Source organism: Pseudomonas sp. XP1, from assembly GCF_053557675.1.
Genome location: NZ_JBNRIJ010000006.1, coordinates 164005 through 209275, shown reverse-complemented (window position 1 = coordinate 209275; position 45271 = coordinate 164005). Strand labels below are relative to the sequence as shown.

Sequence of the window (45271 nt, the reverse complement as noted above, 5' to 3'; positions counted from 1 at the left end):
CCGGGGGGGCGCGGGCGTGCCCGCGAAGAGGCCGGCCCTGCCAGCACAAGATCCTGGTCTACCCTTAAACCTTTACCGGTGGTTCCTGGCTCGGCGGGTCGCCCACCGTCGGCGGCACGGTCGGCTTGATCGGCAGCTCGTCCGGGTCTTCCTCCGGCACGGGCGGCGGCAGGCTCGGGTCGTCGATGTTGGGATCGGGAGTCTCCGGTGGAATGGGAATGTTCATGGCCTGACCTCGCTTGGGTGATTGAAGAGGTGCTGCAGGCTTCGACTCCTGGCAGCTGCCGTTCGCTCATTTTTTTTGAACCCCACGCCTGTGCCCGGCTCTGAACCCTTACCGCCACCAGCCTGAGGGAGCAAGGTCCGATGTCACGAAACGAGCCCTTCGAAAGCGTGCCCATGGCCAATGATCACCCGGACCAGGCCATCAGCCTGTCCCAGGCGCTGCTGGCGCCGCGCATCGTGATCGAAGACACCCAACCCGTGCTCGAAGCCGGCACCTTCGCCGTCAAGGCCATCAGTGGCCAACCGGTGGCGGTCAGCAGCAAGGTCTACAGCGACGGCCACGACCGCCTGGCAGTGATGCTCAACTGGCGTCAGGCCCACAGCCGGCGCTGGCATTGCGTGCCCATGCACTCGCCGGGCAACGACCTTTGGCTGGCCGAGTTCACGCCCACCGAACTGGGCCCGCACCTTTTCAGCATCGAGGCCTGGATCGACCCGTTCGCCACTTATTGCCACGACCTGGAGAAGAAATACCACGCCGGTGTCGAGGTGCGGCTGGAGCTGGAAGAAGGCCGATTGATGCTCGGCAAGGGCATCGAGTTGTGCAGCGGTGCCCTGCGCGAGGAGCTGCAGGCCTTGCAGCAGCGCCTGCCCACGCTGAATGCCGACGACCAGGTAGCGCTGTTTCTCGACCCCGCCACCGCCCGCCTGATGAGTGACGCCGAGCACCGCAGCTACCTGACCCGTAGCCGCGACTTCCCCGTCGATGTCGACCGCCCGGCAGCGCAGTTCGCCAGCTGGTACGAGCTGTTCCCGCGCTCGATCACCGACAGCCCCGAGCGCCACGGCACCTTCAATGATGTGCACGAGCGGCTGCCGATGATCCGCGACATGGGCTTCGACGTGCTGTACTTTCCGCCCATTCATCCCATCGGCATGCAGCACCGCAAGGGCCGCAACAACGCCCTCACGGCAGAGCCCGGCGACCCGGGCAGCCCGTATGCCATCGGCAGCGCGGAAGGCGGCCACGAGGCGATTCACCCGCAGCTGGGCAGCCGCGACGACTTCCGCCGCCTGGTGGCCGCGGCGGCCGAGCATGGCCTGGAAATCGCCCTCGACTTTGCCATCCAGTGCTCCCAGGACCACCCCTGGCTCAAGGAGCACCCCGGCTGGTTCAGCTGGCGACCGGACGGCACCATCCGCTATGCCGAGAACCCGCCCAAGAAGTACCAGGACATCGTCAACGTCGATTTCTACGCCCCCGAAGCCGTGCCCTCACTGTGGCTGGCCCTGCGCGACGTGGTGGTCGGCTGGGTCGAGGAGGGGGTGAAGACCTTCCGCGTCGACAACCCGCACACCAAGCCACTGCCATTCTGGCAATGGCTGATCGCCAACGTGCGCAGCCAGCACCCCGAGGTCATCTTCCTCGCCGAAGCCTTCACCAAGCCGGCGATGATGGCCCGCCTGGGCAAGGTCGGGTACGCGCAGAGCTATACCTATTTCACTTGGCGCAACCACAAACAGGAACTGCGCGAGTATTTCGAGCAGCTCAACCAGCCGCCATGGAGCCAGTGCTACCGGCCCAACTTCTTCGTCAACACCCCCGACATCAACCCGTACTTCCTGCACACCTCAGGGCGTGCCGGCTTCCTCATCCGCGCGGCGCTGGCCACCATGGGGTCGGGCTTGTGGGGCATGTACTCGGGCTTTGAACTGTGCGAAGCGGCGGCCTTGCCGGGCAAGGAGGAGTACCTGGATTCGGAGAAGTACGAAATTCGCCCACGCGATTTCAGCCAACCCGGCAACATCATTGCCGAGATTGCCCAGCTCAACCGCATCCGCCGGCAGAACCGCGCCTTGCAGACCCACCTGGGCGTGGCGTTCTTCAACTGCTGGAACGACAACATCCTGTACTTCGCCAAGCGCACGCCCGAGCGCGACAACTACATCCTGGTGGCAATCAGCCTCGACCCGCACAACGCCCAGGAAGCGCATTTCGAGCTGCCGCTGTGGGAGCTGGGGCTGGATGACAACGCCGAAACCCTGGGGGAAGACCTGATGAACGGCCATCGCTGGTCGTGGTACGGCAAGACCCAATGGATGCGCATCGAACCCTGGCATCTGCCGTTCGGTATCTGGCGCATCGAAAAGGCCCGTTAGCAAGGTACACGCCATCCCCTGTGGGAGCGGGGTTACCCGCGAAGCAGGCGCCGCGGAGCATGGCACCGGCTTCGCCGGTGTTCGCGGGTAAACCCGCTCCCACAGGGATTGTGTCAAGTCAGTTGCTTGTGCATTGGGGCCAGAGCAACCTGGAATTGAAAGGAGTCGCACATGGCCAAGCGTTCCCGCCCGGCAGCCTTCATCGACGACCCGCTGTGGTACAAGGACGCCGTCATCTACCAGCTGCACATCAAGTCGTTCTTCGATTCGAACAACGACGGCATCGGCGATTTCGCTGGCCTGATCAGCAAGCTCGACTATATTGCCCAGCTTGGCGTCAACACCCTGTGGCTGCTGCCGTTCTATCCCTCGCCACGCCGCGACGATGGCTACGACATCGCCGAATACAAGGCCGTGCACCCCGACTACGGCAACCTTGCCGATGCCCGCCGCTTCATCGCCGAGGCGCACAAACGCGGGCTGCGGGTAATCACAGAGCTGGTCATCAACCACACCAGCGACCAGCACCCCTGGTTCCAGCGCGCCCGCCACGCCAAGCGCGGCAGCAAGGCACGGGACTTCTACGTGTGGTCGGATGACGACCAGAAGTACGACGGCACGCGCATCATCTTTCTCGACACCGAGAAGTCCAACTGGACCTGGGACCCGGTCGCCGGCCAGTACTTCTGGCACCGCTTCTACTCGCACCAGCCCGACCTCAACTTCGACAACCCGCAGGTGCTCAAGGCAGTGATCGGGGTGATGCGCTTCTGGCTGGACCTGGGTGTAGATGGCCTGCGCCTGGATGCCATCCCCTACCTGATCGAGCGTGACGGTACCAACAACGAGAACCTCGCCGAAACCCACGACGTGCTCAAGGCGATCCGCGCCGAAATCGACGCCAACTACCCCGACCGCATGCTGCTGGCCGAGGCCAACCAATGGCCCGAGGACACCCGCCCGTACTTCGGCGAAGGCGAGGGCGACGAATGCCACATGGCCTTCCACTTCCCGTTGATGCCACGCATGTACATGGCCCTGGCCATGGAGGACCGCTTCCCGATCACCGACATCCTGCGCCAGACACCGGAAATTCCCGCCAACTGCCAATGGGCGATCTTCCTGCGCAACCACGATGAGCTGACCCTGGAGATGGTCACCGACCGCGAGCGCGACTACCTGTGGAACTACTACGCCGAAGACCGTCGCGCCCGCATCAATCTGGGCATCCGCCGTCGCCTGGCGCCGTTGCTGCAGCGTGACCGCCGGCGCATCGAACTGCTCACCAGCCTGCTGTTGTCGATGCCCGGCACGCCCACCCTGTATTACGGCGATGAACTGGGCATGGGTGACAACATCTACCTGGGCGACCGTGACGGTGTGCGCACGCCCATGCAATGGTCGCCGGACCGCAACGGCGGTTTTTCCCGCGCCGACCCGCAGCGCCTGGTGCTGCCACCGATCATGGACCCGCTGTACGGTTACCAGACGGTCAACGTCGAAGCCCAGGCCAACGACCCGCACTCGCTGCTGAACTGGACCCGGCGCATGCTGGCGGTGCGCAAGCAGCAGAAGGCCTTCGGCCGCGGCAGCCTGCGTACCCTCACGCCTAACAACCGGCGCATCCTTGCCTATCTGCGCGAGTACACCGACGCCGATGGCAACAGCGAAGTCATCCTGTGCGTGGCCAACGTTTCCCGCGCCGCCCAGGCGGCTGAACTGGAATTGTCACAGTACGCCGACAAAGTACCGGTGGAGATGCTCGGCGGCAGCGCCTTCCCGCCAATCGGCCAACTGCCGTTCCTGCTGACCTTGCCACCCTACGCCTTCTACTGGTTCCTGCTGGCCAGCCATGACCGCATGCCCAGCTGGCACATAAAGGCCACCGAGGGGTTACCCGAATTGACCACACTGGTATTGCGCAAACGCCTGGAAGAACTGCTGGAGGCCCCCTCCAGCGATACCCTGCAAAGCACCGTTCTGCCCCAGTATCTGCCCAAGCGGCGCTGGTTCGCCGGCAAGGAAGGGCCGATCGACCAGGTGCGCCTGTGCTACGGCGTGCGTTTCGGCACGTCGACCACACCGGTGTTGCTCAGTGAAATCGAAGTGCTCAGCGACGGTGTGGCCAATCGCTACCAACTGCCGTTCGGCCTGCTGCCCGAAGAGCAGATCAACAGCGCACTGCCACAACAGCTGGCCCTGTCACGGGTGCGCCGAGCCCATCAGGTTGGCCTGATCACCGACGCCTTCGTCCTCGAGCCGTTCATCCGCGCGGTGCTGCGTGCCTGTGAGAATGGCATGCATCTACCGTGTGGCAACGGCGAGGGCGAGTTGCGTTTCGAAAGCACGCAGCAGTTGGCGGGCCTGGCGTTGAACGACGAAAGCAGCGTGCGCTATCTCAGCGCCGAGCAGTCCAACAGCTCGGTGGTGATCGGCGACCAGGTGGTGCTAAAGCTGATTCGACGGGTCAACCCGGGTGTGCACCCCGAGTTGGAAATGAGTGCCTACCTGACCGCCGCAGGCTTTGCCAACATATCGCCCCTGCTGGCCTGGGTCAGCCGGGTGGACGAGCAGGGGGCGCCACACCTGCTGATGATCGCCCAGGGCTACCTGAGCAACCAGGGTGACGCCTGGGCCTGGACCCAAAACACCCTGGAGCGGGCCATCCGCGACCAGATGGAGCCCTCCAGCCTCGACGCCGATGCGCACACCGATGCATTGGCCGAGCTCACCGGCTTTGCCGCCTTGCTCGGCCAGCGCCTGGGCGAGATGCACCTGCTGCTGGCCGCACCGACCAATGACGAGGCCTTCCAGCCGCGCCCGAGCGATGCCGACGACAGCGAACGCTGGAGTGCGCAGATCAGCGCAGAGCTCACCCATGCCCTCGACCTGCTGGCCCAGCACCGCGACAGCCTCGACAGCGAAAGCCAGGCGCTGGTCGACGACTTGCAGCAACAGCGCGACGGCCTGGCCCAGCACATCGCCGAGCTGACCCGCCAGGCCCAGGGTGGCCTGCTGATGCGCGTGCATGGCGACCTGCACCTGGGCCAGGTGCTGGTGGTGCAGGGCGACGCCTACCTCATCGATTTTGAAGGTGAACCGGCCCGGCCGCTGCAAGAGCGTCGGGCAAAACACAGCCCGTACAAAGATGTCAGCGGCGTGCTGCGATCCTTCGACTATGCTGCTGCCATGATCTTGCGCAGCGCGTCTGCGGTCGACCTTTCCGACCCGGCGCGCCAAGCCCGGCAACGGGTTGCCAGGCAGTACCTGCACCAATCGCGGCATGCCTTTGTCGAAGCCTATGGCCTGGCCACCGCGGCCATGCCTCACGCCTGGCAACAGGCCGAGGGCGAGCGTGCCGCACTGGAGCTGTTCTGCCTGGAAAAAGCTGCCTACGAAATCACATACGAAGCCGAGAACCGTCCGAGCTGGCTGGCCGTGCCTTTGCATGGCCTGCATGGACTGATCAGTACCTGGGGAGAGTCATAGATGAATGCAACCACGCGTGAAAACGGCGGCCTTCGGCAACGGGACCTCGACGCCCTGGCCCGCGCCGAGCACGCCGATCCATTTGCGGTACTCGGCCCCCATGGCGACGGCGCGGGCGGGCAAGTGGTCCGCGCCTTCCTGCCCAACGCCCTGAATGTGCGCATACTGGCCCGACATGACGGGCGCATCCTCGCCGAAATGGAGCAGGGCAGCCTGCCGGGGTTGTTCACCGCGCACCTCGATGAGGCACACCCGTACCTGCTGCAGATCGGCTGGGCCGGTGGCGAGCAGGTCACCGAAGACCCCTACAGCTTCGGCCCGCAACTGGGCGACATGGACCTGTACCTGTTTGCCGAAGGCAACCACCGCGACCTGTCCGGGCGCTTCGGCGCCCAACCCATCCAGGTCGATGGCGTCGATGGCGTGTGTTTCTCGGTGTGGGCACCGAACGCCCGGCGGGTGTCGGTGGTGGGTGACTTCAACAACTGGGATGGCCGTCGCCACCCCATGCGCCTGCGCCACAGCGCCGGGGTGTGGGAGCTGTTCGTGCCGCGCCTGGGCGTGGGCGAAACCTACAAGTTCGAGGTGCTGGGCAAGGACGGCATACTGCCCCTGAAGGCCGACCCGCTGGCGCGCGCCACCGAACTGCCGCCGAGCACCGCATCCAAGGTGGCAGGGGCGCTCAGCCACGACTGGCAAGACCACGACTGGATGGCGCAACGTGCGCAGCGCCATGCCTACAGCGCGCCGCTGTCGATCTACGAACTGCACCCAGGGTCGTGGCGCTGCGAGCTGGATGAGGCGGGCGAGGTCGGGCGCTATTACAACTGGCGCGAGCTGGCCGAGCGCCTGGTGCCGTACGTTCAGGAACTGGGCTTCACCCACATCGAACTGCTGCCGATCATGGAGCATCCGTTCGGCGGCTCCTGGGGCTACCAGCCGCTGTCGCTGTTCGCGCCTACTTCGCGCTACGGCAGCGCCGAGGACTTCGCCGCCTTCATCGACGCCTGCCACCAGGGCGGCATTGGCGTGCTGCTCGATTGGGTACCGGCGCATTTCCCCACCGACGAACATGGCCTGGCGCGTTTCGACGGCACCGCCCTGTACGAATACGACAACCCCCTGGAGGGCTACCACCAGGACTGGAACACGCTGATCTACAACCTTGGCCGCAACGAAGTGCGCGGCTTCATGATGGCTTCGGCGTTGCACTGGCTGAAGCACTTCCATATCGACGGCCTGCGCGTCGATGCGGTGGCTTCGATGCTGTACCGCGACTATTCGCGCAAGGCCGGCGAATGGGTGCCCAACCGCCACGGCGGGCGCGAGAACCTGGAGGCCATCGATTTCATCCGCCACCTCAACGGCGTGGCGGCCCACGAGGCCCCGGGTGCGCTGATCATCGCCGAGGAATCCACCGCCTGGCCCGGCGTCAGCCAGCCGACCCAGCAGGGTGGCCTGGGCTTTGCCTACAAGTGGAACATGGGCTGGATGCACGACACCTTGCATTACATCCAGAACGACCCGGTGCACCGCACCTATCACCACAACGAGATGAGCTTCGGGCTGATCTATGCCTATTCCGAGCACTTCATCCTGCCCATCTCCCACGACGAAGTGGTGCACGGCAAGCATTCGCTGATCGACAAGATGCCCGGCGACCGCTGGCAGAAATTCGCCAATCTGCGTGCCTACCTCACCTTCATGTGGGCGCATCCTGGCAAGAAGCTGCTGTTCATGGGCTGCGAGTTCGGCCAGTGGCGTGAGTGGGACCATGACGGCGAACTGGACTGGTACCTGCTGCAGTACCCTGAGCACCAGGGTGTACAACGTCTGGTCGGCGACCTCAACCGCCTGTACCGCGAGGTGCCGGCATTGCACGAGCAGGATTGCCAGCCGCAGGGGTTCCAGTGGCTGATTGGTGACGATGCGCAGAACAGCGTGTATGCCTGGCTGCGCTGGAGCAGCAGTGGCGAGCCGGTGCTGGTGGTGGCCAACTTCACCCCGGTGCCGCGCGAGGGGTATCGCATCGGTGTGCCGTTCGGCGAGCGCTGGCAGGAGCTGTTGAACAGTGATGCAGAGCTGTATGCCGGGTCCAATGTCGGCAATCTGGGGGTGGTGCAGAGCGACGCGATTGCCAGCCATGGCCAGCCGCTGTCGCTGGCCCTGAACCTGCCGCCGCTGGGTGTGCTGGTGTTGAAACCGGTCTGATCTTCTGCCTGTACTGGCCTCTTCGCGGGCATGCCCGCTCCCACAGGTACGGCGCCAGCCTCTGGCCTTGTGCTATCCCTGTGGGAGCGGGCGTGCCCGCAAAAGGGCCGAACCTGCCTACCACCGCATCCGCACCCCAAGGCTGCCAATCAACCCATTCAGATCATTGTCGTCCACGTCACTGCTGTAATCGGCACTGACAAACAGCGCCACCGAGGGCGTCACCCGCGCCACCAGCCCCAGCCCCAGTTCCACCGTGGTCGAGTAGCGTGAGCTGGAGATCTTGTCGACCTGGTCCAGCTTCACCTCATCGGCATTGCTGAAGTCATACCACACGTTGGTCCGCACATAGGGTTCGATTGGCATGCCGCGTACTTCATAACGCCCGGACAGCCTGGCGCCGACCCTGCCGCTCCAGCTCGGCTGGCTGTCGAAGGCCTGCAAGGTCTCTTCCTGCGCCCGGCTGCCGGGGAAGAACTGCTGGTTGATCAACTGCGCCTGCGGCTCGATCACCCAGCCGCCACCCAGGCCGATGGGGATGCCGCCTTCCAGCGAGAAGGTCATCGCGTGGCCGCTGTCGTCCAGGCGCTGGCCGTTCTCGCCACGGCCATTGACGTCGATGCGCGAGCCCATGGCCACGGCATCCAGGTGCCAGCCCTGTTCATGGGTCATGCTCCAGTACACTCCCAGGCTTTCACCGCTGAGGTTCACGGCGTTGCGTTGCTTGTCGCCCAGCAGCCGGCGCGTACCGTTGAAGTTGGTCTGCAGGTTGTTCTGCCCCACGAATATCCCCGCGCGGTGCACATTGCCCGCTGCAGTTTCACGCACGAACAGGTCCGGGCCGATCATCAGTTGCTGGCTGGGTGCCTCCAGCTGGTCCGGAGGCTGCGCGATACCGCGCGCAGTGTTGGGGAAGAACTGTGCCCACTGGCTGGCGACCAGATCCGGTGCAGGCTGCCCATGGCGCTCGCTCATCTTTTGCGAAAACGCGTTCAAAGTGCCGATACTCAAGCCACTGGCGCTGACCGGGTCGAGCGACAGCTGTGGTACTGCCGGTTGGTGCAGGAAACCGGGCGAGGTCGGGTCGCCCTGCAGTTCATACGCGATAGTTTCCACCGGGGTTGCCAGAAGCAGCGACGTGGAAACCGCGCAGAAAATGCTGTCGAAACGCAAGAGGTTCGAGGTTCTTTTCATGGCGGATCTCCTTTGTTTTTGTGTTACAGCCCGAGGACCTGGCCTGTTGTCACGAGCTGTACGGCAAAAACAGTGGGCGACCCAAACCAGCACGCCAGGCTTTCGCCAGCGCGCACGAAGGCGCGAGCTAGACGCCCGGCGCGAGATCTTTACTGCTTGATATGTTCAGCTAAGGAGAGGCGGCCGCTTGCGTCAAGAAAGTGTGAAGGAAGTGTTCAGGATGTGTGTGTTTGTTCAACGTGTTGAATCTTCTGATAAATCTGTCGGGTATAGCGGGGTTCGCTATTTGCCGTGGCATGGCTATGAAGAATGATTGCTAAGCCTGACTTCGACGGACAGCGGCAGGTGGTCCGAAAGGTGCGACCAAGGTTTGTGCCCCAGAATCCGCGGCCCATGGCTTTCGGCGTTGCGCAGGTAAACGCGGTCCAGACGCAACAGGGGCAGGCGCGCAGGATAGGTGCGGGCCAGGTGCCCGTGGTGGCGCTCGAAAGCCTCGTGCAGGTCGCGCTGCAGGTGCAGGGTACGGTTGCCGTGGGTTTTCCAGTCGTTGAAATCGCCGGCGATGATCACCGGGGCGTCGGCAGGCAGAGATTCGAGCAGCTTGCGCAGCAGTTGCAGCTGCTTCTGGCGGTGGCTTTCCAGTAACGACAGGTGCACGCAGATGGCATGCACCTGGTGCTGGCCGGGCACGTCGAGGATGCAGTGCAGCAGACCACGTCGTTCGGGGCCAGTGATCGACACGTCGAGGTTGCGGTGTTCGATGATCGGGTATTTGGACAGCAGCGCGTTGCCGTGGTGGCCGTCGGGGTAGACCGCGTTGCGGCCGTAGGCGAAGTCGCTCCACATGCTGTCGGCGAGGAACTCGTACTGTGAAGTCTGCGGCCAGCCGGGGTAGCGCGCGGCGTGGCGGTCGTGGCTGCCGAGCACTTCCTGGAGGAAGACGATGTCGGCCTGGGTGCTGCGCACCGCCTCGCGCAGTTCTGGCAGGATGAAGCGCCGGTTGAAGGCGGTGAAGCCCTTGTGGGTATTCACCGTCAGCACCTGTAGCCGCTTCACGGCCGGGGCCTGGTTGATACTGGCGAAACCTTTACTGCCGGCTTCGGGGTTCACGGTTACTCCTCAATGGCGGGTGCATGGGTGTTGTATGTCCCGGCCCTATCGCCGGCAAGCCGGCTCCCACAGGTAACGCACAGGCCCGTCGGCCAGCGGATTACCTGTGGGGGCTGGCTTGCCGGCGATGAAGCCAGTACAGGCAACCGATACACAATGGGACCGACGAGGGTCCCCCGGGGTTCACTCCTCATCACGCTGCAACACCATCAGCAGCAACGATCGCCCCTTCACCTCGAAGGTGCTGTCGAACTGCAGATGCTGCCCCTTGCGCAGCTCTGGCCGGTCGGTATCGACCAGGCAGCTCCAGTAATCCCCTTCGGGCACGGTCGGCAACTTGAACGGCACGGTGTCATGATGGGCGTTGACGATCAGCAACACGGTGGCCTCGGCACCTGGCCGGGCAATGCCGCTGACCTGGGCGCGGCCATCGATCAGCATGCCCAGGCAGCGCCCGTGCGGGTCTTCCCATTGCTCCACGCTCATCTCGTTGCCGTCCGGTGCCAGCCAGGTCACATCCTTGACGCCGATCGCCTCATTGTAGTCGCCCACCAGGAAGCGCGAACGGCGCAGTACCGGGTAGGCCAGGCGCAGGCGGGTCAGGCGTTTGACGAAGGCCAGCAGCTCTTCGCCCTCCTGGTCCAGGTCCCAGTTCACCCAGCCGATCTCGCTGTCCTGGCAATAGGCATTGTTGTTGCCGTGCTGGGTGCGGCTGAACTCGTCACCAGCGACGATCATCGGCGTGCCCTGGGCCAGCAGCAGGGTAGCGAAATAGTTGCGCATCTGGCGCATGCGCAGGGCATTCACGGCCGGGTCGTCGGTTGGCCCCTCGACACCGCAGTTCCACGACAGGTTGTTATCGGTGCCGTCCTGGTTGTTTTCGTCGTTGTCTTCGTTGTGCTTGTGGTTGTACGACACCAGGTCGCGCAAGGTGAAACCGTCGTGGGCGGTGACGAAGTTGACCGAGGCATAGGGGCGCCGGCCACGGTTGTTGAACATGTCCCCCGACGCGGTCATGCGCGAGGCAAAGTCGGCCAGTTGACCCTCGTCGCCTTTCCAGAAGGCCCGCACGGTGTCGCGGAAGCGGTCGTTCCACTCTGCCCAGCCCGGTGCGAAGTTGCCCACCTGGTAGCCGCCCGGGCCGCAGTCCCAGGGTTCGGCAATCAGCTTCACCTGGCTCAGCATCGGGTCCTGGCGGCAGGCGACGAGGAAGCCGTGGCGTTCGCTGTAGCCGTCGTGGTAGCGGCCAAGGATGGTCGCCAGGTCGAAGCGGAAGCCGTCCACGTGCATTTCGCCTGCCCAGTAGCGCAGCGAGTCGGTGACCAGCTGCAGCACGCAGGGGTGGCTCAGGTCCAGGGTGTTGCCGGTGCCGGAATCGTTGATGTAGTAACGCTTGTCGTCCGGCATCAGGCGGTAGTAGGAGGCGTTGTCGATGCCGCGCATCGATAGCGTGGGGCCGCGCTCGTTGCCTTCGGCGGTGTGGTTGTAGACCACGTCGAGGATCACCTCCAGCCCGGCATCGTGCAGGTGCGCGACCATTTCCTTGAATTCGGCGATCTTGCCGCTGGCCAGGTAGCGCGGGTGGGGGGCGAAGAAGGCGATGCTGTTGTAGCCCCAGTAGTTGTTCAGGCCCTTGTCCAGTAGGTGCTGGTCGTTGACGAAGGCGTGAATCGGCAGCAGCTCGATGCTGGAAACGCCCAGCTCCTTGATGTGCTTGAGCAACTCGTCATTGGCCAGGCCGGCGAAGGTGCCGCGCAGTTCTTCGGGTACCGCCGGGTGGCGCATGCTGATGCCACGGGTGTGGGCCTCGTAGATGATCGTGCGCTCCCAGGGGATCAGCACGCGCTGGTCGCGGCCCCAGGTAAAGGCAGGGTCGATCACCTTGCACTTGGGCACGAACGGCGCGCTGTCGCGCTCGTCGAACGACAGGTCGCCGTCGGGGTGGCCGATGGTGTAGCCGAACAGTGCTTCGGACCATTGAAGGCTGCCGACCAGTTGCTTGGCATAGGGGTCGATCAGCAGTTTGTTGGGGTTGAAACGGTGGCCGTTTTCCGGCTCGTACGGGCCGTGCACGCGGTAGCCATAGACCAGCCCTGGGTGCGCGTCGGGCAGGTAGCCGTGGTAGATCTCGTCGGTGTATTCGGGTAGCTCGATGCGTTCGATCTCGTGCTCGCCAGTGGAGTCGAACAGGCACAGCTCGACCTTGGTGGCGTTGGCCGAGAACAGGGCAAAGTTGACCCCAAGGCCATCCCATGTGGCGCCGAGGGGGAAGGGCAGGCCTTCGCGGATACGCGACGGGGCGACCGAGCGGGTTTTCTTCGGGGTGCGGGGGCTCATGGTGGTCCTCTAGTGGCCGTGGTGAAGGGGTGGGTTGTGTAGTCCTGTCCTGGCCCTATCGCCGGCAAGCCAGCTCACACAAGGTCTCCACAGGTCTCAAAACCGGCGCTGTACTTTGGGGACCTGAGCTTGCCGGCGATAGGGCCAGGAAAGGCTTAACCGGCAGAAGGCTTTTTCACCGCCCGGGTCTTTTTCGCCACAGCTGGTTTAACCCCCGGCAGGGCAGCCACTTTGGGCTCGGCAGGCGCCTTCGGCTCAGCGGCTGCCTTGGGCTTGGCCGGGGTCCGCTTGCGCGGCGCCGCCTTGGGTGCCAGCGCCTCGGCTTCGGCCAGCTTGCGCGCCATGTCCCAATGACGTTCTTCCTGGCCGGCGGGCTTACCCTCGGATTCCCAGATCTGGTAGGCAAATTCGCGGATACGCTTTTCATCAACACTCATCATGACGCTCCTGATGCTCAAGATTGTTGTATCAGCAGGTTGACCGGAAACTCCGCCAGCACGGCGCTCAACATCAGCTCCCTGGAAGAGCTGACCGCAGCACCGGGGAAAAGTCCCGTCGAATTGGCAGGCGACAAGGCAAACGGCAGGCTCACCCGGGTATCGTCCCAGTTCTGTGCCGGGATCAGGGGTATCGGTGCGCCTGCCAGCAGGGTACTGGCAAGGCGTGGCGCGATGATGACGGCCCGTTCGCCTTCGCCAAGGCGAGCGAACGCGACCACCTTGTCGGCATGCCGGCCGTGCACGGTCAGTGGCAGGTAGGCGCCACGGCGGAACAACTCGGCATGGGCCTGGCGGCAGTCCAGCACCCGGGCGATCAGCGCCTGCTTGAGGCGGCCATCGCGCCAGTGTTCCAGCAGCTCGGCTACCGGCGTTGCATCGTCCAGGGTGCGACGCCGGCAGGCGTAGTCCACGGCGCGGCGGTTATCCGGGTCGACCAGACTGAAGTCCCAGTATTCGTTGCCCTGGTACAGGTCCGGTACGCCCGGCGTGGTCATGCGCAGCAGGGCCTGGACCAAGCCGTTGAGGGCGCCAGGGCAGGCCAGCAGGTGCGCGGCGTCGGCCAGCGACTTGCGCAGCTGCTGGTTCTCGCCGTCCAGCAACAGCCCATCGATGTAGCGGGCGCAGGCGTTTTCGTATGCTTCGTTCGGCGCGCTCCAGCTGCTGCGTAGCTTGGCCTCGCGCAAGGCCTTCTGCTGCCACTGGCGGATGCGTTCGGCGTAGTGGCCAAGGGCGTTGTCATCGTGCAGCTCGAGGTCCAGCGGCCAGCTGCCCAGCAAGGTCTGCAACAGCATCAGCTCGTCGCCGGGGCTGGGTGCCGGGCCGTCATCCTGTTGCGTGCGCAACGGGGTGGCCAGTTCGCGCCAGTGTTCAATGCGGCTGGCCAGCCACGGGCCGCGCTCGCTGAGCACGGCCAGGCGTGCACGGGTGTCTTCGCCGCGCTTGTGGTCATGGGTGGCGCTGGCCAGCAGGTTGTCGGGGAAATCGCGCAGGCGCCGCTGGGCCTCGTTGTGGAAGTGCTCGAGCGGGGCGCTGAAACGCTCGGCGTCGAAGCCTACATCGTTGCGCGACAGCAGCCGCGCGCTGCGGTAGAACGCAGTATCTTCCACGGCCTTGGCGGCACTGGGCGCGGTCAGTTGCTGGAAGCGCACGCAGGCGTGGCGCAGCTGCTTGCGCGCCCGGCCTGCTGGCAGGCTGCGCCAGGCTTGCCCGCCCAGCCATTGTTGCAGGTGCTCCAGCAGCGGCCAGTCGGCTTCGCCCAGATCCTGCCGGGCATTGGCCAGGGCCTGCTGGAAAAACCCTTCGTCCTCTGCCGGGCGCCCGCAGGCATTGAAGTAGGTGCGGTACACCGGGTAATGCGCGACCAGTGCCTGCAAGGCGCGGCGGATCGCACCCAGGGTCAGGTCGCGGGTCATCAGGTCGTTGCGCGCCACCTGCAACAGCGCCTGGGCCACCGACTCGCAGTCGCCGGCCAGGCTGGCATTGAGCACCAGGTGGCGGGCCTGACGCACTTCTTCGGGGAAGTCGGGGCGTTCGCTCACACTGGCCCACAGCTCGGTCAGCGCGGCTTCGCCCGCCGGGTCGTGCTGCAGCAGCGAGACCTGGTTCATGAATTCATAGCCGGTAGTGCCGTCGGTAAGCCAGTCGCGGTGCAGGTGCTCGTTGGCGCCGAGGATCTTCTCCACGTAGATCGGGAAGTGCTCCAGGGCAGCGTTCAACGGCCGCCGTGCCAGCAGGCCATCGACCCGCCGTCGCAGCTTGCGACAGTAACCGCGCGGGTCGGCCAGGCCGTCGATATGGTCGATACGCAAGCCGTCCACCAGGCCGCGCTCGATCAGCTCGAACAGCTTGGCGTGGGTGGCCTCGAACACCGCCGCGCGTTCCACCCGCAGGCCGCCCAGCTCGTTGATGTCGAAGAAGCGGCGCCAGTTGATGTCGTCGGCGGCGGTGCGCCAGCTGGCCAGCCGGTAGGTCTGGCGCTCCAGCAGCAGGTGCAGGCGCTTGAAGCCATTCTCGCTACGGCTGTCGAACGCCATCAGGGCCGATTCGAGGTCGGCGCCTTCGCCTGCCAGGCGCACCAGTTCGGCTTGCAGAGGCAGGGCGTCGGCGAGCGGCGTGGCCGATGCGTTCAACGCGGTGAAGCGTTCGGCCAGGGCCTTGAGTGCCGGCTCCGGGCTGAGGGCGAGAATCCAGCCATAGTCGACCGGGCAGATCGGGAAGCGGTGTTGGTAGTGGGCAACCTGCAGTAGCCCATGGTGCTTGTCGAACTCGAGCGGTATCTCGCCGTTTTTCAGTGCCATGCCATAGTCGCTGGCGAGGAACGGCAGCAGCAGCTGGCCGGCCAGCAACGGGTCGCTGGAGTGCCACTGGATGTCGAAGAATTCTGCATACGGGCTGCGCCGGCCCCAGGCCAGCAGGCTCTGCCACCAAGGGTTGTCGGCACCGCCCACGGCCATGTGGTTGGACACCGTGTCGAGGATCAGCCCCATGCCGTGCTGACGCAGGGCGGCGACCAGCCGTTGCAGCGCCGCTTCGCCGCCCAGTTCGGGGTTGACGCAGGTCGGGTCGACTACGTCGTAGCCGTGGCGCGAGCCGGCGCGGGCCTTGAGGATGGGCGAGGCATACAGGTGGCTGATGCCCAACTGGGCGAAGTACGGCACCAGCGGCACAGCGTGATCGAGGGTGAAGTCACTGTGAAACTGCAGGCGCACGGTCGCGGTCAGCGCTTTCATCGGTCACGCTCCCAGGCCTGTTCGCGAGCCTGGGCCAGGAGCTCCAGGCGCCGCGCGGCGTCTTCGTCGTCGAGCAGTTCACGTACCGGCCGGGCGAAGCGCCGACGCCAGTTGGGGTGGCCGGCGGTGGTACCGGGCAGGTTGGGTTGCTCGTCGCAGCCCAGCAGGTCTTCCAGCGGCACCAGCACCAGCGGTGCGCGGGTGTGGCCAACGTAGCGGATGGCGGCGTCGATCAGCGCGTCGTTGTCCGGCAGCGTGCCGTAGTTGGCTTCCAGGGTACGGCGCAGGCCATCGTGTTCTTTCTGCCGGTCGTGGCGCCAGTGCAGTTCGGTGGCGGCATCGATCAGTTGCAGGCGGTGGCTCCAGTCAATGTCGCGGTTTTCCAGCCAGCCGGCCAACGGCGCCAGGTCGTGGGTGCCGGTGGTGGCCAGGGCGTTGTCCGGCCAGTCGAGAATCGGCTTGAAATGGCCGGGCTGGGTCTGCTCGAAGGGCAGCACGCGCATGCCCAGCACGGCCTTGGCCGCCAGTTGCTCGCGCAGGCCTTCCGGCACGGTGCCCAGGTCTTCGCCGAGGATGATTGCCTGGTGGCGCACCGACTCCAGCGCCAGCAGGCGCAGCAGGTCGTCCAGCGGGTAGTTGAGGTAGGCGCCTTCGCTGGGCTTGGCGCCTTGCGGGATCAGCCACAGCCGGCGCAGGCCCATGACATGGTCGATGCGCAGGCCGCCGGCGTGGGCGAGGTTGGCCCGCAGCATTTCGATGAAGGCGCGGTAGCCGTTGCGCTTGAGGCCCTCGGGCGAGAAGGCGCAGATGCCCCAGTCCTGGCCGGCACGGTTGAGGATGTCGGGCGGCGCGCCTACATTCAGCCCTGCCAGCAGCTCGTCCTGGCGGCTCCAGGCCTGGCTGCCGGCACCGTCGGCGCCCACCGCCAGGTCAGCGATCAGGCCGACCGCCATGCCGTTGCCGCGTGCCGCTTCCTGGGCGCGTTGCAGGCCCCGTTCGGTCAGCCATTGGCAGAAGGCATGGAACTCGACCTTGGCCGGGTAGGCGTTGGCGAAGGCCTCCACTTCCGGGTGGTATGGGTCGTGCCAGGCCTTGGGCCAATGGCGCCAGTCGGCGCCCAGGCCATGCTCCACGGCCTGGGCCTGCAGCACCTCAAAGCGGCAATGGTGCTCCAGCGCCTGGCCACCGGCTTCGCGGAAGCTGTCGAAATCCTTGCGCAGTGGGTGGTCGCCCTGGCTGAAACCCTGGTACAGGGCTTCGAGCAGGCGTTGGCGGGCGCTGGCGGCACGCGGCCAGTCAACCAGCGGGCTTTGCTCCAGGTCTTCCAGCTGTTGCTCCAGGCCGCAGGCTTCGATGGCCACGCGCACCTCCCGCTCGCCCAGCAGCGCGGCAGGGCTGGCGTACAGGGTATTGAGCAGCAGGCGGCTGGAGGGCGAGTAGGGGCTGTAGTGCGTCTGGTCGATGGCCGACAGGGCGTGGATAGGACTGATGGCCAAGGCATCGGCGCCGCGCTCGGCGGCTGCGCGGGCCAGTTGTTCCAGGGCCAGGCAGTCGCCATAGCCGCCATCGCCGGGGCGACGCAGGCTGTACAGCTGCACCGCCAGGCCCCAGCAGCGCGGGGGCGGCTGCTGCACCCGGTCTTCGAGGCTGTAGCAGCATGGCGGGGCCACGGCCACGGTGAAGCGGCGGCTGTCGATTTCCACCTGGTGGTAGCCGGTGGGCAGTGCACCGGGCAGGCGGGCCTGGTCGTCGAGGCTGAGGGTGAGGGCGCTGTGGTCTTCCAGGGTGCAGTGCGCGACGCTGGCGGCGCTGAAGTAGCGCGCCAGTGCCAATGGCTGGCCGAGGTCGACGGTCAGCAACGGCGGCAGGTGCTCACTGTCTTCGGCAGCGTCCACGGCGCGCAGGCTGGCGGCAATGGCGGCGTCATCGCTGGCTGGGTGGCCAAGGCCTTCTAGGATGTTGCGCAGTACCTCGTCGCTGACACGCTGGGGCCGGGCATTGGCGTCGATCCAGTCGCGGCTCAGCCCGACGCGGGTCGCCAGGCGGTGCAGGGCGGTTTCGCTCATGGGCGCTCCTGGGCAGGGGGAAGCAGGCTGACCACGCAGCTGTATGCGGCCAGGTGGGTATCGGGGTGCCGGGTGTCGCTGCTGTCGAACAGGCGGTTGGCCGGCGCGGGCAACTCGACCCCCTGCGGGGTGGCGGCCAGGTTCAGGTCGATGCGCAGGGTGGTGCCATTGCCCAGGCACCAGCGTGCGGTCAGGGCCTTGTCGCCGTGTACTTCGGCGCCCAGCGCGCGGCTGCCGGGCAGGTGCGGTATCACATGGCGGCGGCGCAGTTCGAGCAGGTGCTGGTACAGGCCGTGCCAGCCGGCGATCACATCCTTGCCTTGCGGGCGGGAGGCCTCGAAGGTCTGTTCGGCGTTGGGGTCGGGAATGCGTTGGCGTTGTTCGGGGTCGGCAAAGGCGGCGAAATGGGCGAACTCGCCGCGCCGGCCTTCGCGCACGGCATCGGCCAGTTGATCATGGAAGTCGGTGAAGAACAGGAACGGTCGGCAGCTACCATCGTCGTCGCCCATGAACAGCAGCGGTATCATCGGTGCCAGCAGCAACAGCCCGGTGGCCGCCCGCAGCGCCTGCGGTGGGCACAAGCGGGTCAGGCGTTCGCCCAGGGCACGGTTACCGACCTGGTCATGGTTCTGCAGGAACAGCACGAAGGCGCTGGGCGGCAGGTGCGCGCTGGGCTCGCCGCGGGGCGTGCCATGGCGGTTGGCCTGGCCCTGGAACACGAAACCTTCGGCAAGGCAGCGAGCCAGCTGGTCGATGGGGCGCTGCTGGTAGTCGGCGTAGTAGCCTTCCGTTTCGCCGGTCAGCAGCACATGCAGGGCATTGTGACCGTCGTCGTTCCACTGGGCATCGAAGCCTTGTTCCAGCAGGAAGGCCTGGTTGTGTTCGTTCTCCAGTACCAGCCATACGTGGCGGCCCGGTTCCACGGCAGCGCGTACCCTTTGCGCCAGCTCGATCAGGAAGTCGGGCTGGTCGATGGCGTGCACGGCATCCAGGCGCAGGCCGTCAAAGCGGTAGTCGCACAGCCACATCAGGGCGTTCTGGATGAAGTATTCGCGCACCTGTGGGCGCCGGAAGTCGATAGCTGCGCCCCAGGGGGTCTGCCGGTCCTCGCGGAAGAACGGGCTGGCATACTGGTGCAGGTAATTGCCGTCGGGGCCGAAGTGGTTGTACACCACATCGACCAGCACCATCAGCCCATTGCCATGTGCCTGGTCGACCAGCGCACACAACTGCTCGGGGCTGCCGTAGGTGTTTTGCGGTGCATAGGGCAGCACGCCGTCGTAACCCCAGTTGCGCTCGCCGGGGAACTGCCCCAGCGGCATCAGCTCGATGGCGCTGATACCCAGCTCGGCCAGGCGCGGCAGTTGCCGGGCGACCCCGGTGTAGCCGTCGAGCAGGCCCACATGCAGCTCCTGTATGACCGCTTCGTGCCAGGGCCGGCCTTGCCAGGGATGTTGCCAGGCATAGCTGGCCACATCCACCACCTGGCTCGGCCCCTGCACGCCGTCGGGCTGGTAGCGTGAAGCCGGGTCGGCCACCTGCAGTTCACCGTCGATACGGTAGTGGTAACGGTCACCGGCCTGGCACGAGGCCACGCCGGTGTACCACCCTTCATCGTCGGGCAACAGCTCGACGGCCGGCTGCTGCTCAAGTTCCACGCTCACGCTGCGCGCATCCGGCGCCCAGAGGGCGAAGCGCGCCGACGTGGCGTCCAGCAGGTGTGCGCCATGTCTGTGCATCTTCAAATCCCCGTTCAGTAATGGCTGTGCTGCGCCTGCTTGACCAGGTCTTCGTACAGGCGTGCGTAGGGTTCCACGGCCTGGCACCAGTTGAACGGTTGGGTCATCGACAGGCAGCGCATGGCGTTCAGCAGGTCCTTCTTGCCGTATACATAGAAGGCGCGGCTGAGTGCCTGGCGATAGCTCTCGACGGTGGACTCGTTGAACAGGAAGCCGGTGACGCCGCACTCGATGGTATCGGCCAGGCCGCCAGTGTTGCGCGCCACCGGCAGCGAGCCGAAACGCTGCGCGTACATCTGGCTGAGGCCGCATGGCTCGTAGCGTGACGGCATCAGCAGGAAGTCGCTGCCGGCGAACATGCGCCGCGCATCGGTTTCGTTGAAACCGATGCGTACGCCGATACGGCCCGGGTGGCGTAGCGCCAGTTCGCGCATGGCCTGCTCTTCTTCCGGCTCGCCACGGCCGATGATCGCGATCTGCCCGCCTTGCTCGACGATGTAGTCGGCCACACCCAGGGTCAGGTCCAGGCCTTTCTGGTAGACCAGGCGCGAAACCACGGCGAACAGCGGGCCTTCGGAGGGCTGCAGTTTGAACAGCTCGCGCACTTCCTGGGCATTGCGCGCCTTGCCTTCCCAGTCGTTGATGCTGAAGTTGTGCTGCAGGTGCTTGTCGGTGGCCGAGTCCCAGCTTTCGTCGATGCCGTTGGGAATGCCGCCGAGCAGGCCTTGCTGGGCTTTGCTGGCGAGGAAACCGTCCAGGCCGCAGCCGAATTCCGGGGTGGTGATTTCCCGGGCATAGGTGGCACTGACCGTGGTGATGTGGCTGGCGTAGGCCAGGCCGGCCTTGAGGAACGACAGCTTGCCGTAGAATTCCATGCCTTCTTGTTGCATGGCATGTTCGGGGATCGCCAGCTCCGGGCTGCAACCGCGGCTGTACACGCCCTGGTAGGCCAGGTTGTGGATGGTGAACAATGTTGGCGTGCTCAGCCCGCGCCAGTGCATGTAGGCCGGTGCCAGGCCGGCAGGCCAATCGTGGGCGTGCACTACTTCGGGCTTCCAGTGGATCTTGCCTTCGCCGGCGGCGATTTCGGCGGCGGCAAGGCCCAGGCGGGCGAAACGGATGTGGTTGTCGGGCCAGTCGCGGCCGTTGTTGGCACCATAGGGAGTGCCGTCGCGCTGGTACAGCTCGGGGCAGATCAGCACATAGATAACCAGGCCGTCGGCCATGTCCATGCGCCCGATCTTGCACGGCGGCAGAGCGGCGTGGCCATCCAGCTCACCGACAATGTGGATGGGGTTGTCGCTTTCCATCACCTGGCGGTAGCCGGGGATCAGCACTCGCACATCGTGCAGGTGGGCCAGTGCCCGGGGGAGGGCGGCGGACACGTCACCCAGGCCACCGGTTTTCACCAGGTCGGCGATTTCCGAGGTCACGAACAAAATCTTGCGCTTGTTGCGGTTGTGCTGGCGCTGGGCGCCGGGTGCCTTGCCTGTCGTGGCGAAGTCCGGGGTGAGCGGCTCGCGGTTGTCCGGGTTGAATGAATCTACGTGAGGCTCGACAGCGGCACTGATCATACTTCTCTCCATCCCTATGCTTGGCCGGGTGCTGGCACCCGTGGCAATGTTTCGTGTTGGTTCTCTCTGTTTCTGGATTCTGCGTAGTGCATTCCATGCCCCAAGGTCGTGCGCGCAGGCACGGCGCGATCGGCATTCCCGCCGAAGGCGATTGGGCTGGTGGGGTGTGTGGGCCGAGGCTGGGAAGTCCCTTTGCGTTTGGCCTACTTAGTTCCTGACCTGCCCGCGTTCCGTAAAGTTCGACTTTTTTTCGTCACTCTTCCGTTGAGCAAATGGCGGGCCGAAAACCGAGTGTAGGAGAGAAAGAGATAAAAATGTGACCCGCTGGTCACCATTGTCGTGCCGCGGAGTAGACGCAAACGTTGGCGGTTGTGACCGGATGTGAATGCAGGGGAGGGAGCGGTTGATGAAGGGCAGGCGGGCTGCCCCATTACTGATAGTCGCGCACCTTTTTGGTGCGCTTGAGGGGGTCAGGGTCATCGCCTTCCAACAAAATGGTGCATTTCGGAATCTCAATGTTTTCAGGAAGGTGAAAGGGGCTGTTTCGCGATCTTTTCAGTAACTGTCCTTATTCTTTTCCTAATTTGAATTTTTGGTGTTTCTGAGAGCGGACTCGCACGCGCAAAATTTTGTAAGTTGATGCTTTAGGAAATTTCCTACGAAGTCGTCAATGCATGAAACCCATCGTTCCTGTCATGGCGGGGCGGTACGGTTTAAGTTGCTCTTCAGTCACTGCCTCATCCTCACTGTCGTCATCGGTCAAGTCCGCCAATGCCACGGATCTAGCCGGCTTGGACGTTGGCGACGGGCAATTTTCATTCGACGTACTCATCTTGAAGAAAGCCAGGATGTGGTTGTTTTTTCGCCGGTAAACATGATGGCGGGTAGAGCAACTCATGAAACACTCGGACTTTCGTTTCGGATTTCAGGCGCTCGCCGGGCGCACGGAGTTCGAAGTGGTTTCATTCAAGCTGGAAGAAGCTATCAGCCAGCCATTTGTGCTGAGCCTTGAACTTGTCAGCTACGACAGTGATGTCGACTTCGGCCAGGTGCTCGACAAGCCTGCGCTATTCACCCTTTATTGCGCAGGCCGGCCACTGCGTCATGTGCATGGCTTGGTCAGTGCCTTCAGCCAAGGTGAAACCGGCTTCTGTCGCACGCGCTACCACGCTGTGGTCGAGCCGCAGCTGGCCCGCGCCCGCTTGCGTTCGAACTGGCGAATCTTCCAGCAGAAAACCGTACCTCAGATTCTTGAACTGATGTTCAAGCGTCAGGGCATTGCCCGGTTTGAGCTCAATAGCAGCGCCGATCACCAGGTGCGTGAGTTTTGTGTCCAGGCGGGGGAAACCGACCTCGACTTCATCCATCGCCTCGCCGCTGAAGAGGGCTTCGTCTACCGCTTTGCACACTGCGCCAGGCACCACACGCTGATCGTTACCGATCGCCTGCTATTGCTTGGGTTGCTCAGCCGGGGCTCGCTAAAGCCCGTAGATGATGAGGCGCTTTGGCTGGATGAAGATGATCTCGGCCCCGACAAGGTGCTGTACCACGCCAGCAGCGGTGGCGACCAGGCCCGTACCTGCCTGCGGCGTTTGCGCTACTGCGAGCAGGTGCGTACCGCGCAGCAGGTGCAGCGCGACTACACCTTCACCAACCCGGCCTATCGCCAGGAGCACAAGGCTCAGGCCAGCGGAATCACGCACCAGTCGCTGGACTACGAATTTTTTGATTACCCGGGGCGCTACAAGCGCGATGCGGTCGGCAAGCCCTTCACTGAAACGCGGCTGACGGCGCTGCGTCATGACGCCCTCCTGGCCGAAGTACAGGGCGATGACGTGCGCCTGCAGCCAGGCCTGAGCTTCACACTCGTCGGCCACCCGCGTGAAGACCTCAATGTGCACTGGCGCGTAATCAGCCTGTGCCACGAAGGTACGCAGTTCACCAGCCTGCAGGAAGAAGCCGTCGGCGCCGAACAAGGTACCCGCTATGTGAACGATGCGCTGCTGGTGCAAGGCATGGCCGAATGGCGCCCGGCACCCTTGGCCAAGCCGCGTATCGATGGCCCGCACATGGCCACCGTGGTCGGCCCGCCGGGCGAAGAGATTTTTTGCGACCAGTGGGGGCGGGTCAAGGTCAGCTTCCCCTGGGACCGTGAAAGCAGCAACAACGAATTCAGTTCCTGCTGGGTGCGGGTGTCGCAAGGCTGGGCCGGTGGCAGTTGGGGGTCGATGGCCATTCCGCGTATTGGCCAGGATGTGATTGTCCAGTACGTCAATGGCGACCCGGACCAGCCGATGATCACCGGGCGCACCTACTGCGGTGACCAGCTGCCGCCTTACGACCTGCCCGAACACAAGACCCGCATGACCATCAAGAGCCAGACCCATAAAGGCGATGGCTTCAACGAGTTGCGCTTCGAGGACGAACTGGGGCGGCAGGAAGTATTCATTCATGCCGAGCGCGACCAGAACAACGTCGTGAAACACAACGAAACCACGCTCATCGGCAATGATCGTAGCGAGCGCGTCGAGCATGACGAAGTGGTGCACATAGGTGGCAACCGCAGTGTCAAGGTCGGCGCCAGCAAGAGCGAAACGGTCGCCCTTGGCAAAGTCGAAAGCATAGGTCTGGGCAAGTCGTTGGCCGTTGGCGGGGCGTTGAGCGTGATGGTTGGCCTCGAGGCCAGCGAGCAGGTCGCGCAGGACAAGCGTGTGCAGGTCGGCGGGCAACTGCGGGTCGATGCCAATGACGATGTGTCGATCACCAGCCATCACGGCCATGTGCACATCGACAGCCGAACGTCGCTGACCCTGAGTTGCGGCGGGGCGTTCATCAAGCTGGTTGATGGCCGCATCGAAATCGGTTGCCCCGAGCCACTGCTGTTGCATGCCATCGCCCAGGTAAAGGCGCCTGCACGTTACGGCGAGCCGCCTGCACCGTCGCAGGAGGAAATCGAGTTTCGCCTGGTGCATGCCGACGGTACGCCGATTGCGGGCACGGCCTACGTAGCGACGTTGTCCGATGGCACCCAGCGCCAGGGTATGGTCGACCAGAACGGCTATGCCCGCCTGGCTGGCGTTACCCCCGGTTGTAGCGCCCAGGTGCGCTACGAGGTTGGCCAAGGTTCGCTGCAGCTGACGACCGCAACCGAGCCGGATGCTGCCCTGCAGGCATTGCTTGCCGGCTGTACCTCGGCAGGTGGCCAGCCATGAACTCTGCTGCTGACTGGCTGGATGAAGCGGTGGAAAGGGTGGCAGGTGGCTTTGGCTGGCTGCGTGACCTGGTGCTGGGCGAGTTTGCCGAGGAACGGCCACTGAGCGTGGTCATTGCCGACATGCTGCTGTCGTTGGTGCCTGGGGTGGTGATCGTGCTCAGTGCCCGTGACCTGGCCGCAGTGTGCCTGCGCCTGGGCAAGCGCTACACGGCGGATGGCAGCCAGGCAACGGCGCAGCCGCCACAGTGGCAGGAGTGGGTGCTGCTGGTCGCCTGCCTGATTACCTTGATCGCGCCGATCATCGGTGCCGTGGTGGGGGCGGTGGGTACGCCCGTGGGCTCGGTGGCAGGTGCATTGGTCGGCCAGGAAGCGGCAGCGTTTCTGCGAGGTTTGTGCCTGCTACTTATCCGTGAAAGCCAGATCATCTTGCGGACCGTGGTTGCGTTTCTTGGCAAGTTCACCCGCGGCAGCGTGGAGTTCTGGCTTCGCCAGGTCAGGTTCACGAGCTATGAAAAGGATTTGCTGGCCTATCTGAACCAGTTCTTGACCAAGGTCATGGCTGCAACGGCAAAGCTTCGCAGCTACCTGGGCAACTGGCCCTTCAACCAGGCGGCCTCGCACCTGTTGGTGCGGCTGCAGGCCATGGAAGCGCAGTTCTACGCGGTGCAGGTGCATGCAGTGCGGGAAATCCCACAGGCGCTGATGCAACTCGACGCCAGGTTGGCCAAGGTGCTGGAACAGGCCAGCGATCTGCCCGCGCAGGTTGCGCAGGCCGGGGTGCATGCGCCTAAGCCGGTGCCCATGGCGATGAGTGGTGGGCGGGTGACTTCTGGCATTGGCATGCGTCCGCGTTACCTCGAGCGCCCCGAGGGTGCGCTCGGCCCGCCAGTGCCCACCTCTGCGGCTGCCGCCACGCATGGCGCCAATGTGCACGTGTTCGATCATTCGACGGCGACCCGGGCGCAGAAGGGCATTTATGGGGAGGTGGTCAGTGATCAGTACATGCTCGGCAAAGGCCATGAGAACCTGCTGTCGGCCGCTCGTGGGCCTCGCAGCCTGGAAATGAAACCCACCGGGCGCGGGCTGGATGGCGTCTATCGTAATGCCCATCCACCGCCGCCGTTCATCATTACCGAGACCAAGTATCGAACGGGGGGCGCGTTTTCGCCGGGTAGTTTGCCGGTTACAAAGGGGAGTAAGGGGTTTCCGAGTGCCAGGCAGATGAGTGATGCGTGGATTGAGCCGAGACTTGACTTGAATCTTGGGAAAAAACAGGCGGAAGAAGTTGCATTCGCCGGATATGAACGTTGGTTAATGATCGTAGATGAAAGTGGTGCGGTAACGAAAATAGTCAAGCTCGACGAAAATGCTAAATTTATCGGTGAAGTGATCAAATAGGGGTGTGTAATGACTGGATTTGATCGGGTCAAGCGTGAGCCTTTTTTGCAAGAGGCAGCCTATCTCGATAGTGTTTCTTTTTGGAAGGAGAATTATGTAGAGCGCCAAGCTGAATCTTTTCTCAAGATTGAGCGTCCCGAGTATGTAAATGTCAAGATGTTGAGCTGGAGGTGGTGCTTTCAGTCTATGGAGTTACTCATTGCTCTTTATTCGGGGGGAGAGCCCGTTGAAGCGCTTGAGTTTTACGCGGATCACATGTTTTCCCAGTTTCAACGTCACAAGCAAGCTTATCCGGCTTTCAGCTTGAAACTGTGGGAGCCGGATGCCTATCAGTACACACTCTGGCTTCTATCGTTTGCAGTGCTGTTCAACAAGCCCGGGCGCATCAGGCAAATCGCAGGTTTTTTGAGTGAAGCCCCAGATGACGGTGAGGACATTCTGTTGCGGCAACTGTTTTCCCGTGTGGGGGTGACGATTCCCGGGAGTACGTTGATTCATGAGCGCCCCTATCATGAATTGCTCAATGCCGTAACTACCGAGAAGGATGAGCAGCAACAGGCAGTGCGTAGTTACCTGAAGCAGTGGTATCGAGGCATGCGCAACTGTTATTGGCATGACCGGCACAAGGCACGAAGCGATGCGGGTTTCTTTGGCTATTGGGCATTTGAGGCAGGATTGGTCACTGTGTTGTGGGGCGTCGACGATACGCCCTATAGAGATCTTCCTTTCTACCCGAAGGATTTGGTAGACGATGCTCGCAAGCGTCAAGTTATCAAAAGCTTCCCTGAACAACTGCAAAGCGCGCCGTATTCGGATGCACTTGCCAGGTCGGGCGAAATTTGCCCGCGCACGGGTGTGTGGGTATGTGATGAATGGGCGGTGGGGCCTCAGACATTCATGCAAGGCGTAGAGATGCCGAGCGAAAATGGGCGCTCTCTGGTTTGGCGCTTGGTGAAAGGCTTATAGCGTGTGTGGGGCGATTGGCCAATTCGACAGCACCAAGCGCGACCCGTGGATGGACGAGCAGCGTTACCTAGCCTCGATCTGTGAAAAAGAGCGGGAGTTCGCCAACCCTGAACGGGGGGCGCGTTTTCGCCGGGTAGTTTGCCGGTTACAAAGGGGAGTAAGGGGTTTCCGAGCGCCAGGCAGATGAGTGATGCGTGGATTGTCCCCGGATTACAAAGCGTGTTGGGACGTAAGGAGGGAGATGCGATTCGAGAAGCGGGGTACGAGCGGTGGCTAATAGTAGTAAACGAAAACGGGGTCGTATCGAGTGTGACTAAGCTCGAAGGGAATGCAAGTGCCATTGTTGATACTGTTCGCTAGGGGGATGTCATGGCGCATTTTGATCTGATTAAAAGAGAACCGCTTCTTCAAGAGAAGTTTTATCTTGACGATGTGTCGTATTTGAAAGAGAAATACTTTGAGCGGAGTGCTGAGGAATTTTTGGCTAGGTCTTGGCCAGACTACGTTAATGTGGAGGGATTAAGTTGGGGGTGGTGCTTTCAGTCACTTGAGCTATTGATTGAATTGTATTCAGGGGGGGAGCCAATAGAGTCCCTCCGGCCCTATGCTGAACACGTGTTTTCTCAGTTTCAACGTCACAAGCAAGCTTATCCGAGTTTCAGCTTGAAACTGTGGGAGCCGGATGCCTATCAGTACACACTCTGGCTTCTATCGTTTGCAGTGCTGTTCAACAAGCCCGGGCGCATCAGGCAAATCGCAGGTTTTTTGAGTGAAGACCCAGATGACGGTGAGGACATCCTGTTGCGGCAACTGTTTTCCCGTGTGGGGGTGACGATCCCCGGGAGTACGTTGATTCATGAGCGCCCCTATCATGAATTGCTCAATGCCGTAACTACCGAGAAGGATGAGCAGCAACAGGCAGTGCGTAGTTACCTGAAGCAGTGGTATCGCGGCATGCGCAACTGTTATTGGCATGACCGGCACAAGGCACGAAGCGATGCGGGTTTCTTTGGCTATTGGGCATTTGAGGCAGGATTGGTCACTGTGTTGTGGGGCGTCGACGATACGCCCTATAGAGATCTTCCTTTCTACCCGAAGGATTTGGTAGACGATGCTCGCAAGCGTCAAGTTATCAAAAGCTTCCCTGAACAACTGCAAAGCGCGCCATATTCGGATGCGCTTGCCAGGTCGGGCGAAATCTGCCCGCGCACGGGTGTGTGGGTATGTGATGAATGGGCGGTGGGGCCTCAGACATTCATGCAAGGCGTAGAGATGCCGAGCGAAAATGGGCGCTCTCTGGTTTGGCGCTTGGTGAAAGGCTTATAGCGTGCGGGAGGGCCGATGGGCCAGTTCGACAGCATCAAGCGCGACCCGTGGATGGTCGAGCAGCATTACCTGGCTTCGACCCGTGAAAAAGAGCAGGAATTCGCCGACCCTGACGCCCAGGCATTGCTGAGCGGGCCAGCCGAGCACAGGCACCACTACCGTGGCCTTAGCCGTGACTGGGCCCACATGGCACTGGAGCTGGCAGTGCAGCGGTATTCCGGTGGCGAGCCGATGGAACTTGTAGAGGCCTATGCAGACTATGCGTTCGCCCAGTTCGCCCGGCATTTTTCGGCGTACCCGGCAACCAGCGAGCAGTTGCGCCCCTGGGTGTCGGATGAATACCGGCTTGCCTTGTGGCTGTTGTCGCTGGCGGTGCTGTGCGGTTACCCCGAGCGTGTCGACCAGGTACTGGGTTGGCTGAACCAGGACGACGAGCGCAGCCCCGACCTGCTGCTGCATCGCCTGTTCCAGCGGCTGGGCAAGGCCTACCCTGGCACCTCATTGCTTCACCCCGAACCTTATGGCGCCTTGCTGGAGAGCCTCGACCTGAAAGGGCCCGCGCAGCATGACGCGCTCATGCACTATCTCGGGCAGTGGTACGCCAATGCGCACGTTTGCTACTGGCACGAGCGCCACACCCGGGCACGGAGTGACCACTTGGGTTACTGGGCCTTCGAGGCCGCACTGGTGGCGTTTTTATGGTCTGTGCAGGGTGATGGCCTGAAAAGCGCTCCTCACTTTTACCCGCAGGCGCTCATCGAAAGGGCGCATTACCGACGCCTGGGCAAGCAGTTCCGCGACCCGGAAACCGCCAGGCGCGAGGATGCCCCAGGCTGGCCTTCCGGCACGCCTTGCCCATGGCCCGGGTACTACGTCTGCGTCGAGCGCATGGTGGGCGAGCAGGTGTTCATGCACCAGGTACCTTTCCCTGAGATCGATGGCCAGGTCGTGCACTGGCGGCTGTCGAGAACGTTCTGATTGGCGCTGCCGGCATGCGTGCCTGGCGCCTCACATGATTCGGGAGTGGCAACAATGCCCGCCATCGTTCTGCTGGGTCACCCTCACCACTGCCCATTGTGCGGCCCGACCAGCATCAGCAGCGGCTCCAGTCTGTTCTTCGTCAACGGCAGGGCAGCCGCCAGGGTTGGCGACAGGCTCGGGTGTGGGGCGGTGATTACCAGCGGCTCGGCACTGATGATGGATGATGGGCAGCCGCTTGCCAGGGTCGGCGATGCCACCAGTCATGGCGGTACCCTGGAAAATGGCGATAATAGCTGGCTGCTCGATTGAGCGATGTGGGAGCAGTTCAGCTCCCACAGGGACGGGGCAACTTCAGAGGCTGACGGCCTTGCCGTCTGTGCGTGCTTGCGCCAGCAGCAGGTTCAATTGGGCGACCTGCTGGCGCAGCTGGTCACGTTCGTCCTTCAGTTTACGCAGCTCATCACGGCGCACGGAGACATAGAGGGGCTGGGTTGGGGTTGCAGGCATCAAGGTACCCATGAGCACACCTCGCGGTTTTGGCTGGTGACAAGTTAAAGCGTAGACGCTTCAGGCGGGCGCATTTTGAATTCTTTCGCAGGTCTTGGGAACTTTTTTGTTTATCGTTGTCTCGCCGTTCGTCGCTGAACCCTCGATCGGTTCGCTGGACTAATCTGAAAAGCTGGATTGTGTTGTCATTTATTTCGAAAGGGGAGCATCGGCTCATGCAACTGGGAATCATCGGGCTGGGCCGCATGGGCGGCAATATCGCAAGGCGCCTGATGCGCGCCGGCCACCGTACGGTGGTGCATGACCGTAACCGCGAGGCCATCGACGGCCTGGAAGGCGAGGGCGCCCAAGGCGCGCACGACCTCGGTGCGCTGGTACAGAAGCTGAAAGCACCGCGTGCGGTGTGGGTCATGCTGCCCGCCGGCGAGCCCACCGAGCAGACCATTGCTCAACTGGCCGAGCTGCTGGAGCCGGGCGATGCGATCATCGACGGCGGCAACACCTTCTACAAGGATGATGTGCGCCGCGCCGCCGAGCTGGCCAAGCGCCGGCTGCATTACCTGGACGTCGGCACTTCGGGCGGCGTGTGGGGCCTGGACCGTGGCTACTGCATGATGATCGGTGGCGAAAAGGACGTGTTCGAGCGCCTGGAACCACTGTTCAAGGCGCTGGCCCCGGGCGTGGGTGACATCCCGCGTACCCATGGCCGCAGCGGCGAGCACCAGCGTGCCGAACACGGCTACATCCACGCCGGCCCACCCGGTGCCGGGCACTACGTGAAAATGGTGCACAACGGCATCGAGTACGGCCTCATGCAGGCCTATGCCGAAGGTTTCGATCTGCTGCGCAGCAAGGGCGGCAACGAACTGCCGGAAGACCAGCGTTTCGACCTGAACGTGGCCGAAATCGCCGAAGTGTGGCGGCGTGGCAGCGTGGTCACCTCGTGGCTGCTCGACCTCACCGCCGATGCGCTGGTGGCCGACCCGCAGCTGTCGCAGTTCAGTGGCTCGGTATCCGACAGTGGTGAAGGCCGCTGGACCATCGACGCCGCCGTCGAGCAGGCGGTGCCGGTGCCGGTGCTGTCCAGCGCGCTGTTCGCCCGCTTCCGCTCGCGCCAGCAGCAAGGCACCTATGGTGACAAGATTCTCTCGGCCATGCGCCTGGGCTTCGGTGGCCACGTCGAGAAAAAAGCCGAATGACCAAACAGAGCATTCCGGCCGCTCCGCCATGCACTCTGTTCCTGTTCGGCGCCAATGGCGACCTGGTCAAGCGCCTGCTGATGCCGGCGCTTTACAACCTCAGCCGTGACGGCCTGCTGGACCGCAACCTGCGTATCGTTGGTGTCGACCACAACCCGGCCACTGCCGAGGAATTCGCCGGGCGCCTGCATGCGTTCATGGTCGAGCGTGACAAAGGTGGCGAGGGCACGGCCAAGTGCCTGGATGAGAAGCTGTGGGCACGTCTGGCCAAGCGCCTGGATTACCAGACCGGCGATTTCCTCGACCCGGCCACGTACCAGGCCCTCGCCAAGCGCATCGACACAACCCGCCACGGCAACGCCATCTTCTACCTGGCGACCTCGCCGCGCTTCTTCCCCGAAGTGGCGCAGCGCCTGGGGCAGGCCGGGCTGCTCGACGAATCGGCCGGCGGTTTTCGCCGCGTCGTGGTCGAAAAGCCCTTCGGCACCGACCTGGCCAGCGCCGAGGCGCTCAACGCCTGCCTGTTGAAGGTAATGGGCGAGCGGCAGATCTACCGCATCGACCATTACCTGGGCAAAGAGACGGTGCAGAACATCCTGGTCAGCCGGTTCTCCAACGGCTTGTTCGAGTCGTTCTGGAACAACCACTACATCGACCATGTGCAAATCACCGCTGCGGAAACCGTAGGTGTCGAGACCCGTGGTGCGTTCTACGACAGCACCGGCGCGTTGCGCGACATGGTGCCCAATCATCTGTTCCAGTTGCTGGCGATGGTAGCCATGGAGCCCCCGGCGGCGTTTGCCGCCGATGCCGTGCGCAGCGAAAAGGCCAAGGTGATCGGCGCCATCCGTCCGTGGTCGACGAAGATGGCCTTGAAAAACTCCGTGCGCGGCCAGTACAGCGCCGGCAAGCAGGGGCGCAAGCAGTTGCTTGGCTACCGCCACGAGGCCAACGTCGCGGCGGACAGCCAGACCGAGACCTATGTGGCGCTGAAGGTGATGATCGACAACTGGCGCTGGGCTGGCGTGCCGTTCTACCTGCGAACTGGCAAGCGCATGAGCGTGCGTGATACCGAAATTGCCATCTGCTTCAAGCCCGCGCCTTATGCGCAGTTCCGCGAATCGGAGCTGGAGCGGCCCAAGCCCAATTACCTGAAAATCCAGATCCAGCCCAACGAGGGCATGTGGTTCGACCTGCAGGCCAAGCGCCCCGGGCCGGAGCTGGTAATGGAGAATGTCGAGCTGGGCTTTGCCTACAAGGACTTCTTCAAGATGACCCCGGCGACCGGCTACGAGACGCTGATTTACGACTGCCTGACCGGTGACCAGACCTTGTTCCAGCGGGCTGACAACATCGAGAACGGCTGGCGCGCGGTGCAGCCATTCCTGGATGCCTGGGCCCAGGGCGGCGAGGTGCACGAATACCCGGCCGGTGAAGACGGGCCCGAGGCCGGCAATGAATTGCTGACCCGGGACAAGCGGGAGTGGCATCGGTTGGGGTGAGTTATTTGTAAAGCCTGTGCTGGCCCTTTCGTGGGTGAACCCGCTCCCACAGGGATATCGATGGTTTCAAGGCCTGTGATGTACCTGTGGGAGCGGGTTCACCCGCGAAAAGGCCAGCACAGGCAACCATACTAAGGAGCCTCAATGCCGGCCCACATCGAAGACTATGCCCTGCTGGGCAATTGCCGCAGCGCCGCCCTGGTCAGCCGCGATGGCTCGCTCGACTGGCTGTGCCTGCCACGCTTCGACGCCCCCGCGGTATTCGCCGCACTGCTGGGCAACGAGGAAAACGGCCGCTGGCGCCTGGCCCCCAGCGACCCGGTCGAACACAGCAGCCGCCAATACCTGGACGACACCCTGGTGCTGGAAACCATCTGGGTCACCGCCACCGGCCGCGCCCGCGTGCTGGACTTCATGCCGCTGGGCGAGGTCAACGCGCTGGTGCGCATCGTCGAAGGCCTAGCCGGCGAAACCAACTTCGAAATGGACCTGGTAATGCGCTTCGACTACGGCCGCAGCGTGCCCTGGGTAGAACGGCTCGACCCGCTGACCCTCAGCGCTGTCGCCGGCCCCGACCGACTGATTCTGTGCAGCACCGTTCCCCCGCATGCCCGCGACCAGCACACCGTCGCCCGCTTTCGCGTCGGTGCGGGCGAACGCCAGGTGTTCAGCCTGCGTCACCAGCCATCGCACCTGCCGGTGCAGCCCGGCTGTGATAGCGACGAAGCGCTGGCGCAGACCATCGACCAATGGCAGGCCTTCGCCGCCCGCTGCCCACAGGTGGGCCCATACTCCTCCTTGGTGCGCCGCTCGCTGCTGACCCTCAAGGCCATGACCTATGCGCCCACCGGCGGCATCGTTGCCGCCGTCACCACCTCGCTGCCCGAGCGCATCGGTCACGAGCGCAACTGGGACTACCGCTTCTGTTGGCTGCGCGACGCGACCATGACACTGCTGGCCTTCATGAACCTCGGCTACTTCGATGAAGCCCAGGCTTGGCGCGAGTGGTTGTTGCGCTCGGTGGCCGGCAACCCGGAGCAGATGCAGATCATGTACGGCCTGGCCGGCGAACGCGACCTGCAGGAATACACCTTGCCGTGGCTGGCCGGCTACGAGCACTCGCAACCGGTGCGGGTGGGCAATGCAGCGTCAGCGCAGATGCAGCTGGACATCTACGGCGAGCTCGCCGATGCCATGACCCAGGCAATCAAGGGCGGCTTGCCCCGCCACTCGCGCAGCGCCGCCATCGCCCGCTCGATCCTGCCTTACGTCGAGCGCATCTGGCGCCAGGCGGACGAGGGCATCTGGGAAGTGCGCGGCGGCCGGCAGCAGTTCGTGCACTCCAAGGTCATGGCCTGGGTGGCGTTCGACCGTGCCGCGGGGCTGGCCGACACCACCGAGGAGGGCCGCGAGCGCGGGAGGCATTACCGCCAGGTGGCTGACGAGATTCGTCGTGAAGTGTGCGCGCAGGGCCTGGACCCCAGCGGCCGCTTTTTCGTCCAGGCCTATGGCTCGACCGAGATGGACGCCAGCTTGTTGCAGATCGCCCTGACCGGCTTCCTGCCCGCGGATGACCCGCGCTTTTTGCGCACGCTCGAACAGGTCGAACAACGCCTGCTGAAAAACGGCCTGCTGCTGCGCTATGACAGCGATCGCTGCAGCGATGGCCTGACGGCCGGGGAGGGCACCTTCCTGGTGTGTTCGTTCTGGCTGGCCGACGTGTATGTATTGCTGGGCCGCCAGGCAGAAGCGCAGGCACTGTACGAACGCTTGACCGGCCTGTGCAACGACCTTGGCCTGCTGGCCGAACAGTACGACCCGGCGGGCCAGCGCATGCTTGGCAACTTCCCCCAGGCGTTCAGTCATATCGGCATCATCAACACCGCACTGAACCTGCACCGCGCACAGTGCCCGGTGCGTGATCGGGCGAGCTGTAGCTAAGTCAGGTGGCGGTCTCCTACAGGGATTGCGCTGGCTTGGAGTAAGCGGAGTAGACTAGGGCAAACCCCTTTGGCACGGAGCACACATGGGCATTCGCGGTACTGACCGGCAGATCGACAACATCGAGTTCAATTTCATCTACCCAGACGGTCATGAGCTGGCGGTGTGGACGGCCCAAGCCTGATGGCCAACCACAAGATCGAAATCCGCCGACGCAATATCGAGAAGATTCTGCAGGCGGCGGAAAAGGTGTTCGCCGAGAAGGGCTATGGCGCCACCTCGATGGGTGATATCGCCGAGCAGGCCGAGTTGCCGCGTTCCAACCTTCATTACTACTTCAGCACCAAGGACGACCTGTTCCGTGCTGTGCTGCAGGACCTGTTGGATGTGTGGAAGCAGGACGCGCTGTGCTTCGAGAACTTCGACGACCCGCGCGTGGTGCTCACCAGTTACATTCGGGCAAAGATGGGCCACTCGCGCTCGCGGCCGCTGGGCTCGAAGATCTGGGCCGAAGAGATGCTGCATGGGGCGCCGGTGCTGGGGGTGAACCTGGATGAAAGCCTGGTGCCCTGGGCCAAGCTGAAGGAAGCCAAGATCCGCCGCTGGGTGGAGGAGGGGCGCATCCTGCCGGTGGAGCCGTCGGCGCTTTTGTACATGATCTGGGCCTCGACCCAGCACTATGCCGACTTTGGTTACCAGGTGACGTTGCTCAATGGCGGGGAGGCGTTGTCGGACATGGCCTTTGAAAATGCCGTGCAGACGGTGACCAGTGTGATCTTGCGGGGGATCGGGCTGGAGCCTTGAGGTCGGGGCCGCCGCGCGGCCCCGATGGGTTTCAGCTGGCCTCGCGGTAGGGGTTACGCGGGTCCTGCGTCCAGTTCAGGTAAGGCTTGCCGGTATCCTGAGCCACCATTTCGATGCAGCTCTCCACCGGGCAGGTGATCTGGCACAGGTTGCAGCCCACGCATTCTTCCTCGATCACACTGTAGGCATGCGTGCCATCTGCCTTCAGCGTACTGGCAATCGCCTGGTGGGAAGTATCCTCACAGGCAATGTGGCAGCGCCCGCAGCCAATGCATGCTTGTTGGTCGATGTGCGCCACCGACTTGTAGTTCATGTCCAGGTACTTCCAGTCGGTGGTATGCCCTACCGCCTGGCCGCGGAACGCCTCGATGTTGTGGTGCCCATGCTGGTCCATCCAGCGCGCCAGGCCGTCCTTCATGTCCTCGACGATGCGGAAGCCGTGCAGCATCGCTGCCGTGCACACCTGCACGGCGCCGCTGCCCAGGGCCATGAACTCGGCTGCGTCACGCCAGCTGCCGATGCCGCCAATACCGCAGATCGGCAAACCGTGCGTCTGCGGGTCGCGGGCGATTTCCGCCACCATATTGAGGGCAATCGGCTTCACCGCCGAACCGCAGTAGCCGCCATGGGTGCTCTGGTCACCTACGATGGGGTGGGCGACCATGCGATCGAGGTCGACGCTGGTGATCGAGTTGATGGTATTGATCAACGACACCGCATCGGCCCCGCCACGGTGGGCGGCGCGGGCCGACTGGCGGATGTCGGTGATGTTCGGCGTGAGCTTGACGATCACCGGCAGCGAGCAGTACGTCTTGCACCAGCGGGTGACCATTTCGACGTACTCCGGCACCTGGCCGACCGCCGCACCCATGCCGCGCTCCGGCATGCCGTGCGGGCAGCCGAAGTTCAGTTCGATGCCATCGGCCCCGGTGGCTTCCACCAGCGGCAGGATGAACTTCCACGAGTCTTCCACGCACGGCACCATCAGCGACACGATCAGTGCGCGGTCGGGCCAGTCCTTCTTCACCTGGGTGATTTCGCGCAGGTTGATGTCCAGCGAGCGGTCGGTGATCAGCTCGATGTTGTTGATGCCCTGCACCTGGCGGTTGGGGCCGTAATGCGCCGAGTAGCGCGACGACACGTTGACTGCCGCCGGGTCTTCGCCCAGTGTTTTCCACACTACGCCACCCCAGCCGGCCTCGAAGGCGCGGACCACGTTGTAGGCCTTGTCGGTTGGCGGTGCGGAGGCCAGCCAGAAGGGGTTGGGTGCCTTGATGCCGGCAAATTCGATGGACAGGTCGGCCATTTACGCAGCCTCCACGTTGAGCATGAGTTGGGCATGGATGGCTTCGGCGGCCAGCTTGCCGTGTTGCACGGCCTGGACGGTCAGGTCCTGGCCCAGGGCGGTGCAGTCGCCGCCGGCATAGACCCCCGGCAGGCTGGTCTGCATCGTTTCGTCGACGCGGATGCGCTCGCCGTCGCGCGCCAGCTGTGCGGCCACCGGGTCGCCGAGGCTGGCGTCGTCGAAGCGTTGCCCGATCGCCTTGAAAATTGCATCTGCGGCCAGCTCGAAGGTTTCGCCAGTGTCGTGCAGGCGGCCGTCTGCCAGCTCGGTGCGGGCAAAGCGCATGCCGCGCACCTTGCCGCTGTCGTCCAGCAGCACGGCATCGGGGCGGGCCCAGGTGTGCAGGCGTACCTGGTTGGCCTTGGCGATGTCCTGCTCGTGGCCGGTCGCACCCATGTCGGCATGGCCGCGGCGGTACACCAGGTTGACGTCGCGAGCACCCAGGCGGCTCATCTGCACGGCCATGTCGATGGCGGTGTTGCCGGCGCCGATCACCAGGCAGCGGTCGGCCAGGGGCAACTGGCTCAGGTCGTCGGCCTGGCGCAGTTTGCGGATGTATGTGGTGGCGGCGAGCAGGCCGGGGGCCTCTTCATCCGGCAGGCCGAGCTGGCGCACAGCATTCAGGCCGAGGCCGAGGAACACTGCGTCGTACTGGTCGCGCAGTTCGCCCAGGCCGAGGTTGCTGCCCAGGCGCTGGCCATGGCGAATTTCAATGCCACCGATACCAAGCAGGAATTCCACTTCACGCTGGGCGTAGTCGTCCACCAGCTTGTAGCGGGCGATGCCGTACTCGTTGAGGCCCCCGGCCTTGTCGCTGGCCTCGAACACGACCACATCATGCCCGTGCATGGCCAGGCGGTGGGCGCACGACAGCCCGGCGGGGCCGGCACCAACTACGGCGATGCGCTTGCCAGTGGCCGGCGAGCGCTGGAACGGGTGCTCGGTGAAGTGGGCGTTGTCCAGGGCATAGCGCTGCAGCTGGCCGATCAGCACCGGTGCGCATTCCTGCGCGTTGTTGCGTACGCAGGCTTGCTGGCAAAGGATTTCGGTGGGGCAGACGCGGGCGCAACTGCCGCCGAGGATGTTGGCCGAGAGAATGCGCTCGGCGGCGCCTTGCAGGTTTTCGTCGCTGATGCGGTGGATGAACGACGGGATGTCGATCTCGCTGGGGCAGGCGTTGACACAGGGGGCGTCATAGCAATACAGGCAGCGTGCGCTTTCGACGGCGGCCTGGCGGGCGGTGAGGGGTGGGGCCAGGTCGCTGAAGCGCTCGGCCAGCTGGTCGGCACCGGCCCGGGGGCGCGGCAAGTGGTTCAGAGCGTCGATCACGGTTATAGCCTCTTTCTTGTATTTGGCTTGGAATGGGGGCGCTTTGCGTCCCAATCGCCGGCAAGCCAGCTCCCACAGGTACAGTGTTGTCCCTGAGAGCAGTGCCATCCCTGTAAGAGCTGGTGCCATCAGGAGAGCCACGTCCTGGAGAGCAGCACTATTCCTGTGGGAGCTGGCTTGCCGGCGATGGGCTGCGCAGCAGCCCAATGGCTTCAGCGCTGCACGGGCGTCGGCCGCTGCACTTCGGCCCTGCGCCCCAGCACCTCATACACCGACGGATACGCCGGCCGTTCCACATACCGCCCCGCGCCTTTTTCCGCACGCAGGTCGCCATCGGCCCAGAGCACCTTGCCCTGGCTGATGGTATGGCTGGGGATGCCGCGCACGGTACGGCCTTCGAAGATGTTGAAATCCACCTGCTGGTGGTGGGTCTTGGCCGAGATGGTGCGGGTGCCTTGCGGGTCCCACAGCACCAGGTCGGCGTCAGCGCCAACACGAATGGCACCCTTGCGCGGGAACAGGTTGAAGATCTTCGCGGTGTTGGTGGAGGTCAGCGCGACGAACTCATGCATCGACAGGCGCCCGCTGTTCACCCCGGCATCCCACAGCACCGCCATGCGGTCCTCGATGCCGGCAGTGCCGTTGGGGATACGGCTGAAGTCGTCGCGGCCCATGGCTTTCTGTTCGGCGCAGAAGCAGCAATGGTCGGTGGCGGTGGTGTGCAGGTTGCCCGACTGCAGCCCGCGCCACAGTGCCTCCTGGTGTTCACGTGGGCGGAATGGTGGGCTCATCACATAGCCTGCGGCGGTGGCCCAGTCCGGGTCGCGGTAGACGCTGTCATCCAGCAGCAGATGGCCGGGCAGGACTTCACCGTACACCGGCTGGCCCTTGCCCCTGGCATAGGCGATTTCGTCCAGCGCTTCGCGGCTGGAAACATGCACCAGGTACAGTGGCGTGCCCAGGGTCTCGGCAATGCGGATGGCGCGGCTTGCCGCCTCGCCCTCGACCTGGGACGGACGTGACAGCGGGTGGGCTTCTGGCCCGGTCAGGCCCTGGGCCAGCAGTTTTTTCTGCAGGTGGTACACCAGTTCGCCGTTCTCGGCATGCACGGTGGGCACTGCACCCAGTTGCAGGCATCGCTCGAAGCTGGCGACCAGGGTGTCGTCGGCGGCCATGATCGCATTCTTGTAGGCCATGAAGTGTTTGAAGCTGTTCACCCCATGGTTGGCCACCAGTTCGCCCATCTCTTCGGCTACCTGCTCGCTCCACCAGGTGATGGCGACATGGAAGCCGTAGTCGCTGGCGCTTTTCTGCGCCCAGCCGCGCCAGGTGTGAAAGGCCTCCAGCAACGACTGCTGCGGGTTGGGGATGACGAAGTCGATGATCGAGGTAGTGCCACCGGCCAGGCCCGCGGCGGTGCCGCTGAAGAAGTCCTCGCTGGCCACGGTGCCCATGAACGGCAGCTGCATGTGGGTATGCGGGTCGATGCCGCCGGGCATCAGGTACTGGCCGCTGCCGTCGAGGGTTTCGCAGCCGGTGGGCGGTTCGAGGTTTTGCCCGACGGCGCTGATAAGGCCATCGGCACACAGGACATCGGCGGGGTAACTCTCTTCGTGGGTGACCACGGTGGCGCCACGGATCAACAGGGACATGCCGTTTTCCTCGCAGGCTGACCGGTCTGGGCCGGTTCTTGGAATTGTCTTGGTGCAGGGCGGGCAGGGGTGGTTAATCCTGTCAGGCCTGACAAGATTCGAGGCTAGATGCAGATCCTGGATTCGGCAAGAAAATTTTCACATTAAATTTGTGGTTTTTAAGCTATTGATATTAAAGAGTTAATTTATTTCAGCGCGTTGACTGCGCGGTTTTCCAAAGCGTTGACTAACTTGACAAGATGAAAATCTGGTCGAGATTTTCAAACACATGAATGCGTGTGTACTCCGGCCATCGAGTGAACCCGATGGGCAAACAACTACAAAAAATCTGGAGAAGGCTCCCATGCAGCAAAGCAGATCGGAAGTGGTCGAGCAGGATGGCTTGTTCGAGCTGTCCGAGGGCAGCGATGTTCTCGACAGCCCGCGCTACAACCACGACATCGCCCCGACCAAGGTGCACCAGCGTACCTGGAACAAATGGCATATCACCGCCCTGTGGGTGGGCATGTCCATCTGCGTGCCCACCTACACCCTCGGCGGCGTGCTCACCGCCTACTTCGGCCTCAGCGTGGGCGAAGCCTTGCTGGCGATCTTGCTGGCCAACCTGATCGTGCTGATTCCGCTCACCCTCAACGCCTTCCCTGGCACCAAGTACGGCATTCCGTTCCCGGTGCTGCTGCGTTCGTCGTTCGGCATCATCGGCTCAAACGTGCCATGCCTGATCCGCGCGGTAGTCGCTTGTGGCTGGTTCGGCATCCAGACCATGTTCGGCGGCTTGGCCATCCACCTGTTCCTCGGCTCGGTGTTCGACGGCTGGAAGGCCCTGGGCGGCACTGGCGAGGTGATCGGCTTCATGATCTTCTGGTGCCTGAACCTGTGGGTGGTGCTGCGCGGCGCCGAGTCGATCAAGTGGCTCGAAACGCTGTCGGCACCGCTGCTGGTGGCGGTTGGCGTAGGCCTGCTGTTCTGGGCCTTGCCGCACATGTCGATGACCGAACTGCTGGCCCAGCCGCCCAAGCGCCCGGAAGGAGCGAACATGCTCGGCTACTTCTGCGCCGGGCTTACCGCCATGGTCGGTTTCTGGGCCACGCTATCGCTGAACATTCCCGACTTCAGCCGTTACGCCCGCAGCCAGAAGGACCAGATTCTCGGGCAGATCTTCGGCTTGCCGCTGACCATGTTCCTGTTCGCCGCGTTGGGCGTGGTGCTGACCGCTGCCTCGGCGTCGCTGGTTGGCGAGACCGTGTCCGACCCGGTCAGCCTGATCGGCAAGATCCACAGCCCGTTCTGGGTGGCCCTGGCCATGGCGCTGATCGTGATCGCCACGCTGTCGACCAACACCGCGGCGAACATCGTGTCGCCGACCAACGACTTCCAGAACATCGCCCCACGCCTGATCGGTCGCAGCCGAGCGGTGTGGCTGACCGGCTTCATCGGCTTGGCGCTTATGGGGCATGAGTTGCTGAAGAAGCTGGGCTGGATCGTCTCCGACCTGAGCCTGGAGAGTGTGTACTCCAACTGGCTGCTGGGTTATTCCAGCCTGCTGGGGCCGATCGCCGGGATCATGGTGGTGGACTACTTCCTGATTCGCCGGCAGAAGCTGGACCTGGCCGGGCTGTACCGCGACGACGTGTACCCGGCGTGGAACTGGGCCGGTTTTGCCGCCTTTGCGTTGCCGGTGGCGCTGACCGTCATGGCGATTGGCAACAACAGTTTCAGCTGGTTCTACGACTACGGCTGGTTCACCGGTTCGCTGCTGGGTGGGGCGCTGTATTACCTCTTCGCCGGCGTGGTCGCGCGCAGCCCGGCGCGAGTGGCCAAGCCCTTGCCGTGAGACCGCGCTGGCTTTTTCGCGGGTAAACCCGCTCCCACAGGTACAGCGCAGGTCCCGAGGCCAACGCGGTCCTTGTGGGAGCGGGTTTACCCGCGAAGAGGCCAGCACAGACAACAGAAAAGCCTGAAGGAGAAACCCGTGACCCCAGTCAAAGAGATCCTGAAGACCACCACTCACCATATCGACAGCACCCGCCTTTGGCAGTCCCTGATGGACCTGGCCCGCCTCGGTGCCACCGCCAAGGGCGGCGTGTGCCGCCTGGCCCTGACCGACCTCGACCGCCAGGCCCGCGACCTGTTCGTGCAGTGGTGCGAGGCCGCGGGTTGCACGGTCAGCATCGACGCCGTTGGCAACATATTCGCCCGCCGCCCCGGGCGTAACCCCAAGCTGCCCCCGGTAATGACCGGTAGCCACATCGACACGCAGCCCACCGGTGGCAAGTTCGACGGCTGCTTCGGGGTGATGGCCGGGCTGGAGGTGCTCCGCACCCTCAACGACCTCGGCGTGGAAACCGAAGCACCGCTGGAAGTGGTGGTGTGGACCAACGAGGAAGGTTCGCGCTTTGCGCCGTGCATGATGGGCTCCGGGGTGTTCGCCGGCAAGTTCACCCTGGAGGAAACCCTGGCCAAGCGCGACGCCCAGGGTGTCAGCGTTGGCGAGGCGTTGAACGCCATCGGCTACGCCGGTCCGCGCGTCGTGTCAGGCCACCCGGTGGGGGCCTATTTCGAAGCGCATATCGAGCAGGGCCCGATCCTCGAAGATCAGCGCAAGACCATCGGCGTGGTGCTGGGCGCGCTGGGCCAGAAGTGGTTCGACCTGACCCTGCGCGGTGTCGAGGCGCACGCCGGCCCTACGCCCATGCACCTGCGCAAGGACGCCCTGGTTGGCGCGGCGGCGGTGGTGGAGGCAGTCAACCGCACCGCCCTCGGCCACCAGCCCCATGCCTGTGGCACGGTGGGTTGCCTGCAGGCCTACCCAGGTTCGCGCAACGTGATCCCGGGCGAAGTGCGCATGACCCTGGATTTCCGTCATCTGGAGGGTGAGCAGCTGAATGCCATGATTGCCGATGTGCGCGCGGTGATCGAGGCGACCTGTGCCAGGCATGGCCTGAGCCACGAACTGGTACCCACGGCCGATTTCCCGGCGTTGTACTTCGACCAGGGGTGTGTCGATGCTGTGCGTGAATCTGCGCAGGCGCTGGGCCTGCCGCACATGGACATTGTCAGCGGCGCGGGGCACGACGCGATCTTCCTGGCCGAACTGGGGCCGGCGGGGATGATTTTCGTGCCGTGCGAGAACGGTATCAGCCATAACGAGATCGAGAACGCCACACCCGAGGACCTGGCCGCGGGCTGCGCGGTGTTGCTGCGCGCGATGCTGGCGGCGTCCGAGGCGATTGCCAGTGGCCGGTTGGCGGCATAGTGGAGCAGCGGGTTGTGGCGAGCACCTGCGAAGCTCCACAATTCATCCCGCGGGCTCAAGACAGCCATCGCGCCCAATGTGATAACGCTGCAGGTCCTGCGCCAGGGTCAGCCGCCCGCTGTAGTGGGCGAGGGCTTCGTCGCGCACGTTGTCGATGCTCGGGCTGCGCCGTGGGTCGCTCTGGTAGCGGGCGCTGAAGTGCGTCAGCACCAGGTTGCGCACGCCCGCAGTTTCGGCAAAGCGCGCCACTGCAGCCGCGGTGCTGTGGCCGAAGGTGACCCCTGTGCGCTCGACCACCGCCTGGGTGAACGTGGCCTCGTGCACCAGCACGTCCGCGCCCTCGGCAACGTCGGCCAACAGCTCGGGGTTGTCGTTGTCGCCGCACACGATCACCCGCCGTGGCGGGCGTGAAGGGCGTAGGTAGTCATTGCCGTGCAGCAGCCTCCCGCCATGCGGCACCGTCAGGCCCTTGGCCAGGTCGCCCCACAACGGGCCGCGGGGGATGCCTTCGGCTTCCAGGCGCGAGATGTCCAGCCGCGGTTCGGGTTTTAGTTCGGTGAACACGAAACCGACGCTCGGCACCCGGTGCGAAAGCTGCACGCTGGTCACTTGCAGGGCGTCACTGCGCCACTCCACCAGCTCTTCCACGGCCAGCAGGCGCAGTTCGAACGGCAAAAAGGTATCACTGGCCACCAGCCCCTGGCGCACCCAGTCGTGCAGGGCGGCGGGCAGAACAAGGTCCAGTGGCTGGGTGCGCCCGCTCATGCCGGCGCTGGCCAGCAGGCCCGGCAGGCCGAAGCAATGGTCGCCATGCACGTGGGTGATGAAGATGGCACGCAAGTCGCGAATCGACAGCGGCGTATGCAGCAGCCGGTGCTGGGTGCCTTCGCCGCAGTCGACCAGGTACCAGTGGCTGCCACTGGCTTCGATCACAGCGGTGGCACTGACGTTGCGCGCCTTGGTCGGCACGCCGGCGGAGGTGCCCAGAAACAGCAGGTCCATGGTCTGCCTCCTTGTTTCAGTCCGGCAGTGACGCCAGTACCAGCGGGCCGATGTGCGTCAGACGGAGACAAGGTGCTGATGGCGGCGTGGTACTCAACGGGCTCGTTCCTTCAAGGTGTACGGGGGCGCACACCTTAGCCGGATTGCCGCATGTCGTCGATGGCGCGCCAGGTCTTGCCTACTCGGCCTGCCGCCAGATGAGCTTGCTGGTGTCATAGCCTTGCTCCCGGGCGATCGTCAGCAATTGCTCGCGCAATTGGTCGGTGACCGCGGGCGTGCGCGAAAGCAGCCACAGGTATTCGCGGTTCGGGTGGCCGACCAACGCCACGCGGTAGTCCTGGTCGTGGTACAGCACCCAGTACTCGCCCTTGGTCAGGCCGGGCGCGAGGCGGCTGAACCAGTTGTCGAAGCGCACCCAGAGCTTGTCGGTGCTGCCCGGTTGCTGGGCTTCGGCGATGCCCTTGGCCTGGTTCCACTGGCCGTCCTTTTCCCGGCAGCGGTTGGTCACGTCGATGCGGCCGTCCTCTCGCAGCCCATAGCGCGCCTCGGACTGCACGCAGTTGCGCTGAAAGAACATCGGCAGCCGCGCGAGTTCGTACCAGGTGCCCTGGTAACGTTGCAGGTCGACCTGCTGGGTGCGCGGCGGCGCCGGGTGATCGTTGCCGGCGCAGCCGAGCAGGGCCAGGGTCATGCAGGAAAGCAGCAACGTGTTGCGTAGCGCCATGGTGAACCTCCTTGATACGGACAGGGCTTACCTGTGTTTCGATGCGGGCGAGAGGCAAAAGTTGTACAGAATCGTGCCTTTCAGAACGAACCGGTCTGCACTTCGCCAGCACGCACGTAGCGGGCGATGACCACGCCCTTGGGCGAAACCTGCGAGTGCTGCAGGGTGAAGGCCGCCGCTGCCGCATCGTCGCCGAACAGGCGCTTGCCGTGGCCGAGCAGCAACGGGTGGATCAGCAGTTGCAGTTCATCGACCAGGCCCGCCGACAGCAGTTGTTGCACCAGATCGCTGCTGCCCTGAGTCAGCAGGTTGGCGCCGTCCTGTTGTTTCAGCGCGCGGACCGCTGCGGTGACGTCCGCGCCCAGGGAGTGGCTGTTGTGCCAGTCGAGGGTTGCGGGGGTGTGGGTGGCCACGTGCTTGGGCACGCTGTTGAACAGGTTGGCGATGGAGAAGTCTTCCGAGCTGTCTTTTACCTTTGGCCAGTAGCCGGCGAAGATGTCGTAGGTGCGACGGCCCAGCAGCAGCTCGAAGGGCTGGCTGAACAGGGCCTGCATGGCCTGGCCGAAGACTTCCTCGGCGTAGGGCACGATCCAGCCGCCGTAGGTGAAGCCGCCGCTGGTGTCTTCCTGCGGGCCGCCGGGGGCCTGCATGACACCGTCGAGGCTGATGAAGGCGGCTACGATGAGTTTGCGCATGGGGACTCTCCTGTTGGCAGCCGGGGTGGCTGGGGGCATGGGATAGTCGAATGGCGGGCAGCAGAATCGACGGGGCCTTGTGCTGTGTCTGCACTG

Annotated in this window: 31 protein-coding genes; 15 read left to right on the top strand and 16 right to left on the bottom strand. The window is 63.9% G+C overall.

All coding sequences use genetic code 11. The features are described from left to right. Nucleotides 1–64: 64 nt before the first annotated feature. Complete coding sequence (locus tag ACK1U9_RS08520; RefSeq protein WP_173015129.1) at nucleotides 65–226, bottom strand: hypothetical protein; 162 nt, start codon at nucleotides 224–226, stop codon at nucleotides 65–67. A 140-nt stretch (nucleotides 227–366) separates the two neighbouring features. Between ACK1U9_RS08520 and ACK1U9_RS08515 the strand changes: the two genes are divergently transcribed. The 3 genes from ACK1U9_RS08515 (at nucleotide 367) to glgB (ending at nucleotide 8085) form a co-directional block, all read left to right on the top strand. Then, the gene (locus ACK1U9_RS08515; RefSeq protein WP_108479774.1) at nucleotides 367–2385 is read left to right on the top strand and encodes an alpha-1,4-glucan--maltose-1-phosphate maltosyltransferase; all 2019 of its coding nucleotides are present in this window, start codon (nucleotides 367–369) and stop codon (nucleotides 2383–2385) included. Nucleotides 2386–2556: 171 nt separating this feature from the next. Continuing rightward, nucleotides 2557–5874, top strand: a complete 3318-nt coding sequence (gene treS / locus ACK1U9_RS08510; RefSeq protein ID WP_085599428.1) for a maltose alpha-D-glucosyltransferase — start codon at nucleotides 2557–2559, stop codon at nucleotides 5872–5874. Beyond that, on the top strand, nucleotides 5875–8085 hold the full coding sequence (gene glgB / locus ACK1U9_RS08505; protein ID WP_046615633.1) for a 1,4-alpha-glucan branching protein GlgB: 2211 nt from the start codon (nucleotides 5875–5877) through the stop codon (nucleotides 8083–8085). A 117-nt stretch (nucleotides 8086–8202) separates the two neighbouring features. Here glgB and ACK1U9_RS08500 read toward each other — a convergent pair whose 3' ends face one another. The 8 genes from ACK1U9_RS08500 to glgA all read right to left on the bottom strand — a co-directional run bounded on the left by ACK1U9_RS08500 (nucleotide 8203) and on the right by glgA (nucleotide 21334). Next, complete coding sequence (locus ACK1U9_RS08500) at nucleotides 8203–9279, bottom strand: autotransporter domain-containing protein (RefSeq protein ID WP_046615634.1); 1077 nt, start codon at nucleotides 9277–9279, stop codon at nucleotides 8203–8205. Between the two features lie 300 nt (nucleotides 9280–9579). Further along, nucleotides 9580–10389: an endonuclease/exonuclease/phosphatase family protein gene (locus ACK1U9_RS08495; protein WP_046615635.1), complete on the bottom strand. Its 810-nt coding sequence runs from the start codon at nucleotides 10387–10389 to the stop codon at nucleotides 9580–9582. A 183-nt stretch (nucleotides 10390–10572) separates the two neighbouring features. Then, nucleotides 10573–12726 (bottom strand): glycogen debranching protein GlgX, encoded by a 2154-nt coding sequence (gene glgX, locus ACK1U9_RS08490; protein ID WP_046615636.1) that lies wholly within the window; start codon nucleotides 12724–12726, stop codon nucleotides 10573–10575. A gap of 155 nt (nucleotides 12727–12881) precedes the next feature. Then, the gene (locus tag ACK1U9_RS08485; protein WP_108481620.1) at nucleotides 12882–13166 is read right to left on the bottom strand and encodes a DUF2934 domain-containing protein; all 285 of its coding nucleotides are present in this window, start codon (nucleotides 13164–13166) and stop codon (nucleotides 12882–12884) included. A gap of 14 nt (nucleotides 13167–13180) precedes the next feature. After that, on the bottom strand, nucleotides 13181–15955 hold the full coding sequence (locus tag ACK1U9_RS08480; protein ID WP_449109823.1) for a malto-oligosyltrehalose synthase: 2775 nt from the start codon (nucleotides 15953–15955) through the stop codon (nucleotides 13181–13183). Next, the gene (gene malQ / locus ACK1U9_RS08475; protein ID WP_108481619.1) at nucleotides 15952–18021 is read right to left on the bottom strand and encodes a 4-alpha-glucanotransferase; all 2070 of its coding nucleotides are present in this window, start codon (nucleotides 18019–18021) and stop codon (nucleotides 15952–15954) included. The genes ACK1U9_RS08480 and malQ overlap by 4 nt, the downstream gene beginning before the upstream one ends. Beyond that, nucleotides 18018–19760, bottom strand: a complete 1743-nt coding sequence (treZ, locus tag ACK1U9_RS08470; RefSeq protein WP_108481618.1) for a malto-oligosyltrehalose trehalohydrolase — start codon at nucleotides 19758–19760, stop codon at nucleotides 18018–18020. Before treZ ends, malQ begins: the two co-directional genes overlap by 4 nt. Nucleotides 19761–19774: 14 nt before the next feature. Beyond that, the gene (gene glgA, locus ACK1U9_RS08465) at nucleotides 19775–21334 is read right to left on the bottom strand and encodes a glycogen synthase GlgA (protein WP_449109822.1); all 1560 of its coding nucleotides are present in this window, start codon (nucleotides 21332–21334) and stop codon (nucleotides 19775–19777) included. Nucleotides 21335–22230: 896 nt separating this feature from the next. On the opposite strand from glgA, the gene ACK1U9_RS08460 reads away from it, so the two are divergent. The 6 genes from ACK1U9_RS08460 to ACK1U9_RS08435 all read left to right on the top strand — a co-directional run bounded on the left by ACK1U9_RS08460 (nucleotide 22231) and on the right by ACK1U9_RS08435 (nucleotide 29528). Next, nucleotides 22231–24546, top strand: coding sequence for a type VI secretion system Vgr family protein (locus ACK1U9_RS08460; RefSeq protein ID WP_449109821.1), 2316 nt, complete (start codon nucleotides 22231–22233; stop codon nucleotides 24544–24546). A gap of 38 nt (nucleotides 24547–24584) precedes the next feature. Next, on the top strand, nucleotides 24585–25946 hold the full coding sequence (locus ACK1U9_RS08455) for a hypothetical protein (RefSeq protein WP_449109820.1): 1362 nt from the start codon (nucleotides 24585–24587) through the stop codon (nucleotides 25944–25946). 9 nt (nucleotides 25947–25955) lie between these two features. Continuing rightward, entirely contained in the window at nucleotides 25956–26912 is a 957-nt protein-coding gene (locus ACK1U9_RS08450; RefSeq protein ID WP_025339806.1) for a PoNi-like cognate immunity protein, read from the top strand. Between the two features lie 369 nt (nucleotides 26913–27281). Continuing rightward, a complete protein-coding gene (locus tag ACK1U9_RS08445; RefSeq protein WP_449109819.1) occupies nucleotides 27282–28238 on the top strand; it encodes a PoNe immunity protein domain-containing protein in 957 nt (318 codons plus the stop codon). 15 nt (nucleotides 28239–28253) lie between these two features. Beyond that, a complete protein-coding gene (locus ACK1U9_RS08440) occupies nucleotides 28254–29216 on the top strand; it encodes a PoNi-like cognate immunity protein (RefSeq protein WP_108481613.1) in 963 nt (320 codons plus the stop codon). 54 nt (nucleotides 29217–29270) lie between these two features. After that, entirely contained in the window at nucleotides 29271–29528 is a 258-nt protein-coding gene (locus ACK1U9_RS08435) for a PAAR domain-containing protein (RefSeq protein ID WP_046615644.1), read from the top strand. 42 nt (nucleotides 29529–29570) lie between these two features. Here the strand turns inward: ACK1U9_RS08435 and ACK1U9_RS08430 are convergent, their stop codons facing one another. Further along, the gene (locus ACK1U9_RS08430; protein WP_449109818.1) at nucleotides 29571–29738 is read right to left on the bottom strand and encodes a DUF6026 family protein; all 168 of its coding nucleotides are present in this window, start codon (nucleotides 29736–29738) and stop codon (nucleotides 29571–29573) included. Nucleotides 29739–29890: 152 nt separating this feature from the next. On the opposite strand from ACK1U9_RS08430, the gene gnd reads away from it, so the two are divergent. The 4 genes from gnd to ACK1U9_RS08410 all read left to right on the top strand — a co-directional run bounded on the left by gnd (nucleotide 29891) and on the right by ACK1U9_RS08410 (nucleotide 35172). Continuing rightward, nucleotides 29891–30925 (top strand): phosphogluconate dehydrogenase (NAD(+)-dependent, decarboxylating), encoded by a 1035-nt coding sequence (gnd, locus tag ACK1U9_RS08425; protein WP_256573610.1) that lies wholly within the window; start codon nucleotides 29891–29893, stop codon nucleotides 30923–30925. After that, on the top strand, nucleotides 30922–32427 hold the full coding sequence (gene zwf, locus ACK1U9_RS08420; protein ID WP_108481131.1) for a glucose-6-phosphate dehydrogenase: 1506 nt from the start codon (nucleotides 30922–30924) through the stop codon (nucleotides 32425–32427). The genes gnd and zwf overlap by 4 nt, the downstream gene beginning before the upstream one ends. Nucleotides 32428–32571: 144 nt before the next feature. After that, nucleotides 32572–34368 (top strand): glycoside hydrolase family 15 protein, encoded by a 1797-nt coding sequence (locus ACK1U9_RS08415; RefSeq protein ID WP_108481130.1) that lies wholly within the window; start codon nucleotides 32572–32574, stop codon nucleotides 34366–34368. Between the two features lie 183 nt (nucleotides 34369–34551). Next, entirely contained in the window at nucleotides 34552–35172 is a 621-nt protein-coding gene (locus ACK1U9_RS08410) for a TetR/AcrR family transcriptional regulator (RefSeq protein WP_015270992.1), read from the top strand. Between the two features lie 31 nt (nucleotides 35173–35203). Here the strand turns inward: ACK1U9_RS08410 and preA are convergent, their stop codons facing one another. From preA to hydA, 3 genes are all read right to left on the bottom strand, one after another. Continuing rightward, on the bottom strand, nucleotides 35204–36478 hold the full coding sequence (gene preA / locus ACK1U9_RS08405) for an NAD-dependent dihydropyrimidine dehydrogenase subunit PreA (RefSeq protein ID WP_046615648.1): 1275 nt from the start codon (nucleotides 36476–36478) through the stop codon (nucleotides 35204–35206). Then, entirely contained in the window at nucleotides 36479–37846 is a 1368-nt protein-coding gene (locus ACK1U9_RS08400) for an NAD(P)-dependent oxidoreductase (protein WP_196188022.1), read from the bottom strand. A 212-nt stretch (nucleotides 37847–38058) separates the two neighbouring features. Beyond that, the gene (hydA, locus tag ACK1U9_RS08395; protein ID WP_085599396.1) at nucleotides 38059–39498 is read right to left on the bottom strand and encodes a dihydropyrimidinase; all 1440 of its coding nucleotides are present in this window, start codon (nucleotides 39496–39498) and stop codon (nucleotides 38059–38061) included. A 343-nt stretch (nucleotides 39499–39841) separates the two neighbouring features. On the opposite strand from hydA, the gene ACK1U9_RS08390 reads away from it, so the two are divergent. Both ACK1U9_RS08390 and ACK1U9_RS08385 read left to right on the top strand, forming a co-directional pair. After that, nucleotides 39842–41332: an NCS1 family nucleobase:cation symporter-1 gene (locus ACK1U9_RS08390; RefSeq protein WP_046615651.1), complete on the top strand. Its 1491-nt coding sequence runs from the start codon at nucleotides 39842–39844 to the stop codon at nucleotides 41330–41332. Nucleotides 41333–41470: 138 nt separating this feature from the next. Next, a complete protein-coding gene (locus tag ACK1U9_RS08385; RefSeq protein ID WP_108481127.1) occupies nucleotides 41471–42754 on the top strand; it encodes a Zn-dependent hydrolase in 1284 nt (427 codons plus the stop codon). 42 nt (nucleotides 42755–42796) lie between these two features. Here ACK1U9_RS08385 and ACK1U9_RS08380 read toward each other — a convergent pair whose 3' ends face one another. The 3 genes from ACK1U9_RS08380 to ACK1U9_RS08370 all read right to left on the bottom strand — a co-directional run bounded on the left by ACK1U9_RS08380 (nucleotide 42797) and on the right by ACK1U9_RS08370 (nucleotide 45175). Further along, entirely contained in the window at nucleotides 42797–43756 is a 960-nt protein-coding gene (locus tag ACK1U9_RS08380; RefSeq protein WP_108481126.1) for a ribonuclease Z, read from the bottom strand. 178 nt (nucleotides 43757–43934) lie between these two features. Next, a complete protein-coding gene (locus ACK1U9_RS08375; RefSeq protein WP_046617235.1) occupies nucleotides 43935–44480 on the bottom strand; it encodes a lipocalin family protein in 546 nt (181 codons plus the stop codon). Between the two features lie 80 nt (nucleotides 44481–44560). Further along, the gene (locus ACK1U9_RS08370) at nucleotides 44561–45175 is read right to left on the bottom strand and encodes a dihydrofolate reductase family protein (RefSeq protein ID WP_108481125.1); all 615 of its coding nucleotides are present in this window, start codon (nucleotides 45173–45175) and stop codon (nucleotides 44561–44563) included. Nucleotides 45176–45271 lie beyond the last annotated feature (96 nt).

Bases quoted from the DNA above. Each gene is read 5' to 3' on its own strand.
- ACK1U9_RS08520 (WP_173015129.1), bottom strand. From the start codon at position 226: ATGAACATTCCCATTCCACCGGAGACTCCCGATCCCAACATCGACGAC.
- ACK1U9_RS08515 (WP_108479774.1), top strand. From the start codon at position 367: ATGTCACGAAACGAGCCCTTCGAAAGCGTGCCCATGGCCAATGATCAC.
- treS (WP_085599428.1), top strand. From the start codon at position 2,557: ATGGCCAAGCGTTCCCGCCCGGCAGCCTTCATCGACGACCCGCTGTGG.
- glgB (WP_046615633.1), top strand. From the start codon at position 5,875: ATGAATGCAACCACGCGTGAAAACGGCGGCCTTCGGCAACGGGACCTC.
- ACK1U9_RS08500 (WP_046615634.1), bottom strand. From the start codon at position 9,279: ATGAAAAGAACCTCGAACCTCTTGCGTTTCGACAGCATTTTCTGCGCG.
- glgX (WP_046615636.1), bottom strand. From the start codon at position 12,726: ATGAGCCCCCGCACCCCGAAGAAAACCCGCTCGGTCGCCCCGTCGCGT.
- ACK1U9_RS08485 (WP_108481620.1), bottom strand. From the start codon at position 13,166: ATGATGAGTGTTGATGAAAAGCGTATCCGCGAATTTGCCTACCAGATC.
- ACK1U9_RS08480 (WP_449109823.1), bottom strand. From the start codon at position 15,955: ATGAAAGCGCTGACCGCGACCGTGCGCCTGCAGTTTCACAGTGACTTC.
- malQ (WP_108481619.1), bottom strand. From the start codon at position 18,021: ATGAGCGAAACCGCCCTGCACCGCCTGGCGACCCGCGTCGGGCTGAGC.
- treZ (WP_108481618.1), bottom strand. From the start codon at position 19,760: ATGCACAGACATGGCGCACACCTGCTGGACGCCACGTCGGCGCGCTTC.
- glgA (WP_449109822.1), bottom strand. From the start codon at position 21,334: ATGATCAGTGCCGCTGTCGAGCCTCACGTAGATTCATTCAACCCGGAC.
- ACK1U9_RS08460 (WP_449109821.1), top strand. From the start codon at position 22,231: ATGAAACACTCGGACTTTCGTTTCGGATTTCAGGCGCTCGCCGGGCGC.
- ACK1U9_RS08450 (WP_025339806.1), top strand. From the start codon at position 25,956: ATGACTGGATTTGATCGGGTCAAGCGTGAGCCTTTTTTGCAAGAGGCA.
- ACK1U9_RS08445 (WP_449109819.1), top strand. From the start codon at position 27,282: ATGGCGCATTTTGATCTGATTAAAAGAGAACCGCTTCTTCAAGAGAAG.
- ACK1U9_RS08440 (WP_108481613.1), top strand. From the start codon at position 28,254: ATGGGCCAGTTCGACAGCATCAAGCGCGACCCGTGGATGGTCGAGCAG.
- ACK1U9_RS08435 (WP_046615644.1), top strand. From the start codon at position 29,271: ATGCCCGCCATCGTTCTGCTGGGTCACCCTCACCACTGCCCATTGTGC.
- ACK1U9_RS08430 (WP_449109818.1), bottom strand. From the start codon at position 29,738: ATGGGTACCTTGATGCCTGCAACCCCAACCCAGCCCCTCTATGTCTCC.
- zwf (WP_108481131.1), top strand. From the start codon at position 30,922: ATGACCAAACAGAGCATTCCGGCCGCTCCGCCATGCACTCTGTTCCTG.
- ACK1U9_RS08415 (WP_108481130.1), top strand. From the start codon at position 32,572: ATGCCGGCCCACATCGAAGACTATGCCCTGCTGGGCAATTGCCGCAGC.
- ACK1U9_RS08410 (WP_015270992.1), top strand. From the start codon at position 34,552: ATGGCCAACCACAAGATCGAAATCCGCCGACGCAATATCGAGAAGATT.
- preA (WP_046615648.1), bottom strand. From the start codon at position 36,478: ATGGCCGACCTGTCCATCGAATTTGCCGGCATCAAGGCACCCAACCCC.
- hydA (WP_085599396.1), bottom strand. From the start codon at position 39,498: ATGTCCCTGTTGATCCGTGGCGCCACCGTGGTCACCCACGAAGAGAGT.
- ACK1U9_RS08390 (WP_046615651.1), top strand. From the start codon at position 39,842: ATGCAGCAAAGCAGATCGGAAGTGGTCGAGCAGGATGGCTTGTTCGAG.
- ACK1U9_RS08380 (WP_108481126.1), bottom strand. From the start codon at position 43,756: ATGGACCTGCTGTTTCTGGGCACCTCCGCCGGCGTGCCGACCAAGGCG.
- ACK1U9_RS08375 (WP_046617235.1), bottom strand. From the start codon at position 44,480: ATGGCGCTACGCAACACGTTGCTGCTTTCCTGCATGACCCTGGCCCTG.
- ACK1U9_RS08370 (WP_108481125.1), bottom strand. From the start codon at position 45,175: ATGCGCAAACTCATCGTAGCCGCCTTCATCAGCCTCGACGGTGTCATG.